Genomic DNA, 55,776 nt, shown 5'->3' with positions numbered 1-55,776 from the left:
GCGCCGGGATCGCCCAGTCCCTGGCGCAGGCCGGTGCCGATGTCGTTATCGCCGATTACACGACCGAGCTGGCCGAAGGCGGCGCCGAGGGCGTCGCGGCCCTGGGCAGGCGTTCGGCCGCGCTGCAGGTGGACGTGCGCAAGCCCGACAGCGTGACGGCCATGGTCGAGGCGGTCGTCAAGCAGTTCGGGCGGCTGGACATCGCCGTGAACAATGCCGGTGTCGTCAGCCTCGGCGGCATCGAGGAACTGACGCTCGATCAGTGGAACGACGTGATCGACATCAACCTGCGCGGCGTCTTCCTGTGCTGCCAGGCGCAGATCAACGTGATGCGCCCGCAGCAATTCGGGCGGATCATCAACACCTCGTCCATCGCGGGCAAGGTGGGCTTTCCCCAGCTGTCCCATTACAGCGCGTCGAAATTCGGTGTGATCGGCATGACCAACGCCATCGCCAAGGAGGTTGCGAAGGACGGCATCACCGTCAACGCGCTGTGTCCGGGGATCGTCGGCACCGGCATGTGGCGGGGCGAGACCGGCCTGTCGGGCAAATGGGCGCTGCCGGGCGAGACCGAGGAACAGTCCTGGGAACGCCACCAGCAGATCTTCCTGCCCCAGGGCGTCGCCCAGACCCCCGAGGATATGGGCCAGATGGCCGTCTATCTGGCCTGCGCGCCGCATGTGACCGGCCAGGCGCTGGCGGTGGATGGCGGTTTCTCGCTCTGACTGCGGCAAGGGGCGCCGTTCGCAGGCGCCCCTTCAGCCTTGCTTTCGCGAAACGCCGGATAGTTGGCCGTCAACGCGACTTTGCCGTTGTTGTCGCGCGGCGACGCCACCCGGCCGACACGGGTTTGCGGCCCCGACAGAGCCGTCTGCATATTACCCTTACAGGACAGGCTGACCGGTCGGTCGGCGCGGATGTCGCACAAGGCGGCGTCCAGATCGAACAGTTCGTCGGTGCCCCGGATCAGGCTTTCGTCCGGGCAGCCCGGCAGTCACGCTTGAAGGCCCCGACATCGAAGACCTCGGCGCCGCGGTCGCCCGGCAACTGGCCGACAAGCGAGCCGGCCAGCAGGCATGAGACATGGAGGACGACAGTGCCCTGAAGGCCGCCGAAACGGGGCGGGATCATGGAAACCTCGTCGGGACGGTCAGCCGCCGGGGCGACGCGGTCACAGGTCGCCGCGCTGCCGGCGCCAGGCGATCAGCTCGGCCACCGAGACCTTCAGCAGGCCGTGGCGTTCGGCAAAGCGGTCGATCTGCGGACCCGCCATCATCGTGCCGTCGCGGTTGACCAGCTCGCACAGCACGCCCACCGGCAGGTGACCTGCCAGCCGCACCAGGTCGAAGGCGGCCTCGGTATGGCCCTCGCGGGTCAGCACCCCGCCCTCTCGCGCGCGCAGCGGGAAGATATGGCCGGGCCGGCGCAGCGCGGCGGGGTCGGTCGCCCCGGCCGCCAGCGCGTGAAAGCTGAGGGTGCGGTCGGCCGCCGAGACGCCCGTGCCGCAGGCCGCCGCGTCGCAAGAGACGGTATAGGCCGTCCCCTGCGGGTCGTCGTTTCGTGTCACCATCGGCGGAAGATGCAGCGCATCGGCGCGCGCGCCGCTCATCGAGGCGCAGAGGATGCCGGTCGAGTGGTTCACCATGAACGCAACCATCTGGGGGGTGATGGTTTCCGCAGACGCGATCAGGTCGCCCTCGTTCTCGCGGGAATCGTCATCAACCACGATCACCATGCCGCCCGCGGCGATGATGTCGATCGCCATGCCGACCCGGTCGCCGGGTTGCTGGTCTTGCGAATGCAGTTCCGGTTCGGATGCCCGGATCACGGTCTCGATGTTCATCGTCTTTCCTCCCGCCGATGATGATTTCAGGTCAGGCCGCGTTGACGACCGGCAGCACGTCCTCGGCCAGGCGCCGCATGGTCAGCCGCTCGCGCTCGCGGTTCTTGCCGCTGCCGTCCATCGCCGCCATCAGCAGCGTGCCGAAGGGGCCGGAACGCTCGCGCAGGCTCATGATCTTGTCGGTCACGGTCTTGCGCGACCCATAGAGGACCGAGGCCTTCACGATCGCCTCGACCGTCACGTCCTCGTCCGCCATGTTGATGTCGGGCTTGATGACGGCGGTGTAGTCGGCGACCTTCAGCACCTTCCACAGGTAATCAAAGTAATAGTAGTTCGAGCCCTTGGGATCGAGCAGCCAGTCCTCGGCCTGCGCATCGCTGTCGGCGATCAGGACGTTGCGCGCCACCGACCAGTCCTGGCCCGTGGGCTCGCGGCCCGCCGCCTCGCAGCCCTCGACATATTTCTTCCAGTGGCCGATGATCGTGCTTTCGGGCGCGAAATTGGCGCTGATCGGCTTCCAGCCCAGCTTGACGGCGCGCGACACGCTTTCGCTGTCGGGCGACATCGAGGACAGCGAGATCGGCGGATGCGGCTTGGTGAACGGCTTCTGCATGTAGCCGACGCCCAGTTCCGGGATGATGTTGTCGGTGATCTTGATCTGCCAGTACTTGCCCTGGATGTCATAGGGCGGGTCCTGCGACCAGATCTGCTTGATGATCTTGATCGCCTCGACGAATTTCTCGTTGCGGACATTGGCGTCCAGAACGTCGAACAGCTCCATGTCCGAGGCCAGCCCGCCCGGACCCACGCCCATCATGAAGCGGCCCTGGGCCATGTGGTCGAACAGCGCGACCTGCCCGGCCAGCTGCGCGGGGTGATGGTTGGGCAGGCACAGCACGCCGGTGCCAAGGCGGATCTGCTTGGTCTGCGGCAGCAGCGAGGCCAGGAAGATCAGCGGCGAGGTGATCGGCTCGGTCGTGGCGGAATAATGCTCGCCCACCCAGGCCTCGGCAAAGCCCAGCTTGTCGGCATAGACGATCTTTTCGGTATTCTCTGCCAGGACATCGACCAGCGGCCGTTCGGCCGGGTGCAGCGGCATGTGGAAAAGTCCAAGTTCCAAGGTATCCTCCCAGAGGTTGCAAGACTGCCCTTGCGGGCGTTGATCGGCTGGCGCCGGTGTCAGGTTTCCGCGGTTGCGGACAGGGCGGCGCGTGCGCCGTTGAACCAGACAAGCGGCGCCAGTGTCCGCGCGGCGGGCTCGGGCAGGATCACGTCCTCGACCTGACCGAAAAACACGGTATGGGTGCCGAAATCATGGGCCGCCGTGACCCGGCACAGATGGGTGGACAGCGCGTCCTTCAGCACCGGCAGGCCCTGCAGGCCCGCGCTCCAGTGCTCGGGCAGAAAGCGCCGGTCGCGCAGGTCGCTGCGCGAGAACGCCTCCAGCAGGTCGGCATGGCATTCCGCCATGAGGTTCAGCGAGAACCAGCCCGCCCCCTGGATCACCGGATGGACCGAGGCCGAGCGGTTGACCGCCACCATCATCGAGGGCGGCTCCATCGACAGCGACACGGCGCTGGTCACGGCCATGCCATGCCAGGCCCCCGCCGCGTCGCCGGAGGCCACCACCGACACGCTGGCGGCGACCGGGCGCATGCTGGCGCGGAACGTATCGCGCAACGGGCTGGCAACATCGGAATGGGCGGTCATGGGCGGATCTCCCGGACTGGCGGCGAATGGCGTGGCCGGGCGGGGCGCATGGGCTTGCCCGGACCGAATCCATTTTTCCCGAACCGCCGGTGGATGGATACTGGCCCAGATGCTCCGGGGCCGGGCATCCGGCCTGTCGCAGATTTGACAATTGCGACAGACCCCCGCGCAGGCGCAAAGAACAAGGCCAATGCCGGCGACAGGCGCGGATCGCGCCCGACCCGCCCGACCGCCCCCCCCCCGAGGAGAACGCGCCGTGACAACCGCAGACCATCCCCGTATCGAAATCATCATCGGCGGCACGCGGATCGCTATCATGTCGCGGCCGGTGGGCTGATCCGATGCCGGTGCATTACGACCTCGCCGGCGACAGCGCCGTCCTGACCTTCGACAATCCGCCGCTGAACGTGCTGGGCCAGGCGATGCGCGCCGATCTGGCTCGCGCCATCGCGCAGGCGGCGGCCGACCGCCCCGCCCGGCTGATCCTGCGCGGGGCGGGGCGCAATTTCGTCGCCGGGGCGGATGCGCGCGAATTCGACGGCCCGCCGCTGGACCCGCAGCTGAACGAGGTGCTGGACGCGCTGGCCGCCCTGCCCTTCCCGACCATCGCCGCGATCCATGGCGCGGCCCTTGGCGGCGGGCTGGAGATCGCGCTGGCCTGCCGCTTCCGCATCGCCCACCCCTCGGCCACGCTCGGCCTGCCCGAAGTCACCCTGGGCATCGTGCCCGGCGCGGGCGGCACGCAGCGGTTGCCGCGGCTGGTGGGGATGGCGGCCGCGCTGGACCTGTTGGGACAGGGCCGCAGCGTGACCGCCGCCGAAGCGGAAAGCCTGGGCCTGATCGACCTGATCGCCGATGACCCGATGGCCGCCGCGCGGGGCGTGGACACGCAGACCCTGCTCCGCGCCCTCTGCGCCGACGACCGCCCGCCCCCCGCGCCGGACGAGGCGGCGGTCGCGGCGGCTCATGCGCGGGCCGACCGGCGCGCACCGGGCCAGGTCGCGCCGCACCGGGCGATCGAGCTGGTGGCCACCTCGGCGCAAGAACCGATCAAGGCGGCGCTGACACGCGAGCGCGCGACCTTCCTCGACTTGCGCGGATCGGACCAGGCGCGGGCGCTGCGCCATGTGTTCTTCGCCGAACGCGCCGCCATGGCGCAGGGAAAGGCCTGGCCCGCCCCCGCGCCAGAGATCGCCCGCGCCGTGGTGGTCGGCGGCGGCAATATGGGCGCGGCCATCGCCTATGCGCTGCTGTCGGCCGGGCTGGTGGTCAGGGTGGTCGAGACCGACGCCGCCGCGCTGGACCGCGCCCGCGACAATATCGCCGGGCTGGTGGCGCAGGGCCGCAAGCGCGGCGCGCTGACCGATGCCGGCGCCGCCGAGTTGCAGGCGCGGCTGTCGCTGGCGGTGGGCTATGACGACCTGCCCGCCGCCGACCTGGCCATCGAGGCCGCCTATGAGGACATGGCGGTCAAGCAGGCGATCTTCGCCGCGCTGCAGGACGCGCTGCCCGACAGTACGATCCTGGCCACGAATACCTCGTATCTGGATATCGACCTGCTGGCGCAGGGCATCCGGCAGCCGGGCCGCTTCCTGGGGCTGCATTTCTTCGCGCCCGCCCATGTGATGAAGCTGCTGGAGATCGTGCGCGGCGAGGCGACGTCGGACCAGACCCTGGGCGCGGCGTTCCGGCTGGCGCGGAAGCTTGGCAAGGTGCCGGTGCTGGCGGGCGTCTGCGACGGGTTCATCGGCAACCGCATCCTTGCCCGCTATCGCCACGCGGCCGACATCCTGCTGCTGGAAGGCGCGCTGCCGGCCCAGGTCGATGCCGCCATGCGCGGCTTTGGCATGGCGATGGGGCCATATGAGGCGCAGGACATGTCGGGGCTGGACATCGCATACGCCAACCGCCGCCGCCAGAACCTGCGCGACCGCGCTGACCACCGCTACGTCCCGATCGCCGATCATCTGGTCGAGCGTTGCAGGCGCCTGGGCCGCAAGTCCGGCGCGGGGTGGTATGACTATGATGCCGAAGGCCGCGCGCAGCCTTCGGACGAGGTGACGCAGGCGATCCTGTCGGCCAGCCGCGATGCCGGCATCACCCGCGTGGCGCTGCCCGCCGAGGGCATCGCCGAACGGCTGGTCCTGGCGATGATCGCCGAGGCGACCCGGATCCTGGCCGAGGGCATCGCCGCCGCGCCGCGCGACATCGACCTGGTGCTGGTCCATGGCTACGGCTTTCCGCGCTGGCGCGGCGGGCTGATGCACCATGCCGACCGGCTGACGCCCGCGCGCATCCTGTCCCGGATCGAGGCCCTGGCCAAGGACGACCCGCTGTCCTGGTCCGTCCCGCCGCTTCTGCGCCAGCTTGCGGATGAAGGGCGCGATTTCACCAGCCTGAACCCATCCGCCTGAGCGCCCCATGGCAAAAGCCCCGCATCGCCGGATGCGGGGCTTTCGGGTGGCGGTGGAGCGGCGCGGTCAGCCCCGCAGGTCGATCAGGATCTTCAGATGCGTGCCCGCCGGGTCCAGCAGCGCGTCGAAGCCCTCGACGATGACATTGTCCAGCGTGACGGTCCGGGTCACGATCTTGCGCGCCGGGATCTGCCCCGAGGCGATCAGCCGCATCACGCGCGGCCACATCTGCGCCTCATAGGCCCAGGAGCCGCGCAGGTCGATATCCTTGTAAACCACGTTGAACCAGTTCACCGGCGCCTCGCCGGCATGCAGGCCCACCTGCACCACCACGCCGCGCTTGCGCACCGCATCGACGCAGGCCTGCAGCGCCTGCGTGTTGCCCACGCATTCCAGCGCCACGTCGCAGCCGACGCCGCCCTAGGTCGCGGCGCGGATCACCTCGCCCACATCCTGGTTGCGCGGGTCGATCACCACCACATCGGGGATGATGTCCCGCGCGATCTCCAGCCGCTTGGCGTTGGGATCGGACACGAACAGCTGCACCGCCCCCGCCGCCCGCGCGGCCAGCAGCGCCAGAAGGCCGATCGGCCCGGCGCCCGTGACCAGCACCGCGTCGCCCGGCTTCACGCCGCCCCGGTCCACGCCATAGACGGCGACCGCCACCGGCTCGACCAGCGCCGCGTCCTCGTCGGTCATCTGGTCGGGCAGCTTATAGACGTTATAGCCCTTCAGCAGGCTGGATTCCGCCATGCCGCCGCCGATCCAGCTGAGACCGGCCAGCGCCATCGCATCCGACAGGTTGAACTGCCCGCGATCAGTGTAATAGTCGCCGCCGCGCGGGGTGATGAAGGGCTGGACCGAGACCCGGTCGCCGACCTTCACATGGGTCACGTCGCGCCCGACCTTGACCACGGTGCCGCCATATTCATGGCCCAGAACCTGCGCGGCGACCGCGCCGGTGGCGGCGTCCTTGGGCACGAAGATCGGCCCATAGGCATATTCGTGCAGATCCGTGCCGCAGATCCCCGCGAAGCGGTTCTCGATCACCACCTCGTCGGCGGCCGGTTCGGTCGGCTGCGGAATGTCCTCGACCCGCAGATCCTTGGCGGCGTGAAAACGCAAAGCCCTCATCTGGTGTTCCTCCCTTGAAATCTCCGTGCCACCACGCATCCCGACCCCCGGCCGGGAGGGGCGGACCGGGGCGCCGGAACGGCGGCGGCACGGCCCGAGTAAAGGCCGCCGGCCCGCGCGCGGCAATTGTCTCTTGTGCGACAGCGGCGGACGGGGCGGATGGCGCAAAAGCCCCGGTTCTGCGACGGGCCGCCGGATGCTAGTCATTTTCCCGGCGGGCGCGGCAGGCCCGCGGCCCCTCGTTTGCGACATTCAGCAGGACCCGGAAGGACACGCATCGCCATGAGCCTCGACCCCGAAACGCTTGCGCAATTCCTCGAGACCCTGGACCGCTTCGTGCGCGAACGCCTGATCCCGAACGAAGAGCGGGTGGCCGATGGCGACGCGATCCCGCCCGAACTGGTGCAGGAGATCCGCGAGATGGGCCTGTTCGGCATGTCGATCCCCGAGGAACATGGCGGCATCGGCCTGACCATGGCCGAAGAGGTGCAGGCCGCGCTGGTCCTGGGCCAGGCCTCACCGGTGTTCCGCTCGCTGGTGGGCACGAATAACGGCATCGGCTCTCAGGGGATCATCATCGACGGCACGCCCGAGCAGAAGGCGCATTACCTGCCACAGCTGGCCTCGGGCGAGATGATCGCCTCTTTCGCGCTGACCGAGCCTGATGCCGGGTCGGACGCGGGCTCGCTGCGCTGTTCGGCGCGGCTGGACGGCGATCACTATGTCCTGAACGGGACCAAGCGGTTCATCACCAACGCGCCCCATGCCGGGCTGTTCACCGTCTTCGCCCGCACCGATCCCGACAGCAAGTCGGCCGCCGGCGTCACCGCCTTCCTGGTCGAGGCCGGCACCCCCGGCCTGCATCTGGGGCCCAGGGACCGCAAGATGGGCCAGAAGGGATCGCATACCTGCGATGTCATCCTGGAAGATTGCCGCGTCCCGGCAAGTGCGATCATCGGCGGCCCCGACAGGCTGGGCCAGGGCTTCAAGACCGCGATGAAGGTGCTGGACCGGGGCCGGCTGCACATCTCGGCGGTCTGCGTGGGCGCGGCGGAACGGCTGATCCGCGACAGCCTGGCCTATGCGATGGAGCGCAGGCAGTTCGGCGAGCCCATCGCCGAAAAGCAGCTGGTGCAGGCGATGCTGGCCGACAGCCGCGCCGAGGCCTATGCCGCCCGCTGCATGATCGAGGAAACCGCCCGGCGCAAGGATGCCGGCCTGAGCGTCTCGACCGAGGCGGCCTGCTGCAAGATGTATGCCAGCGAGATGGTCGGCCGCGTGGCCGACCGCGCGGTGCAGATCCATGGAGGGGCGGGCTACATGGCCGAATATGCGGTCGAACGCTTCTATCGCGACGTGCGGCTGTTCCGCATCTATGAAGGCACGACCCAGATCCAGCAGCTGGTGATCGCCCGCAACATGATCCGCGAGGCCAGCGGCTGAACGCGGCGCGATCCCCGATCGCCTGATGGCGCGGCGCCGAAAGGCGCCCGTTCCTCAGACGACCGGATCGCCCGACAGGCGCGCGCCGGTGGCCACCTGGCGGCGCAGAAGCTGCGAGGCGCGATAGCGGCTGTCTCCGCAAGCGGCATGGATCGCATCCAGCACCGACAGGATACGCGCGGGGCCAACGGTATCGGCCCATGCCAGCGGTCCCTTGGGATAGTTCACGCCAAGCGTCATCGCGCGGTCGATATCGGCCGGCGTCGCCACGCGGGTCAGGACCGCCTCGGACGCCTCGTTGGCCAGCATCGCCAGCATGCGCAGCACCACGAGGCCCGGCGTGTCATCCACGACCGAAACCTGCTTGCCAAGCGCCTGGAACAGCCCCACCGCATCGGCAAGCGCTGCCTCCGGGGTCTGGTCGGCGCGGGCCAGCGCGATCCGCGTCGCGGTGGCGTAATCCAGCGCAAGGTCGAACAACACCAGATCGGCGGACTCGCCGCCCGCGACCCGCGCCGTCGCCATGCGGCCGTCGCCAGGCGCAAGCCGCGCGGCGCCGACGCGGATGCAGCCCTCGCCGGGGGCAAGATCGACCTGCAGGCCTGCCTCGCGCAGCGCGGGAACCAGGGCGGCGGCGGGGCCAAGGTCGCCCTCGACCACGACGCGGGCCGGGGCGGGCGTGGGGGCCACGGTCGCAGGTTCGGGCCGCGCCGCGCCCTCGGCGTAATCGTAAAAGCCGCGGCCCGACTTGCGGCCCAGCCAGCCGGCGGCCACCAGTTCCTGCTGGATCAGCGAGGGGCGATAGCGCGGATCGCCGAAATAGGCGTCGAAGACCGAGCGCGTGACCGCGAAATTCACGTCATGGCCGATCAGGTCCATCAATTCGAACGGACCCATGCGGAAGCCGCCCGCCTCGCGGAGGATGGCGTCGATGGTCTGGGGCGCTGCCGCCCCCTCCTCGACCAGCCGCAGCGCCTCGGCGTAATAGGGGCGCGCCACGCGGTTGACGATGAAGCCGGGGGTCGAGGTGGCCCGCACCGGCGCCTTGCCCCAGTCCAGCGCGGTATCATGCAGCAGGTCCAGCACCGACGGATCCGAGGCGAGGCCGGCGATCACTTCGACCAGCCGCATCAGCGGGGCGGGGTTGAAGAAATGCAGCCCCGCCACCCGTCCGGGGTGACGCAAGCCCGCCGCGATCGCCGTCACCGACAGCGACGAGGTATTGGTGGCCAGGATCGCGGCATCGTCCACGATGCCTTCAAGCCGCGCGAACAGGTCGCGCTTGACCTCCAGCTTTTCCACGATGGCCTCGATCACCAGCCGGGCCGGGGCCAGATCGCCAGGCGCCTTTGCCACCGACAGCCGGGCGGCGATGGCGTCGCGGTCGTCAGCGGTCAACCGGCCCTTGGCAAGCTGGCGGTCCAGCATTTTCACGATGCCCGCGCGCCCGGCCTCTGCCGCCTCGGGGCGGACGTCGAACAGCAGGACCGGATGCCCGGCCGTCGCCGCGACCTGCGCGATTCCCGCCCCCATGGCACCGGCGCCGATGACGGCGACGGTGGCGGATTTCTCAAGTCCAGACATCTGATCCCCCTAGGCGACATTCAGTGGATATGGCTGCCGCCATTCACGTCCAGCGTGGTGCCGGTGACATAGGCCGAAAGATCGGATGCCAGATACAGGCAGGCATTGGCAATATCCTCGGGCCGGCCGGCGCGTTTCAGCGGGATGGCATCGACGATCTGGGCGAATTGCGCCTCGGTCACATTGCCGTCCAGCATCCCGGTTTCGGTCATCGAGGGACAGATCGCGTTCGCCCGGATGCCCTTGGGGCCGAATTCGCGCGCGATGCTGCGCGTCAGGCTGATGACGCCGCCTTTCGAGGCCGCGTAATGCGCGCCGCCCACCAGCCCGCCGCCGCGCTGCGCGGCGACCGAGGCGATGTTGACGATCGTGCCGCTGCCCTGTTCTTCGAAGACGCGCAGCGCGTTCTGGCACAGGTTGAAGGCACCCTTGAGGTTGACGTTCAGGATCAGGTCCAGATCGTCGCCCGAGATCGCCAGCAGCCCGTCGGACTTGACGATGGCGGCGGTGTTCACAAGGCAATCGATCCGGCCGAAGCGCGCCACGGCCTGGTCGATCACGCCCTGGCAATCGGCGGCGCGGCCGATGTCGCAGCGCAGGCCCAAGAGTTCGGGCGCCTCGCCGTTGCGGGTGGCGATGGCCTGGCTGACATCGGCGGCGATGGTGTCGTCCATCATCAGATCGACGACGACCAGCTTGGCGCCGTGCCGGGCGAACAGTTCCGCCGTGGCATAGCCGATGCCGCGCAGCGAGGCGACGCCGACGATCACGCAGACCTTGCCATCGAGGTAACGGGGGCCGCCCTTCAGCGCGGCGGGGACAGTTTCAGCGGTGATGTTCATGGGCGGACCCTTCTGACAAAAGCGTTTCGATTTCAGAGGCGGAAAAGCCCGCATCGGCCAGCACGTCGCGGGTATCCCATCCGCGGGGCGCCGCCGGGCTGCGGGTCGGCACGCTGTCGCCATCCACCCGCAACGAGGCGCGGATGACGGCGGTGCGGCCCTCGGTCGGGTGATCCTCATGTTCGATCAGGCCGACGGCGGCCAGATGCGGGTCCGAGGGCAGCGTCTCCAGCGTGTGGCAGGGCATGGCGGCCAGATCGGCGGCGCGGAACAGCGAAAGCCACTCGGCCGTGGTCCGCTGGGTCAGGGGCGCGCCCCGGACCTCGAACCATTCGGCCACGTTGTCGGCGCGGGCGGCGACGGTCGCAAAGCGCGGATCATCGGCCAGTTCGGCGCGGTCCGTCACCTGCAGGAAGGCGCGCACCTGGGCATCGGTGTTGATCGTCACCGCGACATGGCCATCGGCGGTCTGGACCGGCATGTTGTGCGGGCTGAGCAGGCGGCGATCGCCCGGCGGGCCGACCGGCGGGTCGAAGCTGTGCTGCGCCAGATGTTCCTGAAGGACGAAGGCGGCCATCGTCTCGAACATCGGGATCTCGATCATGCGGCCGCGCCCGGTGGCCTGCCGCTCTATCACGGCGGCAAGGATGGCGCCGGCGGCGATCTCGCCGACCACATGGTCGCAGATCAGCAGCGGCACATAGCGCGGCACCCCGTCGCGGGCAAGCGACAGGCCGGGAATGCCCGCCGCCGCCTGGACCACGCTGTCATAGGCCGGAAAGCCGCCATAGGGTCCGTCGGTGCCAAAGCCGGTCAGCAGGCAATAGATCTTGTCGGGATGGCGCGCCTGGATCCTCGCCGGGTCGATGCCCAGCTTTTCCAGCGCCTTGGGCCGCATATTGGCGACGACGACATCGGCCTGCGCGATCAGGCGGGCGATCACCTGCCGCGCGCCGTCGGATTTCAGGTCAAGGCAGATGTTCCGCTTGCCCCGGTTCAGGTGCAGATAGGCGCCGGAATGCTGGCCGGTGGGCGACTGCCCGCCCAGGCCGCGCATCAGGTCGCCCGCCGGGTTTTCGACCTTGACGACATCGGCGCCGTATTGCCCCAGCCGCCAGGTCGCGGCGGGGCCGACCACAACGCTGGTCAGGTCCAGCACGCGGATGGATTTCAGTGGCTGAAAGCTCATGCCTCGACCTCCAGTTCGGCGGCAAGCACGCCGCTGTCATCGAGAACGCGGATTCGCCAGCCCGAGGGGGCGGGATCGGCGCAAAGCGTCATCGGATGGTTGCAGTAAAGCGGCGACAGATGCCGTGCGCGCAGGGCGGTGGGCGTGACGCCCAGGTCGGTGCGCAGGAACTCGGTCGCCAGCAGCGCGACAAGGCCGCCATTCACGACCAGATCCGGCAGGCCCTCGACAATGCGGGCATGGTCGCGATCCAGATGGATCTTGTGCGAATTGAAGCCGAGCGCCGAATACTGGAACAGCAGGGTCTCGTCCGGCGTCACGCGGCGCCGATGCGCGGCCTCCGCCCCGGCCGGGGCCGCCGGTCGCGGGGCCGAGGGACCGGCGGGCAGCAGGGCATAGGTCTGCGTCTCGATCACCGCCGCTTGTGCCTGCGACAGCGGGCGCAGCGCGTGGCGCAGCCTGACCAGCGCCATGCGGCCCGCGGGGCCCTGTTTTTCGGTGATGTCCTCGATCCGGCTGTCGCGCTCGACCGGCTCGCCGATCGCGATGTCGCCATCCCAGCGCACGCTGCGCCCGGCCAGCAGCAGCCGAGGCAGGCCGAAATCGGGCATCGGCACGCCCAGGCCGGGAAAGCCGTCGCCGCGCAGCTCGGAACGGCGCGTGTCGCCGCCCAGCAGGATGAAATGCCAGCCGCGCGGCAGCGGCTGACCGTCGGCCACCATGCCGGGATCGCAATCGAGCATGGCGGCGACACGCCGCGCCGAGGCCAGCGCGCAGGAATCGATTCGGATCAGCGGGGCCGAATCCCTCTCCATGGTCATGATTCTCTCCTCCCAGAAGTTGAATCCATATATGAATAATTAAAATCATTTGTCAAACGAACATTGCTGAGAAGGGACCGCCCTGGCGCGCGCGCAGCCATAAACACCTGATTTTGCTGTTATGAGACGCGCAATATCGAATGTCGAACCGGCGGGACCAAGCAGGCAATCAGGCGATTCAACCTTAAACATCATATGCGAAGAATTGACATCATATGTGAAATGATGTTGGATGAACCTACCGGCCGAGATCGGCCATCGAGGGAGGAGAGACATGAGAAGGCGGAAATTCCTGGGATCAGTCGGCATTGGCGCGGCGGCGACGACGCTTGCCGCCCCCGCAATCGCGCAGTCGGCGCCCCAAATCACCTGGAGGCTGCAATCGGCCTTCCCGACATCCTTCGCGGCGCTCTATCCGGCCGCGACGACGATGGCGAAATATGTCGAGGAGATGACCGAGGGTCGCTTCCGCATCCAGCCCTTCGCCGCGGGCGAGATCGTCGGCCCGAACCAGATCGCCGATGCCGTGGCGCAGGGCACGGTCGAGATGGGCCATACCGCCTCGCAATATTACCACGGCAAGGACCCGGCTTTCTCGTTGGGCACGCTGCTGCCCTTCGGCTTCAACACCCGGATGATGGACGCCTGGCAGATGCAGGGCGGCGGGCTTGACCTGCTGAACACCTTCTATGCCAAGCACGGCTTCTTCGCCCTGCCGGGCGGCAATGTCACCGCGCAGATGGGCGGCTGGTATCGCAAGGAAATCAATAGCGTGTCCGATCTGGCCGGGCTGAAGATGCGGGTCGGCGGGCTGCCCGGTTCGATCATGGCGAAGATGGGCGTGGTGCCGACCGCCATCCCCGGCGGCGATGTCTATGTCTCGCTTGAGCGCGGCACGATCGACGCCGCCGAATTCACCGGCCCCTTCGACGAGGAACGGATGGGCCTGAACAAGGTCGCGCCCTATTACTATTTCCCGTCCTGGTGGGAAGGCCAGGCGGCCGTCCATTTCTTCATGAACCTGCAGAAATGGGAAGAGCTGCCCGCCCATTACAAGGCCATCCTGCGGGCCGCCGCCGCCGTGGCGGCGGACGAGGTCGTCACCCGCTACGACTATGGCAACCCGGCCGCGCTGGTGCGCCTTATCAGTTCGGGCGCGCAGCTGCGCAACTTCAACGAGGAAATCATCGCGACCGCGCTTGCCGCCTCGAAGGAAGTCTATGCCGAGCTGAACGAGACCAATCCCGAATGGAAGACGCTCTATGACAGCATCGTCGAATACCGGGATTCGGCCTATGCCTACTGGCAGCTGACCGAGCTCAGCTACGACGCGATGATGGCGCGTCTGCGCACCCAGCTCTGACGGAAAAAGGCCGGGGGCCCGTCGGCCCCCGACCGGCACGATCGGCCTGCTGGTCAGGCCGACCCAGTTGCCTCATGGCGCCGGGAAGGGACGCGCTTTGCCGGAAAGGCAAGGCAGCGAACATAAGGGAAAGAGGAGCATACGAATGGCAAATCGTCTGGCGGGCAAGGTCGCGCTTGTATCGGGCGGCGGCGGCGGCATCGGGTCCGAGGCCGGGCGCATCTTCTGCGAGGAAGGCGCCAGCGTGGTGCTGGTGGACCTGAGCGGCGAGGCGGTCGAGGCCGCGGCCGAACGCATCAGGTCGGCCGTGCCCGGCGCGAATGTGCGGCCCTTCGCCGCCGATCTGGGCATCGAGGCGGCCGCCTATGAGGCTGCGGACAAGGCGATCGAGGCATTCGGCGGGATCGACATCGTGGTCAACAATGTCGGCATCCGCCGCTATGACGCGCTGGCGGATGCGACCTGGGACATGTGGGAAGACATCATCCGCGTGAACCTGCTCAGCTATGCCTCGCTGACCCGCGCCGCCCTGCCCAGCATGCGCGAGCGCGGCGAGGGCAGCGTCGTCAATGTGTCGTCCTGCCACGCCGTCCTGGGCCGCAAGGGGATGGGCGCCTATGACGCCTCGAAGGCGGCGGTGCTGGGCTTCACCCGCACACTGGCCTGGGAGGAAGCGCCCCACGGCATCCGGGCCAACGCGATCTGCCCCGGCTATACCCTGACGCCCTTTCACGTCACCCGCGCCGAACAGGCCGGAAAATCGCGCGACGAACTGGCCGCCTTCGAGCCGCCCTGCGTCCTGGGCCGGTGGGCCGAGCCGAAGGAAATGGCCTATCCGCTGCTGTGGCTGGCCTCGGACGAGGCGTCCTATGTGACCGGCGCCACGCTGATGGTCGATGGCGGCATGCCGGTCTGACTGCAAATTTACCAGAGGAGAAAAAGATGAAACTGGAACTGCACCACATCAACGTCTGCACCAAGGACGTGCCGCATCTGAACGAATTCTATCGCAAGATCCTGAACCTCGGCGGCGTCGATGACGACGAACATGTCCAGGACACCACCAAGGGCTATTACAGCGGCGTGGAATTCGTGACCGATGGCAAGATCGAATTCCACCTGGCCACGACCGACCTGGGCGTCAGCTATCGCACCAACCAGCCGGTGAACCCGCTGGAGCGCGGCCATATCGCCTTCCGCACCGACGACATCGAGGCGTTCAAGAAACACCTGACCGACAATGGCGTGCCCTTCGCCGATTATGGTGTCTGGGCCATGGCCGGGTGGTATCAGATCTTCTTCCAGGACCCCGAAGGCACCATCATCGAGGTTCACCAGATCAACTACGGCAAGTAAGCGCCGGCTCGGGGAGGGTCAGCGCGCAGCAACCAGGGGGCAAGCGCCGTGCCGGTTCGGATATCCCGGCCGGCGCGGCACATGCCAGGGAGGTGGTATGACTAACTTTCTGCTTCGATCAAGCCGGGCGATCGATTACCTCAACCGGGGGATCGGCAAGGCCGCCTCTTGGGCGATCGTGATGGCCATTCTGGTCTCGGCGCTCAATGCGTTGTCGCGGCACCTGTTCGGCGTGACCTCGAATGCCTGGCTGGAACTGCAATGGTACCTGTTCGGCGCGGTCTTCATGCTCTGCGCCGCATGGGCGATGCAGGACAACGAGCATGTGCGCATCGACGTGTTCTCCAGCCGGTTTTCCCCGCGCACCCGCGAGATCGTCGAGATGGCGGGCCACCTGCTGTTCCTGTTCCCCTTCGTCGCGCTGATGCTGTGGCTTTCGATGCAATTCTTCCTGAAGACGCTTGCCTCGGGCGAGATGTCGCCGAACCAGGGCGGGCTGCCCCTGTGGCCCGCCAAGGCATTGATCTTCATCGGCTTCCTCCAGCTGACCCTGCAATGGCTTTCCGAGGTCATCAAGACCGGCTTCCGGCTGCGTGACCTGCCCAACACCGAAGGCGAGGTGTCGTGATGTTCGAACTGCTTGCCTCCAACCTCGCCCCGATCATGTTCCTGTCGCTGATCGGGATACTGCTTCTGGGCTATCCGGTCGCCTTCTCGCTGGCCGCGAACGGGCTCTTGTTCTTCTTCGTGGCGGTCGAACTGTCACCCTATGCGCCCGGCACCATCGCGCTAAGCTGGAACCTGCTCGTGGCGCTGCCTGACCGCGTGTTCAGCATCATGTCGAACGAGGTGCTGCTGGCGGTTCCGTTCTTCACCTTCATGGGGATCGTACTGCAACGCTCGGGCATGGCCGAGGATCTGCTGGAAACCTTCGGCCAGTTCTTCGGATCGGTGCGCGGGGGCGTCGCCTATGCGGTGGTGTTCGTCGGCACGCTGCTGGCGGCGACCACCGGCGTCGTGGCCGCATCGGTCATCGCCATGGGCATGATCTCGCTGCCGGTGATGATGCGCTATGGCTATGACCGGCGGGTCGCGTCGGGGACGATCATGGCCTCGGGGACGCTGGCACAGATCCTGCCGCCCTCGACCATCCTGATCGTGCTGGCCGACCAGCTGGGCACCTCGGTCGGCGACATGTACACGGTGGCCTTCCTGCCCTCGCTGATGCTGACGCTCAGCTTCATGCTGTTCATCCTGCTGGTCAGCATCTTCCGTCCGTCCTATGTTCCCGCCCTGCCGCCCGAGGCGCTGCTCTATCGCGAACCGAACGGCACGCGGGGCGTCTGGCAGGTGCTGGCGCTGTTCGTCGTCTCGGGGATCATCGCCTCGCTGACGGTGCGTGCGTCGGGGATGGAGAAGACCATCGACGTGGTGATCTTTACCCTGTGCGGCCTGTCCATCGCGGCGCTGGTCATCGCGCTGATGTCGCGGCTGCTGGGGCGCGCGGCGCTGGTGGCGGGCGGCGTGCTTGCCCTTGGCTTCGCCGCGCTGGCGATGACCCGCGATGCAGGCTCGCTGGCGGCCACGCTGGCCTGGGCGGCCAGCGCCGTCTGCGCCTATGTCGCGCTGCACGGCGCCTCGGCACGCGGCGCGCGCACCCGCCTCATCTCGGCGATCGCCGAGCGGGTCGCCTTCGTCCTGGTCCCGCCCGTGCTGCTGATCTTCCTGGTGCTGGGGACGATCTTCATCGGCCTGGCCACGCCGGTCGAGGCCGGGGCGATGGGCGCGGTGGGATCGGTGGTCCTGGCCCTGGCCAAGCGGCTGGCCGACCGGCGGCCCGACCGGCTGAACCTTGCGATGATGACCCAGGCGACCTATTCCACGGCCAAGCTCTGCGCCTTCATCCTGTTCATCCTGATCGGGGCGCGGGTCTTCGCGCTGACCTTCTTCGGGATCAACGGCCATCTCTGGGTCGAACACCTTCTGACCGGGCTTCCCGGCGGCCAGCGCGGGTTCATGATCTTCACCGTCGTGGTGATCTTCGTCCTGGGATGTTTCCTCGACTTCTTCGAGATCGCCTTCATCGCCATCCCGCTTCTGCTGGTCCCGGCGATCACCCTGGGGGTCGATCCGCTGTGGTTGGGCCTGGTGATCGCGATCACGCTGCAAACCTCGTTCCTGACGCCGCCGCTTGGCTTTTCACTGTTCTTCCTGCGCTCGATCGCGCCCAAGGCCGCCTACAAGGACGAGATCAGCGGCAAGATGATCGACGGCGTGTCCACCCGGCAGATCTATCTGGGCGGCATACCTTTCGTCATCATCCAGTTGCTGCTGGTGATCGTCGTGCTGTTCGCGCCCGAGATCTTCATGGGCGTGGGCGGGCAAGCCCCGGTCATGGACATGGAGGACGCGATGCGCACGCTCGAGGGCTTTACCATCGACATCGACCCGACGGGAGGTATAGCTGTGCCCCAGATCGACCTGACCTTCCCCAGCGGAAACTGAGGAGGTCGCAAGATGTGTCCGGCGCGGAGTGAGGGAAGACGAACCATGGGTGCAGCCAAGTCCACCGCGACCCAGGCGAAGGAGCCGCCGAACTATTCCGCGCCGGCGCTGGAAAAGGGGCTGGATATCCTGGAGCTGCTTCATGAAAGCGAAACGGCGCTGACGCAGAAGGAAATCGCGACCCGCCTCGGCCGCAGCGTCAGCGAGCTTTACCGGATGGTCAGCATCCTGGTGCGGCGGAACTATGTCGCGAATTACGGCGACAAGTTCGGCCCCACGACCAAGCTGTTCAAGCTGTCGCAGGCGCATCCACCGGTGCGGCGCCTGCTGACGGCGGCGATCCCGATCATGGAGGAGCTGTCGAGAGATGTCGATTTCGGCTGCGACCTGCGGGTCTATAATCGCGGGTCGCAGACGGTGCTTGCCGCCGTGGATGCGCCCAGTGGCCTGGGGTTCTCGGTGCGCACGGGATCGGAAATCGCCGTGGCCCCGTCCGCTTCAGGCCGGGTGCTGATCGCCTTCCAGGACAGCGACACCATGGAATTGCGCATCCGCGAGGCGTTCGACGGACGGCCCGAATCCGAACTGAGGGCCTTCCGCAAAGAGGTCCACGAGGTCGCCGTCAAGGGATATGCCGCCCTGCAAAGCCGCCAATACGAAGGGCTCTACGCGGTGTCCTATCCCATCCTCGATGTCAATCACCACGCCGTCGCGGCGCTGACGGTGCCCATGCTTCCCCGGATCGACGGCGTGCGCCAGGTCGCCCGAGAGGATGTCATCACCGCCCTGCGCGATGCCGCCGCGCGGCTGTCAAAGCGGATCGGATAGCGCGCGCCCCGCATCGCCGCCGCGCCCGCCTTACTTCAGCCTTTCTGAGGCATCGGCATATGTTTGCCGGATCTTCCGCTCGAATTCGTCGCTGTCGATCCAGTCGGCCAGCTTTCCCAGCGTGCGCACGAAGGCCGCCGCTTCCGCCGGATCGAGCTTCTGAAACAGGATCTCCAGCCCCAGATCGGACAGCATGTCGGCGCGCCGCCGCGTCTCTTGCCCGATGGGCGTGATATGAAGGCCGAAGCGCCGCGCGTCGTTCGGATCATTGCGCCGTTCGACAAGATCCTGGCGCACCAGCGTCTGGATCAGGCGCGACGCAAGGCTGCGTTCCAGCGCGCCCAGCACCGCGATTTCCGCGAAGGTAATGCCCGGATTGTCGCCGATCAGGCGCAGCACGCGAATTGTGCGGATATCCAGCCCGACGATCTCGACAAATCCGTCCTCGAACGACCGGATCGTGGCATTCGCCAGCATATTCAATTGGTAAACGGCATTCCCCTGCCGAAACGCCTTTGACCAGTTTCTAAGCATTCAGCCTCCGCATTTCACCAATCCACGCCCCGTTTCCGCGTTTCGGCGCGCGCCCACGCATCAGACCGGAAATTATCCTTTGGTGCAATCATCTCATTATGCAACAATTGCATTACGCAATTATTATGAGTGATTCGAGGAGATCCGCATGGGCATGATCGAGGACATCGTGGCGCAGCAGGCCGAGTTCATCGGCTGGCGGCACGCGCTGCATGAAAACCCCGGCATCGGCTTTCAGGAAACGTTCGCGGCCGAACTGGTCGAGGCCAAGCTGCGCGAATTCGGGCTGGACGAGGTGCATCCCGGCATCGGCGGCACCGGCGTGGTCGGCGTGCTGCGCGGCCGGCGGCAATCGAACCGCGCCATCGGCCTGCGCGCCGACATGGACGCGCTGCCGATCCACGAGGAAACCGGCAAGCCCTATGCCTCGAAAGTGCCGGGGGTGATGCATGCCTGCGGCCATGACGGTCATACCGCCACCCTGCTGGCGACCGCCTGGCACCTGTCGCGCGACCGCGATTTCGCGGGCACGGTCCATTTCATCTTCCAGCCCGCCGAGGAAGGTCTGGGCGGCGCGCTGGCGATGATCCGCGACGGGCTGCTGGAGCGGTTTCCCTGCGACCGGATCTATGCCTATCACAATTTCCCCGGCATCGAGCGCGGCCATATCTGCACCCGGCCGGGCCGGATGATGGCGGGCTGTTCCTTCTTCACCATCCGCCTGCAGGGCCGCGGCGGCCATGCCGCCCTGCCCCAGACCACGGTGGATGCCGCGCAGATGGCCTCGAACATCGTGGTGACGGCGCAAAGCATCGTCGCGCGCAACCTGGACCCGAACGAGACCGGGATCATCTCCTTCACCGATGTCTATGCCGGCACCAACAGCCACAACGTCATCCCCGACAAGGCAGAGTTGAAAGGCTGCCTGCGCTATTTCGACAAGGGCGTCGGCGCGCTGATGAAACAGCGCCTGGAAGAGGTCGCCAAGGGCGTTTCCGCCACCTATGGCGGCCATGCCGAGATCGCGTTCGACGACAATTTCGTGCCGCTGGTCAACGACCCCCAGGCGACCGTCATCGCCCTGTCGGTCGCCGCTGAAACGGTCGGCGCGGAAAACGTCCGCGGCAATGTCGCGCCCTTCACCGGCAGCGAGGATTTCGCCTACATGACCGAACAGGTGCCCGGCAGCTATGTGCTGGTGGGCGCGGGACCCGGCGCCATGCCGCACAATCCCGGCTTTGACTTCAACGACGAGATCCTTGCCACCGCCGCCAGCTATTTCTGCCGCCTCGTCCGGGCCGAACTGGCCTGAGGCGGCCGCGCATCCAACAGGGAAACGAAAAAATGGAAAACGTTCTTCAGATCGCCAATGGCCCGGTATTGTGGCTGTTCGCCATCCTCGTCATCAGCGTCGTCGTCGCGCAGGCGCTGATGTATCTGCGCATGACGCTGATTTTCTCGAACCGCTATGAAATCCTGACACCGGAGGAGCGGACGCGGATCTACAAGACCGCCGCGATCAACTCGATCGGGCCGGCGGTAGCGATCTTCTTCGTCGCCGTGTCGCTGGTCGCGATGGTCGGATCGCCGGTGACGCTGATGCGCGTGGGGGTGATCGGCTCGGCGGTGTTCGAATTCGTGGCCGCCGATCAGGGCGCAAGGGCCGTCGGCGCCGAACTGGGGCGCGACAGCTATACGTTGCAGGCGTTTGCGGCCTCGGTCTGGGTGATGACGCTTGGCGGCATGGGCTGGCTGCTTTCGACCTTCTTCCTGACCAAGGGGCTTGACCGGACGCAGGACCGGATGGCTCTCAGCAACCCGGCGCTGATCCGCGCCGTCGGCACCGCCACGCCCATCGCGATCTTCTTCCTGCTGGGCGCCAATGCCGCGGTCAGCAAGTCCTGGCTGAGCAATATCACCATCGCCGCCGACAACCTGGCCGCCGTCGTCACCAGCGCGGGCTGCATGGTGGCGCTGCATGCGGCGGGCAAGCACCGTCCCTGGCTGCGCGAATGGGCCGTGGGCCTCAGCCTGATCGCGGGGATCGCGGTCGGCTTCGGTGTCGGCCGAATCCTGGCCTGATCGCAACCTTATCGGAGAACGATGAAATGACCGACCAAACCATGGAAGGCTTCTACAAAAGCCGCTTCATCCCCCGCGCCCATCGCATCGGCCGCCTGTCGCTGTTGATCGCGATGGTGCTGTGCATGATGCCCGCGCTCTACCTGTCCTTCGTCCTGGATGCCTTTCCCGGCATCGGCCCGATCCTGACCGGCTTTCTGGCGATCGCCGCCTTTGTCGGCATCATCTGGGTGGTCGAGCCGATCTCCTACTTCCCGGTCCTGGGCGTCTGCGGCACTTATATGAGCTTTCTGTCCGGCAATATCGGCAACATGCGGATGCCGGTGGTGATCTCGTGCCAGAGCGCGGTGGAGGCCGAGGCCGGCAGCCGCAAGGCCGAGGTGGCGGCGGTGATCGGCATCGCGGTGTCGGTGCTGGTGAACCTGGTCTTCCTGGTCGCGCTGGTGCTGATCGGCGCCGCGCTGATCGAGGTCCTGCCCCCCGCCGTCGCCGAGGCGATCAAGAGCTATACCCTGCCCGCGCTCTATGGTGCGGTGCTGGTGATGTTCATGAACAGCGCCACCCGCCGCAACGCGCTGACCGGCATCCTGGCGGGGCTGGCGGTGTTCCTGTCGCCCATCCCGTCGCTCTTCGGCTCGGCCGCCGCCGGCATCCTGGCGATCATCGTGGCGGTGGCGCTGAACTGGGGCAAGCGGACCCCCGAGGCTGGCAAGAACCCCGCCTGACCGCCCCCTTCACGAATGGCAGGCCCGGTCTGACGGGCCCGCCGACATCCACACGGTCTGGACAGGAGAGTCGGGTTCCCACCCGCGCCGACGGAGCAACGCCCCGGAATCTCTCAGGCACCAGGACTGCCGGACCGCCACTCTGGAGAGAGATGCGACAGCATCCGCCGAAGGAGAAAGCCGCGAAGCGCGGCGATACTCTCAGGCAAAAGGACAGAGGGGGGATGCGCCGAGCCCGGCGTGTTCTGACTTTTTGGAAACCAGAGAGAACCATGCAGAATATCGCCGTCATCGGCGCCGGGATCACCGGCGTGACCACCGCCTATGAACTGGCCGCACGCGGCTTTGCCGTCACCGTCTATGACCGCAACCGCTATGCCGCGATGGAGACCAGCTTCGCCAATGGCGGGCAGCTGTCGGCCTCGAATGCCGAGGTCTGGAACTATCCGGCCACCATCGCCAAGGGCCTGACCTGGCTCATGAAACCCGACGCGCCCCTGTCGCTGAGCCTGAAGCCGGGTTGGCACAAATACAGCTGGCTGGCGCAATTCCTGGGCAATATTCCCAATTACCGCGCCAATACCACCCGCACCGCCGAACTGGCCGTGGCCGCGCGTCAGCGGATGCGCGACATCGCCGCGCGCGAGGGCATCGCGTTTGACCGCGACGACCGCGGCATCCTGCATTTCTACGCGACCGAGGCGCAGATGGCCCATGCCCGCCGCGTCTCGGAGCTGCTGGCCGCCGGCGGGGTCGAGCGGGTCGAGCTGGACGCCGAGGGCATCCGACGGCTGGAGCCGCGCCTGAAGGGCGATTTCATCGGCGGCTTTCACACGCCGGGCGACGCGACCGGCGACATCCACCTGTTCACCACCGGCCTTGCCCGCGCCTCGGCCCGGCTTGGCGTCACCTACCGGATGGAGACCGAGATCCTGTCCTGCCGCCATGACGGCACCGACACCCATATCCGCTATCGCGACGCCGAGGGCCAGGTTCGCCATGCCATCCATCCCGCGATCGTGGTCTGCGCCGGCATCGGCAGCCGGGCCATCGCGCGCGGCCTTGGCGATCGCGTCAACATCTATCCGGTCAAGGGCTATTCGATCACCGTGAACCTGGAGGACGACATCTCGGTCCAGGCGGCCCCGGAGCTGAGCCTGTTGGACGATGCCGCCAAGATCGTCACCAGCCGCCTTGGCCGCGCGCGCTTCCGGGTCGCCGGCACCGCCGAATTCGCGGGCGAGAACCGCGACATCCGCGCCTGTCGGATCCGCCCGCTGGTCGAATGGGTGAACCGGCATTTCCCCGCCGTCTCGACCCGGCAATGCGTGCCCTGGGCGGGGCTGCGGCCGATGACGCCCTCGATGATGCCCAAGGTCGGGCCGGGCCGCCGCGCCGGGGTGTTCTACAATACCGGCCACGGGCATCTCGGCTGGACCCTGTCCGCCGCCACCGCCGATCTGGTCGCGCAATCGGTCGAAGCGCAGCTGCGCCGCCCCGGCGCCGTGATGCCACTCACGGCAGAGAACATGCCGCCTGCCCGCGCGGCCCTTGTGGGCGCAAGCGACCGATGACATTCAGGCGCGCCGGGACAAACCCGTCCCGGCGCGTGTCCAGCGTCATCCCCACCTCAGGGATTGTTCGCTTCCGACAGGCCCAATCGCAGAAGCGGCCGACCGACAAGGACTTCGCCCTCGAAACCGCTTACGCCGGCCAGCCACTCTTCGTCGGGGACGGTTGCAGGCGCCAGGTGCGACAGGACCAGGCGGCCGACATTCGCCTGGGCGGCAACCTGGCCGACCTCCTCGACGGGGGTGTGCGATTCCAGCAGGTGGTGAAGCTTGGCGATATCGGCAGAGGATCGAGGCTCGGGGAACAGGTTGTTCGCCCAGTCCGTGCTGATGACCTCCAGAACCAGGATGTCGGCATCCCTGGCAATTTCGACAAGGTTCGGGTTCATGTTCGTGTCACCGGAAAACACGATCACGCCGTCCGGCGTTTCAAATCGCAGGGCATAGGACGGATACATCGGCGCGTGATCCACCAAGATGGCGGAAACCGATATGTTCTCGTCCCGATAGATCTCGAAAGGTGCCATCTCGGGGGCGACACTGACATCGGGTCCGGGGGTCCCTTCTGGAAGCGCGATCTCGCGGACTTCGATATAGGTATCGGGATGCGGCATGCCGCTGTCGCGGATGTTGTCGTTCAGATCCGACGCATATGCCGCAAAGATCTGCTCCACCGTGGACTTTATGCCGGGGGTCGGGTTTTCCGGGCTGACAAGCCGTTCTTCCCGTTCCAGGTTGGAGGCCAGCGGCGGCAGGTCGCCGCGCGAGGCCGGGCCGACGATCACCACCGGATCCGTTCGCTTGCGCAGGCCCTCGGTGGATCCGAACAGCAGCAGGCGCGGCAGGTCGATGATGTGGTCGGAATGAAGATGCGTCACGAAGCCGGCCTTCAGCCCTTCAAGGCCGCTGAACCCCGTATGCGCCCGCTCGTTGCCAAGCCCGGCTTCATAATAGCGCTCTTGCCAGCCTCTTCCGAAATCCACGATATATCTGTCCTCGCCGACGACGACCGCGGCCGAGAAGCCCCCGGTAGGGTCGCCGCCGTAAGAGGTTCTGCCGGCCCCCCCGCCAAGGATGACCAGTTCGGTCTCGCTGGTCGGGTCCGAGGTTTCGCTGCCCTGTTCGGCCCCGACGGCCGAGGCCATCAAGATCACCGAGGCCGCCGTCGAAGCGCACAGGCCCCGAAGGGTCCACCTTTTCCGCATTTGTTCCTCTCCTCCTGGAATCATGTGCCGTTTCAGTGCCGATCATCTTGCCCGCGCCCAGTGACCGGCCCCGCGCCTCAGGCCAGCATGTCGGCCATGCGGACCCCGATCAGGGCGCAGACCGGCATCGTCGGCACCGTCACGATGCGCGGCATGATCGTGCTGTCGGCGATGCGCAGGTGGCGGATGCCGTTCACGCGCAGCTGCGCATCGACGACCGCGCCCTCGTCCCGGCCCATCCGGCAGGCGCCGGCCGCGTGGAAATAGGTCGTCGCGCCGTTGCGGATGAAATTCGCAAGCTCGTCGCCCTGCAGGTCGCGGCCCGGCGCGACCTCGCGCAGCATGTGGTCCTTCAGCGCGGGGGCATGGGCGATCTCTCGCGCCAGCCGGATCGCGCGGGCCAGGTATTCCACGTCCTCGGGATGGCTGAGAAACTGCATGTCGATCACCGGCCGCGCGGCCGGATCGGCGGATGCCAGTCGCACGGTGCCCCGGCTTTGGGGCGCGACCAGCCCGCCGCACAGCGCCCATGCCCCGGCCGGCGGGGCGTATTCCTGGCCGATCACCTCGCTGGCATAGGGCAGCTCGATCTGGACGATGCTGACATCGGGATGGTCCAGCGCGCTGTCGGTCTTGAGATAGCCCGAGATATTGGCCGCGCTGTTGCGATGCTCGACGGGTTCGGGGGCCTCGAAGATGCAGCCGCCATGCAGGATGTGGTCCTGCACGTTCCGGCCGACCTCGGGGGCGTGCATCCGGGTGTCGATGCCGTGATCGGCCAGGTGCGCCTCGTCGCCGATACCGCTCAACATCAGCAGCTTGGGCGTGTTGAAGCCGCCCGCCGACAGGATGATCTCGCGATCGGCATGGAAAGTCTGGACTTGGCCGTCGCGGAGACATTCGACGCCCACGGCGGTGTCGCCCTCGATCAGCACATGGTTGACGGAAGTGTTCACCAGCAAGGTGACATTGCCGCGCCCCAGGACGGGATAGAGGAAGGCGCGGGCCAGCGAATGCCGCCGGCCGTCCTTGATGATCTGGTTCATCAGCCCGAAGCCGTTGCCGGTCAGCTCGCGTTCGGCATTCAGGTCATCGACCACCGGCAGGCCGATCTCTGCCACCGCCGCCAGCGTCGCATCCACCAGCGGCAGCACGTCCTGCGCGGGCTGGACCCAGACCGGGCCGTCGGTGCCGCGGAATTCGGGGTTGAGCGCGCCGCGCCAGTTCTCCATCCGCTTGTAGATCTCGCGGCTGGCCTGATAGTTCCAGGCTTCGTCGCCGCTGGCCTCGGCCCAGTGGTCCATGTCGGCCCTGGTCGGGCGCGCCCAGATCGTCGCATTGATGCTGGAGCCGCCGCCCACGACCCGGCCGGTATGTTCCGGGATGGCGCGGCCATTGACGCCCGGCCCCGGCAGCGCGACATCGCCCCAGTCGCGTTCGGTGCCCAGATTGGCGAACCACGCGCGCGGGTCGTCGATCGTGGGCGCCGTGTCCCAGTCCCCCGCCTCGATCAGCAGGATGTTGCCGTCGGTCCGGTCCGCCAGCGTCCCCACCAGCGCGCAACCCGCGCTGCCCGAGCCGACGACGATATAGTCGAACCGCTGCGGCAGATCCGCCAGCCGTTCCGCCTGGATCTGGCGGATCGCCTCCAGCTCGTCGGCCAGCGCGCCGACCGCGCCCGCCGCGACAAGGCCCGTCGCCAGCACCGAGCAGATGAAGGTCCGCCGCGAGATGCGCCCGGCGATGAACGCGCGTTCCAGGCGCTCGATGGCGCCGCCTTTGTCGTTTCTCATGTCACCCCTCCCTGGTTACTGTCCCGCCGGCCTCCCCGCCGGCGGGATCGCGGTCATTGCCGTCAGAACGGATAGCCCTGGCCGCTCTGCTCGATGGTCAGCCATTTCAGTTCGGTGAACTCGTCGATGACCGCGCGGCCGTCGAAGCGGCCGAAGCCGCTGGCCTTGGTACCGCCATAGGGGGCCTGCGCCTCGTTCTGGACGGTGGCGCCGTTGATATGGACCGACCCGGTCTCCAGCCGCGCCGCAACCTCCAGCGCACGGGTGACATCCTGCCCGAAGACGCCGGCCGACAGCCCGAATTCGGTGTCATTGGCGATGCGGATCGCGTCCTCGGTGCCCTTGGCGCGGATGATCGAGACGATGGGGCCGAAGGTTTCCTCGGCATAGATCCGCATCTCGGGGGTCACGCCGTCCAGCACGGTGGCGGGCATCATCGCGCCCTCGCCATGCCCGCCCGCGACGATCCGCGCGCCCTTGGCCACCGCGTCGTCCAGCAGCCCCTTCAGCCGGTCCGCCGCCTTCATGCTGATGACCGGCCCCAAGACGCAGGCCGCTTGCGTCGTCGGATCGCCAAGCGGCAGTTCCCTGGCGCGGGCCGCGAATTTCGCAACGTAATCGTCGGCGATCTTCTCATCGACGATGATCCGCTCGGTCGTCATGCAGATCTGGCCCTGATAGAGGAAGGCGCCGAAGATGCCCGCCGTCACCGCGTCATCGACCCGCGCATCGTCCAGCACCACCAGCGGGGACTTGTCGCCCAGTTCCAGGATGCAGCGTTTCAGGTGCTTGCCTGCCTTTTCGCCGATGATCCGCCCCACCGCGGTCGAGCCGGTGAAGTTCACCCGCCGCACCGCCGGATGCGCGATCAGCGCCTCGATCGCCTCGGGGGCGGTGGACAGGTCATGGGTGATGAAGTTCAGCGTGCCCGCCGGGAAACCCGCCGCATAGACGGCCTGGGCGATCAGCTCATGCGTGCGCGGGCTGGTTTCCGAGGCGCGGAACACCACCGTGTTGCCGCAGACCAGCGGATAGGCGATGGCGCGCGCGGCCAGCACGACCGGACCGTTCCAGGGCACGATGCTCAGCACCACGCCGCAGGGCTGGCGCAGGGTCATCGACAGGGTGCCGGGCTTGTCGGTGGGGATCGTCTCGCCCTGGATCTGGGTGGCCAGCCCGGCCGCCTCGCGGAACAGGTTGGCGGCCAGCATGACGTTGAACTGCGACCACAGCGCGTTCGCGCCGACCTCGGCCTGCATGGCGGCGACGAAATCGCCCATGCGCGCCTCGATCTCGTCGGCGGCCTTCAGCAGCAGCGCGCGGCGCTGGCCCGGCCCGCTGCGCGACCATTCGACAAAGGCGCGGCTGGCGGCATCGACGGCGGCAAGGCTGTCGCGGATCCCCGCCGCGGCGCCGCGGGTCACGGTCTGGCCGGTATGCGGCGCCACCCGTTCGAAGGTCGCGCCATCGGTCGCCGAAACGGGTTCGTTGTCGATATGCAGAAGCGTTTCCATGTTGTTCCTCCCTTGGGTTGAATTTCGTCCCCGGCGGCAAGCCGGGCCGTCACGAAGCTAGACGGTCAGATAGCCCTTGATCCTGTCATCCTCGGCGCGCACGCGGTCGGGGTCGCCCGACCAGACGGTGCGGCCCTTTTCGACCACATAGAAGCGATCGGCCACGTCCAGCAGGCGCTTGACATGCTTGTCGATCACCACGATCGACTGGCCGAGCCCGCGCAGCCGGGCGATGCAGTCCCAGATCTGGTCGCGGATCACCGGGGCCAGCCCCTCGGTCGCCTCGTCCAGGATCAGCAGGCTGGGATTGGTCATCAGCGCCCGGCCGATGGCCAGCATCTGCTGTTCGCCCCCCGATAGCAGGTTGCCATGGGATCCGATTCGCTCGTGCAGGCCGGGGAACAGCTCGTAGATGCGCTCCACGGTCCAGGGATCGGGCTGGCCGCGCCGGTTGGCGGCGGCGACGCGCAGGTTTTCATGCACGGTCAGGTTCGGAAAGATCTGCCGGCCCTCGGGGACCAGCCCCAATCCGCGCTTGGCCACCCGCGCCGCCGACATGCCGTTCAGCTGCCGCCCCTCGAATTCCACGGCGCCGTCCCATGCGGGCAACAGGCCCATCAGCGCGCGCACCGTGGTGGTCTTGCCCATGCCGTTGCGGCCCATCAGGCACACGACCTCGCCCGCGCCGACCTCGAAAGAGATGTCGAACAGGATCTGGCTGCGGTCATAGCCGCTGGTCAGGTTCTGCACCTTCAGCATCAGGCATCCTCCCCCAGATAGGCGTCGCGCACCCGTTCATCGTCGCGGATCTGGGCGGGCGTGCCGACCGCCACCACCTCGCCGCGCACCAGCACGGTCAGCCGGTCGGCCAGCTCGAACACCGCCTCCATGTCGTGCTCGACCAGCAGCACCGTGGTCTTGCCCTTCAGCTGCGCCAGGAACCGGGTCATCGCCCGGCTTTCCTCGGAACCCAGGCCCGCCATCGGCTCGTCCAGCAGGATCAGCGTCGGATCGCCCACCATCGCGATGGCCAGCTCCAGCATCCGCTGTTCGCCATGGCTGAGATCGGAGACGCGCCGGCCAAGCTGCGTCGCCGGCATCCCGATCCGGGCCAGCGCGCCGGCCGCATCGGCCTGAAGCCCCGCATTGCGGTCCACCCGCCGCCAGAACCGCCCGGCATGGCCCTGCCGCGCCAAGAGCGCCAGGATCACGTTCTCGGCCACCGTCAGGTCGCGCACCAGCGTGGTGATCTGAAACGACCGCGCCATCCCCAGCCCCGCGCGTTCATGCGTGGGCCGATGGGTCACGTCCCGCCCCTCGATCAGCACCTGGCCCGACGAGGGCCGCAGCTCTCCGAAAAGCTGGCTGATCAGCGTCGTCTTGCCCGCGCCGTTCGGGCCGATGACGGCGTGCAGCTCGCCCCTGGGCAGGGTCATCGACACGTCGCGCGTCGCGTGCAGGCCGCCGAAATACTTGTTCAGGCGATTGACTTGCAGTGCCGGGGTCATCGCGGCCTCCGCTGGTTCAGAAGGCCGACGAGGCCGTTGCGGGCGAAAAGGATGATGGCGATCAGGAACAGGCCGAACCAGAAATGCCAATAGACCGTCAGCCCGCCCATCCACTCCTCGATCAGCAGAAAGACCAGCGCCCCCGCGATCGGCCCCGAGACGCTGGCAATGCCGCCGACGATCACGATGAAGATCAGCTCGCCCGAGCTGATCCAGCTCATGGCCGAAGGGGTGACGAAGCCGGTGAAATTCGCGTCCAAGAACCCGGCCAGCCCGCACAGCGTCCCCGCCGCGACATAGGCCGCAAGCCGATAGCGATAGGCGTTGAAGCCGACCGCGCTGACCCGCCGCTCATTGCCCTTGGCGGCTTTCAGCAACAGCCCGAAATCCGACCGGCGCACCCGCGCGAAGCCCAGCATCGCCGCGCCCAGGACGGCCAGCACGACATAGTAAAGCACATCCTTGTCGCCCAGGTCCAAGGGACCGAAGGTGGTGGAATAGTTGATCGTCAGCCCGTCATCGCCGCCGAACTGGCGCAGGCCCATCATGGTGAAATAGACCATCTGCGCGAAGGCCAGGGTTATCATGATGAAATGCACCCCGCGCGTGCGCAGCGCGATCATGCCGGTCAGCCAGGCGAAGGCCGCGCTGAACAGCAGGGCGGCGCCAAGCTGGGCCGGGCCGTTGTCGATGCCCAGATCGGCCAGGATGCCGACGCTGTAGCCGCCGATCCCCAGGAACACCGCATGGCCCAGGCTGACCAGCCCGCCAAGCCCGATGATGAAGTTCAGGCTGACCGCCGCGATGCCCAGGATCATCGCGCGCAGGATCACGTCCGTCCAGAAATCATGTCCGATCGCGGCCAGCGCGAAGGGCGCGACGGCCAGCGCGGCAAGGATGACGAAGGCGGCCACCAGGTCGCAGTCGGTTGCAGGACGGGGCCTTGCCGGGGCGGAGGTCAGTTTTGCGCCGTCTTCGGCGGGTATGCTGCGTGTCATCGGATCACCTGTTCGCTGGCGGGAAAAGCCCGGACGGGCGGAAGACCAGAACCAGCGTCATGGTCAGATAGATCAGGATCGAGGCCAGCGCCGGCCCCGCAGACGAGGCGACCGAGGGCGAGAAGACCGCCCCCAGGATCGAGGGCAGATAGGCCCGCCCCAGCGTGTCGATCAGCCCCACCCCGATCGCCGCGACGAAGGCCCCGAAGATCGAGCCGATGCCGCCGATGATGATGACCACCAGCGCCAGGATGACGATCTGGTTGCCCATCCCGATCGAGGCCCCGGTGATCGGCGCCACCATGATCCCGCCGATGCCGGCCAGCACCGCGCCGATGGCGAAGACCAGCGCAAAGATCATCCGCGTCTCGATGCCCAGGGCGCGGGCCATCTCCTCGTTCGAGGCCGAGGCGCGCACCATCATGCCGACCCGCGTGCGCGCGATCACCTGCCACAGCGCCAACGCCACCACCGCCGCCACCGCGACGATGAACAGCCGATAGGCCGGCAGGGTGATGCCGCCCAGGGCGACCTGGCCGCCCAGCCATGCCGGCAAAGGCACCGAAAGGCCCTGCGGCCCCCACAGGTATTTCACCGCCGTGTCGGCGCACAGCACCAGCCCGAAGGTTACAAGCACCTGGTCCAGGTGATCGCGCTTGTAGAAATGCCGCACGATCAGCCATTCGGTGGCAAGCCCCAGCACCAGAACCGCCGGCAGCGCCACCACGAAGCCCAGGATGAACGACCCCGAGGCGATGGCGACGGTGGCGCAGATATAGGCGCCAAGCATGTAGAACACGCCATGGGCCAGGTTGATGAAATCCATGATGCCGAATACCAGCGACAGACCTGCCGCCAGCAGGAACAGAATCAGCCCAAGCTGGATGCCGTTCAGCAACTGGTTGACGAACAATACCGTGTCCACCGTCTCCTCCCCGAGATCAGTTTGTTTCGCTTGCGCCGCGCCTAGCTGTCATTGCCGCACTGATCGACATAGGGATCGACCAGCCCCGCCAGCTCCAGCCCGTCCGAGCGCATGCTCCACGCGCCATTGGCGTCGGGCGCGATTTCAAGGCTGCGGTAGTTGTCGATGGGGAAGTGGTTGCGCGCCAGGCTGTAGCGACCGCGCACCGATTCGTAATCGGCCCGGATCAGCGCCTCGCGCACCGCGTCGCGGTCCTTGATGTCGCCGCCCGACTGTTCCACCGCCGCCTTCAGATAGGGGATCAGGTCATAGGCCGCCGCGGCATAGTTCGACGGCAGCCGGCCATAGCGTTCCTTGAAATCCTCGACGAACTTCACGTTGGCGGGCGTGTCGATGTCGGGCGACCAATAGTCCACCGTGACCGAGCCAAGCGCCACATCGATCCCCGCCTCTTGCAGGGTGGGCAGGGCAATCTGGTCGAAGGTATAGACGGTATAGAGCTTCACCCGGTCGGCCAGTCCCGACTGTTCGAACTGGCGCGCGAAGATCGCGGCCCGGCCCGGATAGAAGGCGAACAGCGCATCCGCCCCCGAGGCGCCGACCTTGGCCAGCTCGGCCGAGAAATCCAGCTGCGGATCCTCGCCCCATTTGGTGAAGTCGCGGCCCACGACCTCGCCCTCGAAGGTGTTCTCGACGCCCGCCGCCATGTCGGTGCCGGCGCTGTAATTGGGCGTCATGACATAGAGTTTCTCGACGCCGCGTTCGTTCATGATCTGGCCAAGCGCCATCGGCACCACGTCGTTCTGCCCGCGCAGCGAAAAGAAATCCGGGCTGCACAGCTTGCCCGCCAGATCGGAAGGCCCGGCATTGGTGCTGATCAGGAAGGTATCCGAATCCAGCACGGTCCGGCGCGCGGCCATCAGCACGTTGGACCAGATGAAGCCCGACACGACATCGACCTTTTCCTGGCGCACCAGCTTTTCGGCCTTCTGCCGGCCCAGTTCGGGTTGCAGCCCGTCATCCTCGAAGATCACCTGGATCGGGTGGCCGGCGATCTCGCCGCCCACATGGTCGATGGCCAGGTTGACCGCATCCACCATGTCGTTGCCGATGGCGGCGGCCGGCGTGGTCAGCGTGGTGATGAAGCCGATGCGGATCGGTTCCTGCGCATGGGCGGTCGTCGCCATCAGCGCGGTCGCCAGAAAGGCGGTTGCAAGTTTCATGTTGTCCTCCCCCAAGGTTTTTCGGTCAGGTTTCGTTGTCCGGCTGCCGGTCGGGCGCGGCCTGCCGGAATGCCTCGATCCCGGCCAGCGCCTCGCCGATCCTGCGGATCGTGGGCCAGGGCGTCATGTCCACCCCAAAGCGCGCATTGTTGGTGATCTGGGCGGCAAGGCAGATATCGGCCAGCCCCACGCGGTCGCCGTGGCAGAAGGTGCCGGTCTGCGGATCTCGGGCCAGCCGCGCCTCCAACGCGGCAAAGCCCTCGGACACCCAATGGCGGAACCACTCGGCGGTGGCCTCGTCATCGGCGCCGAAATGATTTTTCAGATAGGCCAGCACCCGCAAATTGTTGATCGGGTGGATGTCCAGCGCGATCATGTCCGCCAGGCTGCGCACCCGTGCACGCCCCGCCGGGTCCGAGGGCAGAAGCGGCGGCTGGGGGATGATCTCGTCCAGGTATTCGATGATCGCCAGGGACTGGGTCAGTATCTGCCCGTCGCCCCATTCCAGCGCCGGGACCAGCCCCTGCGGGTTCAGCGCCAGGAAGGCGTCGGATCGCTGGTCGCCCTTGCGCAGGTGCAAAGCCGCGTAATCATAGTCCACACCCTTCAGCGCCAGCGCGATCCGCACCCGGTAGGAAGTCGAGCTGCGATAGTAATTGTGCAGGACCGGGCGCGTCATGAGGCCCGCTCCGCGCCGGGCAGGATGTCGATGGCGATCTCGCCCAACCCGTCGATGCCGCCGGTGACGTGATCGCCCGGCACGATGGCGCCGACGCCGGCGGGCGTGCCGGTCATGATGATGTCGCCCCGGCGCAGCACCATGGAATGCGACAGGGTGGACACGATCTCGGGGACGTCCCAGATCAGTTCGGCGATGTCGGCATCCTGCTTGACCGCGCCATTGACGGCCAGCCAGATGCGGCCCTGTTCGGGATGGCCGACCTGGGCCACCGGATGCAGCGGCGCGATGGGGGCGGACAGGTCGAAGGCCTTGCCCCAGTCCCAGGGCCGCCCCATGTCGCGGGCCTGCAATTGCAGGTCGCGCCGTGTCAGGTCGATGCCCACGCCGTAACCCCAGATCAGCTCGCGCGCCCCTTCGACCGAGACATTCGCGCCGTCCTGCCCGATGGCCACGATCAGCTCGATCTCATAGTGGAAATCGGCGGTCTGGGGGGGATAGGGGATCGCGGCCCCGGTATCGACCACCGCATCGGCGGGCTTGGTGAAGAAGAAGGGCGGATCGCGGTCGGGATCCTTGCCCATCTCGCGGGCATGGGCGGCATAGTTGCGCCCCACGCAGAAGATGCGGCGGACGGGAAAGCGCGTCTCGCTGCCCTCGATGGCAAGGCTGGCGGGGGCGGGAGGCGGAAAGGCGAAATCGGTCATGGCTGTTTCCAGTCGTTTCGGGATGGTTCGGATGGCCGCCAGGGCGGCCCGGATGCGGTCGTGGCGGGGCGCGCGCGCATCACCGGCGCGCCCGCGCGCTCAGAACACGTCGTGGTCGTCCAGGTCGATCGCCAGCAGCGCCTGCCGGTCGATCTTGCCGGTGCCGGTCTTGGGCAGATGATCCAGGAAGATCACGCTGCGAGGGTATTTGTAGGGCAGCAGCGTCGCCTTGACGTGGCGCTTCAGCCGGTCGGCCAGCGCGGCGCGGTCGGCGCCCGGATCCTCGGCGGTGACGAAGGCGTGCAGCGTCATGCGCCGGTCGGCCATTTCCACCGCCAGCACCGCGCATTCGCGCAGCTCGGGGTGGTCGGCCAGGCACAGCTCGACCTCCAGCGGATAGACCCACTGGCCCGAGACCTTGACGAATTCATCCGCGCGGCCAAGGAAATAGTAGAAGCCATCGGCATCGCGGCGCATCCGGTCGCCGGTATAGATCCAGCCATCGCCGCGCATCGCATCGGCGGTCTTGTCGGGCCGGTTCCAGTAGAAGGGCGCGTTGGAATCGCCGCGCACCCACAAGACGCCCTGTTCCCCGTCGGGCACGTCGTTGCCGTCGGGATCGCGGATCGCGACCTCGTAGCCCGGCACCCGCAGCCCCGCCGCGCCCGGCCGGCGCGCCTCGCGGGTGTTGGACAGGTAGATATGCAGCACCTCGGTCGAGCCGAGTCCCTCGATGATGTCATGGCCCGACAGCGCCCGCCACGCCTCGGCCACCTCGTTGGCCAGGACCTCGGCCGCCGACAGGCACAGCTTCAGGCTGGACAGATCGGCGGTCGCGGCCTCGGGGGCGCTGGTCATCGCGGTGTAAAGCGTGGGCAGGCCGAAGAAATGCGTGGGCCGGCAGGTGGCGATCGCCTCGAACACCGCCGCCGGCCTGGGCTGGCCCGGCAGCAGCACGCTGGTCGCGCCGACCGAGAAGGGGAAGGTCAGCGAATTGCCCAGCCCATAGGCGAAGAAGATCTTGGGCACCGAAAAGCAGATATCGCCCGGTTGCAGGTCCAGCACATGCCGCCCGAAGGACAGCGCCGTATAGGCCATGTCATGCTGAAGATGCACGATCCCCTTGGGCCGCCCGGTCGAGCCGGACGAATATTGCCAGAAGGCCATGTCGTTGCGCCCGGTCGGCGCCGGGGCCAGGCTGTCCGAGACGCCTTGCAGGAACGCCTCGGCCGTCTGGACGGGCACGGGGCTGTCCTCGGGCGCGGCGCCGTTGACGACGACCAGACGCTCCAGCGCGGTCTCGGCGCAGGCCACGTCGTCGAAGCGCGCGGCGAATGCGGCATCCGCGATGGCCACCCGCGAGGACGAATCCTTGAGGTAGAAGTTCAAAAGCTCCGGCGGCGTCAGCGTGTTGATGAGCAAGGGCACCAGCCCCGCGCGGATCGCGCCGAACAGCGCGGCGGGATAGGCGGGGCTGTCATCCAGAAACAACAGGATACGGTCGCCCTGCGTCAGGCCCGCCCCCAGCAGCGCATTGCCGAAGCGGCTGGCCTCGGCGCAAAGCTGGGCATAGGTCCGGCTGCCGCCCGGCCCGATCACCGCCATATGGCCGCCGCGCCCGCGGTCGAGATTGTCGAACAGGATCGCGCTGGCATTATAGGTTTCGGGAATGGCGAAGCCGATCTCGCGGCTGCCGAGCGCGTCGAGGGGCACGCGGTCCTCGATGTCGGTGGTGGCGGTGCGGGTGCTTTCCAGAACTGTCATCACATCCCCCTCAACCCGCTGCCGGCACGGTGCGCGCGGCGCCGTATTCGGCCATGAAGCGCGGCGACATCGCCGTCAGCCGCTGATCGTCGATCCGTCCGGACCGGGTGATATAGCTGTAGGCCATGTCCAGCGGCGCCAGCTGCATATGGGCGGGGAAATCCGCATACCATGCCGCGCTGGTCTTGGCGGCGCGCACCAGCTTTTCGACGATGGGACGGCGCGTCGCCTCGTATTCGGCGAATGCCGCGCCCGGATCGCCCGGATGCGCCTCGAGCGCGGCGACCAGCGCCTGCACGTCCTCCAGCGCAAGGCGAGTGCCCGAACCGATGGAATAATGCGCCGTATGCAGCGCGTCGCCAATCAGCACCATATTGCGATGCGACCAGCGGTCGTTCCAGATCCAGGGAAAGTTGCGCCAGTTCGACTTGTTGGCGACCAGCCCGTGACCGTCCAGCGCCTCGGCGAAGATCTCCTCGCAGCGGGTCTTGGCCTCGTCCGGTCCCAGCTGGTCGAACCCCGCCTTCAGCCAGCTGGCCCGGTCGCATTCCACGATGAAGGTGCTCATCGTCGGGGAATAGCGATAATGATGCGCGTTGAACGTGCCATGTTCGCAGGTCACGAAGGTCTGGGTCAGCGTCTCGAACCGCTTGGTGGTGCCGAACCAGGCGAATTTCTCGTCCAGGTAGGAAATCGAGGTCTGGAAATCGCCCTCGAAGGACCGCCGCACCAGCGAATTCACCCCGTCGGCGGCCACGATCACGTCGTAATCCGCCAGCTCGGCGACCGAACCGATGACGGTGCCGAAACGCAGATCGACACCTGCATCGCGCGCCCGCTCCTGCATCAGCAGGATCAGCTCCAGCCGGCCGATGGCCGAAAAGCCCACCCCGTCGATGGTGACGCGCTGGCCGTGATGGACCAGCGTGATGTCGGACCAGGTTTCCATCTTCTCGGTGATCCGGTCCGCCGTCTCGGGGTCGTCGGCGCGCAGGAAGTCCATCGCCCGGTCGGAAAAGACCACGCCGAAGCCGAAGGTCGCGCCTTCGGGGTTCTGCTCGAACAGGGTGACGGAATCGGCCGGATGCCGCGATTTCCACAGATAGGCGAAATACAGACCCCCTGGCCCGCCGCCAAGAACAGCGATCCGCTTCATGCGTGTCCTCCCTTGCGCATTTGCTTCAACAGACTTTAACGGGTATTACGGCTGATGCAACTTATTTTATGGAGTGCAATGAATGGAGCCGTTCCTTACCGAGTTCACGGTCGAATGGGGCGATTGCGACGAGGCGGGTATCGTCTTCTATCCCAATTACTTCTATTGGCTGGACTGCACCTTCCAGCGCCTGCTGCGCGCGCGCGGCCTGGGCCAGCGCCAGACTCGCGACAGGTTCGGCGCCGTGACCCCGCTGCTGGATGTCGCATTGCGGTTCCGCGCCCCGGTTCGCTATGACGAGGTGCTGCGAATCGAGGCGCGGATCGCCGAATGGCAGGAACGGCGGTTCCGCATCGGCTATACCCTGACCAGCGGCGAACGGCTGATCGCCGAGGGTCACGAGTTGCGCGCATGGGCGGTTCAGACCGATGATGGCCTGAAGGGCGCGCCCATCGCCGAGGAATTCAGAAGGCTACTGGAATGAGCAGGGAACGGGACATGCAGGATGAAAGCGAAGGCGGCGCGAATGCGCGCGGCGGCATCCAGGCGCTGGACGCGGCGCTTGTGGTCTTGCGCGGGCTGGCCGAATTCGACGGGCCGGTGGCGCTGGCCGACCTGGCGCGCGCGGTGTCGATGCCGCCCAGCAAGGTCCACCGCTATCTTGCCAGCTTCATCCATGCGGGCTTCGTCAAGCAGGCCACACGGTCTGGCCGCTACGAGCTTGGCCCCACCTCGGCCTCCCTGGGCATCGCCGCGCTGAGCCGCAGCGACTTCGTCAACCAGGCGGCGGATGCGCTGCCCGAACTGACCGAGGCGACGGGGATGACGACGCTGATCAGCGTCTGGGGCACGCAGGGCGCCACGGTGATCCGCTGGTGCCGCGCGCCCAGCCCGATGGTCACGTCCTTCGGCCTGGGCAGCAACATGCCGCTCTTGACCTCGGCCAGCGGCAGGGTCTTCCTGTCCTGGCTGCCGCGCCCGGTCATCTCGGCCCGCCTGGGGCTGGAGATCGAGCGCGCCATCGAGGCCGGTCTGTCCTGGCCGGACCTGGATCTCAGCATGGACAGCATCGAGCATCTGATCGACAGGATCCGCGCCGATGGCTTCGCGACCATCGACGGGCGCTATGTTCCGGGCCTGCGTGCCATGGCCGTGCCGATCACCAACTGGCAGGGCGAAGCCGAGGCGGCGGTCACGATGATCAGCACGTCGGAACAGATCCTGTCGGCCGACCATCCCGCAGCGCGTCACCTGCTGGACTTCGCCGCCCGCCATTCAAGCCAGCGGAACTGGGCCGAAACGACGGCCCGCAGGACCGGCGGCTAGGCGCGGCCCTCCCGGCCACAAGCCGGCCAGAACGGGGGCTCGGGCAGCGGGCCGTCGGGAAATTCCAGCCTGTGCGCGCCCCGGCCGGTGATCCAGCGCAGAAGGTCGGCCGCGCGACCGCGCACCACCGATCCGCGCGGCGCCCCCAGCATGGCATTCCGGTCCAGGGGATGCAGCGCATGGGGCAGATCCGCCGCCAATTCGGCAAGCAGCCTGTCGATCAGCCCAGGCGGAAAGTCCAGCAGCGACCCGCCATTGCCCAGATCGACGGCGCGCATCCAGATTTCACGGGCGCGCAACCAGGGCGTGTCGGCGATCTGGACAGGCGATCCGGTCAGCGCATGGACCCGCGCGCGCCAGCCCTGCGCCTGCAGGTCGCGCCATTCGACATCGAGATGCACCTTGGAATGGTCGAACAGGTGGCGCAGCGCATGGGCGGGCAGCGTGGCGCCGAAATCGACATCCTCGTTCTGGGCCTCGGGTTCAGACAGGGCTTCCTCGGTCCGGCCCTCGCGCGCGGCCTCGACCAGCCGGGCCAGCGCCCGCGCCTGGAAACCGACATGGGCGACGACGTGGCGCCTGCTCCAGCCCGGCACCAATGCCGCGCCGTCCAGCGCCGCGTCGGGCAATTCGTTCAGCTTGCGCGCGAAATAGGCCGTGCCCAGCCGCGCCAGCGCCAGTTCATCGGCCGGAGCGGCGGGGTTGTCATAGCGCGCGCCCTTGCCCTGCCGGGCGCGCAGGGCGGCGCGGGAATCGTCAATATCCATGCTGCATGTCCCCGTCCGGCCTCAGCGATCAGCCTCGTCCACCTGGCTGCGCGCGAAATGCAGCCGCTCGATGATCGGGGCATCGGAAAAGCGGAACAGGTCGAAGCCGGTTTCGGCCTGCAGCAACCACTTGACCCAGGACGGCACGACGAACATGTCGCCCTTTTCCAGTCGGTGCTCGGTGCCGTTCAGGACGACCGCGCCCTGCCCCTCGAAGACCTGGAAGACCGAGGATCCCACCTCGCGCCGCCCCGCCGTCTGGACGCCGGGCCGCAGCCGGTGGAACTCGGCCCGGATGGTGGGCATGACATCGCCGCCGGTGGTCGGGTTGATATAACGCACGGCGGCGTGCCCCTGCCCGACGGTTGCGGGCTGGCCCTCCTCCTCCAGCAGCAGCTGTTCGGTCAGGGCGCGGTCGGTATGTTCCCAGCGATAGGCCCCGATGGGCGAGGACACGGTGTTGGCCAGGCCCGACAGCGGGCGCAGGCCGGGATGGCACCACAGCCGCTCGCCCCGCGAATAGCGCGGCGTGGCGTAATCGGTCACGCGGTCGGCGCCGAACTCGAAGAAGCCCACGTCGTTCTGATAGGAAAACGGGATGTCCAGCCCGTCGATCCAGGCCATCGGCTGGTCGGTGTCATTGTGGTGGCCGTGGAAATGCCAGCCCGGCGTCAGCAGGAAATCGCCCCGGCTCATCCGCACCGGATCGCCGTTCACGACGGTCCAGACCCCCTCGCCCTCGACCACGAAGCGAAAGGCGTTCTGGGCGTGGCGGTGTTCGGGCGCGGTCTCGCGCGGGCCCAGATACTGGATCGCGGCCCAGAGCGTGGGGGTGACATAGGCCTTGCCGCCAAGGCCGGGATTGGCCAGCCCGATGGCGCGGCGTTCACCCCCCCGCCCCACCGGCACCAGGTCCCCCGACCGCTGCGCCAGCGGAAACAGCCGCGACCAGCGCCAGACATGCGGCACCGCCTTGGGCGCGGGCACCACCGGCATCAGGTCGTCGATCTGGGTCCAGAGCGGGTGGAGGTGCTCGGCTTCGAAATCGGCATAGAGCTGGCGCAGCTCGGCCGTTTCCTCGGGCATCATCATATTGCTTTTCGCTTCGGTCTGCATCATTCGAAACCTCCCATTCATTCCCGTGACGATGCGGCCACCCCATTCCGACCGCATCCGCTCATGTCGTATCATGCAATTAATTGCGTCCAATGCAATAACTATTGTCTCTCTGAAGCCCCGACCGTCTTGGAAAGGACCATGCGTCCCGGTTTCTGATATTCCCCGCCGGAAGGGTCAGGGCCCGCATCATCGCCATGGCGGGAATCCCTGGTTAATATATCAACATATATTGACGTATTGACTCGATGGAAGACAAACAGGCGCTTGCCGCCTTCGCGGCATTGTCGCAGGAAACACGGCTGCGGATCGTCAGGCTGCTGGGGACGGCGGGGCCGGAGGGCCTGCCGGCCGGCGCCATCGGCGAGGCGATGGACGGGGCCACCTCCTCGCGGATGTCCTTTCATCTGGGCCCCCTGGAGCATGCCGGGCTGGTCACGTCGCGGCGCGAGGGACGGCAAATCATCTACAGCGTCACCTATCAGGCGCTATCCGATCTGATCGCCTTTCTGATGCGCGATTGCTGCCAGGGGCGGCCCGAGATCTGCGCCCCGGCCGTCGCCGCCTTGTCGTGCTCCTCTGCCATCTGATTTCATATGTCTGATCTCCGGCTCGATGGCACTTCGTCATTTGAGGAGCTTTGCCAACACCGGAGTGATGCCGCGCCGCTGACCAATGATCAGGACGCAGGTGGTCTTGACGCCATGCCCGCGATAACCGCGGTCGACGACGGCGAGGGTGGGCCTCGTGTCGGTCAGGATTTCGACCTGTTCGAGGGCCGGTGCCAGGGTGTGGCCATCATAGATCCCATAAGGAGTGGATCGCAGCCCGGGCTCTGCCAAAGTGAGGTTACTCAAGAATCCCACCTTGGAGGCAATTCACCGTCCGCCTCCTCGGCGCGGGGATCGCTGTCGCTTGAAACCCTCGCATGGGGCATCGGCGATCCCACCGTTGGGCTGCCCGCGGCATCGCCGGTCAGGCCCTGACCTCTTCGGGTGGGCGGGGTTCCCGGATCAGGCGCTGGGTCGCTGTCGCGTCCCGCTGCCGCCGGTCCAGAGCGGCAACACGATATCGTCCACGATTTCAAGGATATCCGACTCTGCAAGCGGCTGGAAGGTCATCATCATCTCGTGGCGCGCAAGATCGACCGGCAGACGTAGCAGCCTCGGGGTGACGAAGTCCGGGCGGACCTCGCCGCGCGCAACGGCGCGATCCAGTATCTGCTGCATCGGATAGCCGGCGACGCCGACCTGCGTGCGGATGTCGGCAAAACTGGAAAATGCCGCCTCGAGATCCTTCCGCATCTCGTAGATCAAGCGCACCACCTTCGGCGACGACCGCCGCGCGATCTGGCGCAAAAGCAGGATCAGCTCCTCTCGGAGACCGCCCAGATCGGGAACTTCCGTGGGATTGTGCAGCGCATATCTCACGATCGCGGCAGAAGCGAGCTTGGACAGGCTATCCCAGCGCCGGCTCAGGACGGGGCGACTGGTCCCGGCGCGACGGGCGACAGCTTCCAGCGTCAGCTTTTCATAGCCATGTGTCGTCAACTCCTCCCAGGCCGCATCCAGTATGGCCTCCTCCAGCGCAGGGCCACGTCTGCGCCGCGCCTTGTCACCTCGGGTTTCAGACATCGCCATTCTCGCCCTGCGGCAGGTTTTCCGGTTCCGAGCCCGATGCCGCCGCAAGCATATCAGGGCTGGCGACCAGCACTATCATCATGGCGCGCCGAACGAAACTTCCAGCCGGCAGGTGCGAATACATGGCTTCGGATCCCGGCGTGACTCTCGCGGATCCTGAAACCATGCCACGCGGATAAGATGCGCAAACGAATCTTATTGACAATGGATCGCCCAGGTAAGATACATTTACGCATCTTAATTGACAGGGCATTCCTGAACAATCCCGCCCCGGCAGGCAAGACCCGGACCGCATCATGGCCGACACGGTCCCTTGCGGAAATTCATCCCGAAGAACGGAGCAGAGCATGAAGAAGAAGACCTCGATCAGCCTTGCACGGCTCTGCGCCGCTGCATTCGCCCTGGGCTGCGCCGGAGCGGCCTCTCAGGCCATGGCCCAGGATCGCATGATCTTCGGCCTGGGGGCCGCCAGTGCCCCGGAATACCAGGGCTCGGACCAGCAGAGCGCGCGCGCGATCCCGTTGATCGACATTGCCCGCGGGCCGTTCTTCATGAACCTGCGCAACGGCATCGGCGCCTACCCGCTTGAATATGGCGACTTCCGGTTCGGAACCAGCATCGTCTATATTCCGGGCTTCGACCTTCCCCATGCGCTCGGGGAGGTCTCGGGCAGCGCTGGCGCCCGCCTGTTCACCGACTGGGAGCGGGGCGGCGTCAATGCCACCTTCGGCGTGACCAGGGCCGTATCGGGCGATCTCGAAGGCACGCTTGTCGATGCGAGCCTGTCCTACCGCCACAATGTCACCCCGAAGTTGACGCTCATCCCCGTCATCGGCACCACCTGGTCGGACAGCGACTACACCAACAGCTATTTCGGCGTCACGCCGGCCCAGGCGGCGGCGGCCGGCATCTCGTCCTTCTCGCCGGGCGGCGGGTTCAAGGATGTCTCGATCGGCCTGACCGCGAACTATCGGGTGACCGAGCGCGTGAACCTGACGGCTTCGGCCACGATGTCGAAGCTTCTTGGCGACGCCAAGGACAGCCCGATCGTCTTCGACGACACCCAGGCCTTCGGCTTCATCGGGGTCTCGTACCGCTTCGGCAACTGAGGCGTGATGCCGCGACGGCGCGCTCGGCTTTCCCCGCAAGCCCTGCAGGGCATTCAGCCGAAAACGGATCGATCCAGGCAATGCCGTTGCGGCTTTGGACGCCCGGTTCCGGCTGAGCCGTTTCCGGTTTCCTGCGCGAGGCCGCAGGAAATCCCTGGCCGCGTGATCCGGTTGATGGGTCTGGGGCCGATGATGGGCATGCCTCCGGCTGAAGGAGTCGCAAGATGAAGCTCTGGATAGCAGCCCTGGCGCTGGTCGCAATGATGGGGACAGGTTTTTTTCTTGCCTTCCCCCTTCCGGGATCGTCCAATGGCGCGTCTCGGGTCATCGACGCCGCGACAGGGGCACATGCCGGGGTCCCGCGGCAGCATCGCGCGATGCAGCTGCTGCCGCGCGAGGTGCTTCGCGTCGCCCCCGCAACCATTGCCGAACGTCTGACCGTCAGCGGCGAGGTCCGGCCGGTGCAGCGCGTCATCCTGCGCGCTCAGTCGGGCGGTGTCGTGGCCGAGCTTGGCGCGCGCGAGGGCGAGGCGGTCCGGGCCGGGGATATGCTGGTCCGCTTCGACACCGAAGAACTCGCGGCCACCCTGGCGCTGCGGCAAAGCGAGGTCGAGGCGACCGAGGCCCGGCTTCGCTTCGCGCGCCAGGCGCTGGAGCGGATCGAGCGCCTGGCCGAACGCACTGTCGCCACGCAGGAACAGCTTGACCAGGCGCGGCGCGAATCCGCTGTCCTGCAGGCGCAGCTCGACGGTCTCAGGGCCCAGGCCGGGATCGCGCGGGCGGCCTTGCGCGATGCCGAGATCCGCGCGCCCTTCGACGGGGTGGTCGCCAGCCGCAGCGTGGATGTCGGGGAACGCGCGAGCGCCGAGGCCGAGCTGATGACGCTGGTCGATCCGACCAGACTGGAAGCACGGGTTCTCATCGCCACGCGCGACGTGCCCCGGATCGCGCCCGGTCAGGCCGCAGAACTGCGGATCGACGGGCTGGAAGGCGAGACGATCGAGGGCTCGGTCCTGCGCATCAATCCCGTCGCGAATGACGGCTCGCGCTTCATCTCCGTCCATATCGGGCTGGACGACCCGGACGGGCGGCTGCGCGGCGGGATGTTCGCAACCGGCACGATCCTTGTCGAGGAACGCGCCGATGTGCTGGCCCTGCCCGCGACCGCGCTGCGCGAGGACGGGGACGGGGCCTATGTGCTGCGGCTCGCGGAGGGGCAGATCGAGCGCCGGCCCGTGGTGACCGGCGCCGCCTGGAGCGGCGGACGGATCGAGATCCGCGACGGGATCGCATCGGGCGACACCATCCTCATCGCCCCGCTCCCGGGTCTCGGCGAGGGCGTGCTGGCCGAAGTCTCGGGGGGCTGAGCGATGTTCCTCACCCGCATTTCCGCCACCCACCCGGTCTTTGCCACCATGATGATGGTGGCGCTGGTGGTCTTCGGCGCCTTCTCCTATCCCCGGCTGGGACTGGACCAGTATCCCGACGTCGATGTGCCGATCGTCGTCGTCATGACCACCTATCCCGGCGCCACGCCCGAGACGGTCGAGACCGAGATCTCCAGGCCCATCGAGGAAGCGATCAACACCGTCGGCGGGCTCGACCAGGTCACATCGACCTCTTACGAGGGCCGCTCGGTGGTGGTGGCCGAGTTTCGGCTGGACGTGGCCGGTCCCGCCGCCGTGCAGGAGGTCCGCGACAAGCTCGCGCCGCTGGAGGCGGGCTTCCCCGCCGATGTCGATAAGCCCGTGGTCTCGCGCTTCAACCCGTCGGACCAGCCGATCCTGTCGGTCGCCATCAGCGGCCCGCGCTTCGATGTCGCGGAACTGACCGCCCTGGCCGAGCAGCGGATCATCCGCCAGCTGACGACCATCTCGGGGGTCGGCCAGGTCACGCTGGTCGGCGGGCGCATGAAGCAGGTCGATATCGTGATCGACGAGACCCGGCTGCGCGCCCTGTCCGTCGGCATCGACGAGGTGCTGGCGGCGCTGCGGGGCGGCAACCAGAACCGGCCCGCCGGAAACCTTGTGACCGGCTTTTCCGATCTGGGCATCCAGGTGCAGGGCCGGATCGACGAGCCCGCGGATTTCCTCGACATGATCGTGGCGCGGCGCGGCGGTGGGCCGGTCTATCTGCGCGATGTCGCCACCGTCACGGACGGGGCGGCCGATGCCGAAAGCCTCGCACTCTATGACGGCCGGCCCGCGCTCGCGCTCGACATCGTCAAGGTGCAGGATGCCAATACCGTACAGGTGGCCGATGAGGTGATCGCGCGGCTGGACCGGCTGAACGAAGAGCTGGCCGAAAGCGGCGTCACGCTGAGCGTGGTCACCGATGCCTCGCTGCCGATCCGCGAGTCGGTGGCGCAGGTGCAGGCCACGCTGATCGAGGGCGCGGCGCTGGCCGTGGCCATCGTCTTCCTGTTCCTGAACTCCTGGCGCAGCACGGTCATCACCGGCCTGACCCTGCCCATCGCCATGATCGGCACGCTGGCGGTGATCTCGGTCTTGGGCTTCACGCTGAACACGCTGAGCCTGCTGGCGCTGACGCTTTCCATCGGCATCCTGGTCGATGACGCCATCGTGGTGCGGGAAAACATCACCCGCCACCTGCATATGGGCAAGTCGCATCTTCAGGCCGCGCTGGACGGCACGGGCGAGATCGCCCTGGCGGTTCTGGCAACGACCGCCACCATCGTCGCGGTCTTCCTGCCCGTCGCCTTCATGGACGGAATCGTCGGCCGCTTCTTCTACGAGTTCGGGGTGACGGTTTCGGCGGCCGTTCTCATCTCGCTCTTCGTGGCCTTCACGCTGGATCCGATGCTGTCCAGCGTCTGGTACGACCCCGACGCCCAGCCCGATGCGAAGCGCGGGCCCATCGGCCGCCTGATCGCGCGGTTCGAACGCGGATTCGAGCGGCTGGCAGAGGCCTATCGCCACCTGATCGGCTGGACGCTGCGCCATCGCCTCGTGACGCTGATCGCGACTGCGGGCATCTTCATCGGCAGCATCTTCATGGTGCCGCTGGTCGGGGCCGAATTCACGCCGACGGCGGATGAAGGGCGTTTCCAGATCAATGTGCAAACCCCGGTCGGCTCGTCGCTCGACTATACCGCCGCCAAGGTCGGGCAGATCGAGGCGGCGCTGCGCGAATTCCCCGAACTCGATACGCTTTATTCCACCGTCAATACCGGTACCGCCACCGGCAAGCATCGCGCGGCCATCCTGGTCGGCCTCGTGCCGCAGGGCGAGCGCACGCGCACCCCCCTCATGCTGGCCGACCCGATCCGGCAGCGCCTCTCGGTCATCCCGGGGATCGAGATCGCCATCGTGCAGCAGGGGCTTGGCGGCGGCGACAGCCCGATCCGCCTCAGCGTCCTCGGCGACGACCAGGCCGAGCTGGAGCGGATCGCGGCCGGGCTGATGGAAAGGATGCGCGGGATTCCCGGCATGGTCGACATCGCCTCCAGCGCCGATGCGGCCAGCAGCGTCATTGCCGTGCGGCTGCGCAGCGAGGCCGCCAGCGACCTCGGCCTCGGCATCCATCAGATCGGCGCCGCCCTCGCGCCGCTGATCGGCGGCGAGGATGTCACCACCTGGACCGACAGCTCGGGCGAGACCCATGACGTGGTGGTCCGCCTGCCGGCCGAGCGGCGCGCGGATACCGATGCGCTTGGCGACCTGATGCTGACGACCGGGGGGACGGATGCCGGCGGCGCCCCGGTCATGGTCCGGCTCGATCAGGTGGCCCGGTTCGTGCAGGTCGAGACCGCCTCGGAAATCCGCCGCCTCGACATGACGCGCGAGGTGCAGATCTCGGCCGACATCTCCGGCCGCGTGCTGGGCGATGCCACCGCCGATCTGGAGGCGCTGATCGCCACGCTCGACCTGCCCCAGGGCTATCGCATCCAGTTCGGCGGCGATTCCTCGACCATGCAGGAGACGATGGGCCACATGATTACCGCGCTGCTGATGGCCGTGACCTTCATCTATATCGTGCTGGCCTCGCAGTTCGGCAACTTCCTGCAGCCTCTTGCCATCATGGCCGCGCTGCCGCTGTCGCTGATCGGCGTGCTGCTGGGCCTGATGGTGGCGGGCAGCACCATCAACATGTTCTCGCTGATCGGCTTCATCATGCTGATGGGGCTTGTCACCAAGAACGGCATCCTGCTGATCGATTTCGCGAACCGCGAGCGCAGGCGCGGCCTGCCGCTGAACGAGGCGCTGGTCAATGCCGGCGCGATCCGGTTCCAACCCATCGTCATGACCACGCTGGCCATGATCGTGGGAATGATCCCCCTGGCGCTGGCTGTCGGAGGCGGCGGGGCGCAGCGCGCGCCGATGGCCCATGCGGTGATCGGCGGGTTGATCAGCTCGACCATCCTGACGCTGATCGTGGTGCCGGTGATCCTGTCCTGCATCGACGGGTTCTGGAAGCGTGTCGCAAGGTTCTTGCCGGAGGCACCCAACTGAAGTCGCCGATGATCAAGAAGGTCGTCCCGCTCAAGTAATTGCAGCAACCTGACTGGGGATGGTGAAAGGGTCGCTCCCATCGCTTTCTGAACTTGATGTGTGGACCGGCACGGCGTTTGCCGATACCTCGGGAGCATTGAGGAGAAAGCGCGCGGAAATCCATTGGGGCTCGCGGCGACGAAGGATCGGGCCGCACAAAGAAGCCGGATATACGTCCGCAATTGCGAACTCCGAGCCAGAACAGATCAGGACGTTGCAATCCGGCGGGGTAATATACATCCACACACGCCCCATCCGCTGCGACCGCACAGACCTGAAAGCTGCGATTCGCCAGGTCAATCGCCAGCATGCTGATCGTCGTCGTCATAATTGCGCCCCTCGCTCGGTTCCGATCAAACCATCATAGCATACAAGATGCCGTCGGGCGGGGGCATCCACATGGGGTAATCGCGGGAGCGATTCGCCCTTGATCCCGTTGTATTTTGGGGGGTGGCTGTTCCCGGATAGGATAGAGATATGGGCTTACGACTGGACGCCGAGCCCAAACATCGAATGGAGAGCAGCCATGGAAGAGTATATCGGTCTGGACGTGTCCATGAAAGAGACGGCAGTATCGATCCACCGTGATGGCAAGCGCGTTTGGCGTGGGAAATGCGCCTCTGCCCCAAAAGTCATTGCCAAAGTGATCCGCAAGCGAGCGCCGATCGCAAAGCGCGTGGTGTTCGATTTTGTCGCTACTGCCGTTCCTGAACTCGGTCAGGTGGCGCACCAGCAAGAACGAGCATAATAACCTTTTGGGAAGGAGGAATAGCCAGCCATGGACCTTCGCCATCTCCGCTATGTCGTCGCCACCGCCCGCAACGGTAGTTTCAGCGCAGCAGCGCTGGAGTTGGAGGTCCAGCAGCCGATCGTGAGCCGACGGATCCGTGAGCTCGAGGAGGAACTCGGCACCGCCCTGTTCGACCGCTCCACCGCCGGAGCGAAGCTGACGCCGGTGGGCGAAGATTTCGCGGATATGGCCGGGCGTATCCTGGACGATTTCCAGCGACTGACCGACCGAACGCGGGCGGCAGTGGAGGGTCGCCGGGGCAGTGTCGCACTGGGGTTCTATCGCTCGCTGTCATCCGGGAGCTTCCGCTTCGCCCTGCGCCGGTTCCGCGAAAGCCATCCCGATATCGGCCTCGACCTGCTCGAGGCGCCTTTCGTCGAACTGATGGCCGATCTGCATTCCGGCAAGCTCGATGTGGCGGTCATTCTCGGCGATCCGGATCGGTGTCCGGTATTGAACACCATGGCGATCGGCACCGAGCACCTGATGGTTGCCCTGCCCGAGGATCATCCGCTGGCCGAGAAGCCTTTCGTCTACTGGTCCGATCTTAAGGGAGAACGGTTCCTGATCTCACATCAGGATCCCGGACCCGATATCCGCAATATCCTGATCGCCAAGCTGGCCGCACCATCGGACGGGCCCGAGATCGCCAACCTGCATCTGAGCCGCGAGAGTATCCTCAGCCTGGTCGGCGCAGGCGAGGGCATCAGCCTGCAATGCGAATGCGCGAGCGGCCTGACCGGGCTCGGGGCCGTGTTCCGACCGGTGCATGACGGCAACGGCGCAACCCGGATCGGCTATATCGCCTGCTGGCATCCTGATAATGGCAACCCGGCGCTGCAAACCTTTCTGGAGGCATTGAAATCGGGAACGTGAGTCGTTCGGGGAGACGGCTTTCCATCATATGTCAGGCAGCCGGGCCGCAGGCTTCCTGTATTTTTTCGCTCCCCTACGATCCGTTGCGATTTCCAGGAGATAGCTGTTGCGCGGCTGCGTTTCGAGGCTCTCTTAGTCGACCCCATCCGGGGCCTTTCTCTCGCCGCCCCGGTGGAACGGGGGACGGGATGGCAGGTTCGGACCACATCGAGGCAATGGTGGAGCGCGGCGCCCGCATGCTCCGCACCGCGCTGGGGCCTGCTATCTCCGCCCTCTTGCGGGATCCGGGCATCGTCGAGGTGATGCTGAACCCGGACGGTAGAATCTGGATCGACCGGCTGCGCGACGGGCTGGCGGAAACCGGCCAGGTCCTGTCCCCAGCCGATGGCGAGCGCATCATCCGGCTGGTGGCGCATCATGTCGGTGTGGAGGTCCATGCCCGGTCCCCGCGCGTCTCCGCCGAACTGCCCGAGACCGGCGAGCGCTTCGAGGGGCTGCTGCCGCCGGTGGTCGTCGCCCCGGCCTTCGCCATCCGCAAGCCTGCCGTCGCGGTGTTCACTTTGGACGATTACGTCGCCGCCGGGATCATGACACGGATGCAGGCCGAGGCACTGCGGCTCGGTGTCGCCACCCGCGCCAACATCCTCGTCGCCGGCGGCACCTCCACCGGCAAGACCACGCTGACCAATGCGCTGCTGGCCGAGGTGGCGAAGACGCAGGACCGGGTCGTCGTCATCGAGGACACCCGCGAGCTGCAATGCGCGGCGCCGAACCTCGTCGCCATGCGCACCAAGGACGGCGTCGCCACCCTGTCCGATCTGGTGCGTTCCTCGCTGCGCCTGCGCCCCGACCGCATCCCGATCGGCGAGGTGCGCGGCGCCGAGGCGCTGGATCTGCTGAAGGCCTGGGGTACCGGCCATCCAGGCGGCATCGGCACGATCCATGCCGGATCGGGGATCGGGGCGCTGCGCCGCCTCGAACAGCTGATCCAGGAAGCCGTGATCACCGTGCCCCGTGCCCTGATCGCCGAGACCGTCGATCTCGTCGCGGTGTTGTCCGGACGCGGCAGCAATCGCCACCTCACCGAACTCGTCCGAATCAACGGGCTCGGTCCGGACGGCGACTACCGCATCGCCCCGGTCATTCCCGACACCGACACGCACATTGCAGAAAATACTGGAGAACCCGAATGATCCATGCCCTCCGCATCCGTCATCATGTCGCAATCGCCGCCATATTCGTCTGGACCAGCCTCGTCCTTGCACCGACTGCCCATGCCGCCGGCTCCTCGATGCCTTGGGAGGCGCCGCTGCAATCCATCCTCGATTCCGTCGAGGGGCCGGTGGCCAAGATCGTCGCGGTGATCATCATCATCGTCACCGGGCTGACCCTGGCCTTCGGCGATACCGGCGGCGGCTTCCGCCGGCTGATCCAGATCGTCTTCGGCATCTCCATCGCCTTCGCGGCCAGTTCGTTCTTCTTGTCGTTCTTCAGCTTCGGCGGCGGGGCGCTGGTCTGATGGCGGTGAGTTTCGAGGTCCTCGACACGGTGCCCGGCTTCTCCGTTCCGGTCCATCGCGCCCTGACCGAGCCGATCCTGCTCGGTGGGGCGTCGCGCTCCGTCGCCATCCTCAACGGCACACTGGCCGGGGCGGTCGGCCTCGGCCTCCAGCTCTGGCTCGCCGGGATCCTGATCTGGGCTGTCGGGCATCTCGCCGCCGTCTGGGCGGCGAAGCGCGATCCGCTCTTCGTCGAGGTCGGGCGGCGCCATCTGCGCATCCCCGGCCATCTCGCGGTGTGAGGGCGAAAACCATGATGAATCTCGCCGAGTATCGCCGCAACGCTTCCCGCCTCGCCGATTACCTGCCCTGGGCGGCGCTGATCGCGCCGGGCGTGGTGCTGAACAAGGACGGTTCGTTCCAGCGCACGGCGAAGTTCCGCGGACCGGATCTGGATTCCGCCGTCGCCGCCGAACTGGTCGCGGTGGCGGGGCGGCTCAACAATGCTTTCCGCCGCCTGGGTTCCGGCTGGGCGATCTTCGTCGAGGCGCAGCGTCGCGAGGATTCCAGCTATCCCGAGAGCCGCTTCCCCGATCCGGCCTCGGCGCTGGTCGATGCCGAGCGGAAAGCCGATTTCGAACAGGCGGGCAGCCATTTCGTCTCGGATTATTTTCTCACCCTGCTCTGGCTGCCCCCCGCCGAGGAGGCGGCCCGCGCCGAGAGTTGGCTCTACGAAGGTCGCGAGACATCCGGCATGAACCCGTGGGAACTGCTGCGCGGCTTTATCGACCGCAGCGACCGGGTGTTGGCGCTGCTGGACGGCTTCATGCCGGAATGCGCCTGGCTCGACGATGGCGAGACCCTGACCTACCTGCATTCGACCATTTCCACAAACCGGCAGCGTGTTCGCGTGCCCGAGGTGCCGATGCATCTCGACGCCCTGCTCTCCGACCAGTCGCTGACCGGCGGGCTGGAGCCACGGTTGGGCAAGCAGCACTTGCGGGTGCTGACCATCACCGGCTTTCCCACCGCCACCACGCCCGGGATTCTCGACGAGTTGAACCGCATCGCCTTTCCCTACCGTTGGTCGACGCGGGCCATCCTCATCGACAAGACGGACGCCACGCGACTGCTGACCAGGATCCGCCGGCAGTGGTTCGCCAAGCGCAAGAGCATCGCCGCGATCCTGAAGGAGGTGATGACCAGCGAGCCCTCGGCGCTGGTCGACACCGATGCTGCCAACAAGGCGAATGATGCCGATCTGGCGCTGCAGGAACTCGGTGCCGACGTCGCCGGCATGGGTTATGTCACCGCGACGATCACCGTCTGGGACGAAGACGCCCGCATCGCCGACGAGAAGCTGCGGCTGGTCGAGAAGATCGTGCAGGGACGCGACTTCACCGTGATGGTGGAGACGGTCAATGCGGTCGACGCCTGGCTCGGCAGCTTACCGGGACACGCCTATGCCAATGTGCGCCAGCCGCCGGTCTCGACGCTGAACCTCGCCCATATGATCCCGCTCTCGGCCGTCTGGGCCGGCGACGAACGGGACACGCATTTCGATGCGCCGCCGCTCTTCTATGGCAAAACCGAAGGCGCGACGCCGTTCCGCTTCTCGCTGCATGTCGGCGATGTCGGCCATACGCTGGTGGTCGGGCCGACCGGCGCGGGCAAATCCGTGCTGCTGGCGCTGATGGCGCTGCAGTTCCGCCGCTACGAGGGACCGCAGGTCTTCGCCTTCGATTTCGGCGGCAGCATTCGCGCTGTGGCGCTGGCCATGGGCGGCGACTGGCACGATCTCGGCGGCGGGCTGAGCGAGGGTGACGAGGATTCGGTCTCGCTGCAGCCGCTGGCTCGTATCCATGAGTCCGCCGAACGCGCCTGGGCCGCCGACTGGATTGCGGCCATCCTCGGCCGCGAGGGGATCGCCGTCACCCCGGAGGTCAAGGACCATCTCTGGACGGCGCTGACCTCGCTGGCCTCTGCGCCAGTCGGAGAGCGCACCATCACCGGCCTCGCGGTCTTGCTGCAATCCAATGAGCTGAAGCAGGCGCTGCGCCCCTATTGCATCGGCGGCCCTTATGGCCGGCTGCTCGATGCCGAGGCGGAACATCTCGGCTCGGCCTCGGTACAAGCCTTCGAGATCGAAGGACTGGTCGGCACCGGCGCTGCACCGGCGGTGCTGTCCTATCTGTTCCACCGCATCGGCGACCGGCTCGACGGCCGCCCGACGCTGCTGATCATCGACGAGGGCTGGCTGGCACTGGACGACGAGGGATTTTCCGGACAGCTTCGCGAATGGCTGAAGACGCTGCGGAAGAAGAACGCCTCGGTGATCTTCGCCACGCAAAGTCTCAGCGACATCGACAACTCTGCCATCGCGCCGGCGATCATCGAGAGCTGCCCGACCCGGCTGCTGCTGCCCAACGAGCGCGCCATCGAGCCGCAGATCACCGCCATCTATCGCCGCTTCGGCCTCAACGACCGCCAGATCGAGATTCTGGCGCGGGCCACGCCGAAACGGGACTATTACTGCCAGTCCCGACGCGGCAACCGGCTCTTCGAGCTGGGGCTTTCCGAGGTCGGCCTCGCGCTTTGCGCGGTATCGTCCAAGTCCGATCAGGCAAGGATCGCGGCGATCCTCGCCGAACACGGGCGCGAGGGGTTTCTGGCCGCCTGGCTGCGCGACCGCAGCGTCGATTGGGCCGCCGAGCTGATTCCGGATCTTGCTAATCTGGCGCCGGAGGACGCCGACATGCTCGAATCTGTACTGTTCGGTTCAGAAACAGCACGTGCTCAGTGCGGCATGGCACCTGTCGATGTCGGGTCCCTTGACCGGGAGACCGGGCCTGACGATGGCGAGATCGACCTCGACGGCACCAAAGCCGCATCCATCCCCGCAGAAAGAGAAGAAGAGGAGACCGCGCCATGACGCGCAGCACAACAGTCACCATGCGTCGCCACATTCGCGCCATTGCCAGCACGACCGCACTGGCCCTTGCGCTGGCGACACCGCTGGCACTGGCCCCTCTCCTGACAACCCCGGCGCATGCTTTCTTCGGTGGCTTCGGCCGCATCGTCTACGACCCGACCAACCATGCCGAGAACCTGCTGACCGCCGCCAGGTCGCTGGAGCAGATCAACAACCAGATCGCCTCGCTGCAGAACGAGGCGCAGATGCTGATCAACCAGGCCCGCGATCTCGCCAGCCTGCCGCATAGCTCGCTGCAGCAATTGCAGCAGAACGTCACCCGCACCCAGCAGTTGCTCGACGAGGCCCAGAACATCGCCTTCGAGGTGCAGGAGGTCGATCAGGCTTTCGAGCGGGAATACGGCACGCCGGATCTCTCGACATCCGAGCAGCAACTGCTGGCCGATGCCCGGACGCGCTGGAGCAACACCATGGGCGGGCTTCAGGACGCCATGCGCGTCCAGTCCGGCGTCACCAACAACATCGAGGCGCAGCGGGCCGAGATGGCCGCGCTGGTCGAGCAGAGCCAGAATGCTGACGGCGCCTTGCAGGCCAGCCAGGCCGGCAACCAGTTGCTGGCCCTGCAATCGCAGCAACTGTCCGACCTCACCGCGCTCCTCGCCGCCACCGGCCGGGCCGAGGCACTGAGCGAGGCCGAGCGCTCGGCGGCGGCCGAACAGGGCCGCATCCAGCGCGAACGGTTTCTGACACCCGGCGCCGGCTACCAGCCCGGCAATGCCCGGATGTTCAACGACTGAAAGCCCGAGGAGGCACCATCATGGAGGGCAAGGCGATGGTCCGGCTCATTGCCATCCTGTTCCTGGCGATCGTCATGACCGTGACGCTGATCCGCATGGAACGGGCCGGCGATCTGCCGCCCCTGCCCGGTCGGCAGAGTCAATCGCAGCCGGAAGATCCGCTGCGCGAGGGGCAGCGCCGCTGCCAGCGGATGGGCGCGGCTGCGGCGGAAGATGCCGAGTGCCTGCGCATCTGGGCCGAGACCCGCGACCGGTTTCTCGGCCGGACGCCGGCGCAATCGGCCGCAACCTCGAGCAGCGAGGAATAGCAGGAACATGGGCGGATCCGGCGTCATCGACAATTTCCTGGCGGTCTTCACCAGCTATATCGACAGCGGCTTCGGTCTTCTGGGCGGCGAGGTCGCCTTCATCGCCACCACGCTGATCGTCATCGACGTGACGCTGGCCGCCCTGTTCTGGGCCTGGGGCGCCGAGGACGATATTCTGGCCCGGCTGGTGAAGAAGACCATCTTCGTCGGCGTCTTCGCCTGGCTGATCACCAACTGGAACAGTCTCGCGCGCATCGTCTTCGACAGTTTCGCCGGTCTCGGGCTCATGGCCTCCGGCACCGGCTTCACCGCCGCCGATCTCATGCGCCCCGGCCGCGTCGCCCAGACCGGGCTCGATGCCGGACGGCCGCTCCTGGAATCCATCTCCGACCTGATGGGCTGGGTCGCGGTGTTCGAGAACCTGATCCAGATCCTCTGCCTGTTCTTCGCCTGGGCGCTGGTGATCCTCGCCTTCTTCATCCTCGCCGTGCAGCTCTTCGTCACCCTGATCGAGTTCAAGCTGACCACGCTCGCGGGCTTCGTGCTGATCCCCTTCGGGCTTTTCGGCAAGACCGCCTTCATGGCCGAGCGCGTGCTGGGCAATGTCGTCTCCAGCGGTATCAAGGTTCTCGTGCTAGCCGTCATCATCGGCATCGGCAGCACCTTGTTTTCGCAGTTCACCACCGGCTT

At 66.9% G+C, this 55,776-nt stretch carries 53 protein-coding genes, 3 pseudogenes and 1 riboswitch (1 of these 57 only partly in view); of the genes and pseudogenes, 28 read left to right on the top strand and 28 right to left on the bottom strand.

The genetic code is table 11. The features are described 5' to 3' along the window. Window positions 1–725, top strand: partial view of an SDR family NAD(P)-dependent oxidoreductase gene (locus BLT64_RS09445; protein WP_011746553.1) — the 3' portion only. It extends 67 nt beyond the left edge of the window; the window shows 725 of its 792 coding nt (coding positions 68–792); its start codon lies beyond the left edge, outside the window; its stop codon occupies window positions 723–725. A gap of 241 nt (window positions 726–966) precedes the next feature. Here BLT64_RS09445 and BLT64_RS26790 read toward each other — a convergent pair whose 3' ends face one another. Genes BLT64_RS26790 through BLT64_RS26785 form a run of 4 tightly spaced genes read right to left on the bottom strand, consistent with a single transcriptional unit; the run spans window position 967 to window position 3,553 of the window. After that, window positions 967–1,131, bottom strand: a complete 165-nt coding sequence (locus tag BLT64_RS26790) for a hypothetical protein (protein ID WP_157137418.1) — start codon at window positions 1,129–1,131, stop codon at window positions 967–969. Window positions 1,132–1,171: 40 nt separating this feature from the next. Next, window positions 1,172–1,843 carry a 3,4-dihydroxy-2-butanone-4-phosphate synthase gene (gene ribB / locus BLT64_RS09440; protein WP_011746551.1) on the bottom strand — a complete coding sequence of 224 codons (672 nt, stop codon included), beginning with the start codon at window positions 1,841–1,843 and terminating at the stop codon, window positions 1,172–1,174. 31 nt (window positions 1,844–1,874) lie between these two features. Further along, window positions 1,875–2,963 carry an LLM class flavin-dependent oxidoreductase gene (locus BLT64_RS09435; RefSeq protein WP_011746550.1) on the bottom strand — a complete coding sequence of 363 codons (1,089 nt, stop codon included), beginning with the start codon at window positions 2,961–2,963 and terminating at the stop codon, window positions 1,875–1,877. Window positions 2,964–3,022: 59 nt separating this feature from the next. Continuing rightward, window positions 3,023–3,553 carry a flavin reductase family protein gene (locus BLT64_RS26785; protein ID WP_011746549.1) on the bottom strand — a complete coding sequence of 177 codons (531 nt, stop codon included), beginning with the start codon at window positions 3,551–3,553 and terminating at the stop codon, window positions 3,023–3,025. Between the two features lie 341 nt (window positions 3,554–3,894). On the opposite strand from BLT64_RS26785, the gene BLT64_RS09425 reads away from it, so the two are divergent. Further along, window positions 3,895–5,967 carry a 3-hydroxyacyl-CoA dehydrogenase NAD-binding domain-containing protein gene (locus BLT64_RS09425; protein ID WP_011746548.1) on the top strand — a complete coding sequence of 691 codons (2,073 nt, stop codon included), beginning with the start codon at window positions 3,895–3,897 and terminating at the stop codon, window positions 5,965–5,967. A gap of 66 nt (window positions 5,968–6,033) precedes the next feature. Here BLT64_RS09425 and BLT64_RS27115 read toward each other — a convergent pair. Continuing rightward, window positions 6,034–6,372 (bottom strand): annotated as a pseudogene (locus BLT64_RS27115) (zinc-binding dehydrogenase); the annotation flags it as partial. 15 nt (window positions 6,373–6,387) lie between these two features. Continuing rightward, window positions 6,388–7,101, bottom strand: coding sequence for an alcohol dehydrogenase catalytic domain-containing protein (locus tag BLT64_RS09420; RefSeq protein WP_198140503.1), 714 nt, complete (start codon window positions 7,099–7,101; stop codon window positions 6,388–6,390). Between the two features lie 282 nt (window positions 7,102–7,383). On the opposite strand from BLT64_RS09420, the gene BLT64_RS09415 reads away from it, so the two are divergent. Then, the gene (locus tag BLT64_RS09415) at window positions 7,384–8,544 is read left to right on the top strand and encodes an acyl-CoA dehydrogenase family protein (protein ID WP_011746547.1); all 1,161 of its coding nucleotides are present in this window, start codon (window positions 7,384–7,386) and stop codon (window positions 8,542–8,544) included. 54 nt (window positions 8,545–8,598) lie between these two features. Here BLT64_RS09415 and paaH read toward each other — a convergent pair whose 3' ends face one another. The 4 genes from paaH to BLT64_RS09395 are packed head-to-tail and all read right to left on the bottom strand — an operon-like array spanning window position 8,599 to window position 12,980. After that, a complete protein-coding gene (paaH, locus tag BLT64_RS09410; protein WP_011746546.1) occupies window positions 8,599–10,128 on the bottom strand; it encodes a 3-hydroxyacyl-CoA dehydrogenase PaaH in 1,530 nt (509 codons plus the stop codon). Between the two features lie 20 nt (window positions 10,129–10,148). Continuing rightward, on the bottom strand, window positions 10,149–10,970 hold the full coding sequence (locus tag BLT64_RS09405) for an SDR family NAD(P)-dependent oxidoreductase (protein ID WP_011746545.1): 822 nt from the start codon (window positions 10,968–10,970) through the stop codon (window positions 10,149–10,151). Next, window positions 10,954–12,159: a CaiB/BaiF CoA transferase family protein gene (locus tag BLT64_RS09400; RefSeq protein WP_011746544.1), complete on the bottom strand. Its 1,206-nt coding sequence runs from the start codon at window positions 12,157–12,159 to the stop codon at window positions 10,954–10,956. Before BLT64_RS09400 ends, BLT64_RS09405 begins: the two co-directional genes overlap by 17 nt. Further along, on the bottom strand, window positions 12,156–12,980 hold the full coding sequence (locus BLT64_RS09395; RefSeq protein WP_011746543.1) for an HTD2 family dehydratase: 825 nt from the start codon (window positions 12,978–12,980) through the stop codon (window positions 12,156–12,158). Before BLT64_RS09395 ends, BLT64_RS09400 begins: the two co-directional genes overlap by 4 nt. 274 nt (window positions 12,981–13,254) lie before the next feature. Between BLT64_RS09395 and BLT64_RS09390 the strand changes: the two genes are divergently transcribed. The 6 genes from BLT64_RS09390 to BLT64_RS09365 all read left to right on the top strand — a co-directional run bounded on the left by BLT64_RS09390 (window position 13,255) and on the right by BLT64_RS09365 (window position 19,032). Then, the gene (locus BLT64_RS09390) at window positions 13,255–14,343 is read left to right on the top strand and encodes a TRAP transporter substrate-binding protein (RefSeq protein WP_011746542.1); all 1,089 of its coding nucleotides are present in this window, start codon (window positions 13,255–13,257) and stop codon (window positions 14,341–14,343) included. Between the two features lie 145 nt (window positions 14,344–14,488). Beyond that, entirely contained in the window at window positions 14,489–15,259 is a 771-nt protein-coding gene (locus tag BLT64_RS09385; RefSeq protein ID WP_011746541.1) for an SDR family NAD(P)-dependent oxidoreductase, read from the top strand. Between the two features lie 26 nt (window positions 15,260–15,285). Further along, window positions 15,286–15,699, top strand: a complete 414-nt coding sequence (locus BLT64_RS09380; protein WP_011746540.1) for a VOC family protein — start codon at window positions 15,286–15,288, stop codon at window positions 15,697–15,699. A gap of 97 nt (window positions 15,700–15,796) precedes the next feature. Further along, window positions 15,797–16,327, top strand: a complete 531-nt coding sequence (locus BLT64_RS09375) for a TRAP transporter small permease subunit (protein WP_011746539.1) — start codon at window positions 15,797–15,799, stop codon at window positions 16,325–16,327. Beyond that, entirely contained in the window at window positions 16,327–18,204 is a 1,878-nt protein-coding gene (locus BLT64_RS09370; RefSeq protein ID WP_011746538.1) for a TRAP transporter large permease, read from the top strand. Before BLT64_RS09375 ends, BLT64_RS09370 begins: the two co-directional genes overlap by 1 nt. A 45-nt stretch (window positions 18,205–18,249) precedes the next feature. Continuing rightward, window positions 18,250–19,032, top strand: a complete 783-nt coding sequence (locus BLT64_RS09365; RefSeq protein WP_041529694.1) for an IclR family transcriptional regulator — start codon at window positions 18,250–18,252, stop codon at window positions 19,030–19,032. Between the two features lie 30 nt (window positions 19,033–19,062). Here the strand turns inward: BLT64_RS09365 and BLT64_RS09360 are convergent, their stop codons facing one another. Continuing rightward, complete coding sequence (locus tag BLT64_RS09360; protein WP_049792279.1) at window positions 19,063–19,509, bottom strand: MarR family winged helix-turn-helix transcriptional regulator; 447 nt, start codon at window positions 19,507–19,509, stop codon at window positions 19,063–19,065. 205 nt (window positions 19,510–19,714) lie between these two features. On the opposite strand from BLT64_RS09360, the gene BLT64_RS09355 reads away from it, so the two are divergent. The 4 genes from BLT64_RS09355 to BLT64_RS09340 all read left to right on the top strand — a co-directional run bounded on the left by BLT64_RS09355 (window position 19,715) and on the right by BLT64_RS09340 (window position 23,947). Next, entirely contained in the window at window positions 19,715–20,878 is a 1,164-nt protein-coding gene (locus BLT64_RS09355; RefSeq protein ID WP_011746535.1) for an amidohydrolase, read from the top strand. Window positions 20,879–20,910: 32 nt separating this feature from the next. Beyond that, window positions 20,911–21,648, top strand: coding sequence for a DUF5058 family protein (locus tag BLT64_RS09350; RefSeq protein ID WP_011746534.1), 738 nt, complete (start codon window positions 20,911–20,913; stop codon window positions 21,646–21,648). 26 nt (window positions 21,649–21,674) lie between these two features. Then, the gene (locus tag BLT64_RS09345; RefSeq protein ID WP_011746533.1) at window positions 21,675–22,373 is read left to right on the top strand and encodes a hypothetical protein; all 699 of its coding nucleotides are present in this window, start codon (window positions 21,675–21,677) and stop codon (window positions 22,371–22,373) included. Between the two features lie 132 nt (window positions 22,374–22,505). Then, window positions 22,506–22,600: riboswitch (glycine riboswitch) on the top strand. A gap of 45 nt (window positions 22,601–22,645) precedes the next feature. Beyond that, window positions 22,646–23,947 (top strand): D-amino acid dehydrogenase, encoded by a 1,302-nt coding sequence (locus BLT64_RS09340; RefSeq protein WP_011746532.1) that lies wholly within the window; start codon window positions 22,646–22,648, stop codon window positions 23,945–23,947. 56 nt (window positions 23,948–24,003) lie between these two features. On the opposite strand, the gene BLT64_RS09335 is transcribed toward BLT64_RS09340, so the two are convergent. From BLT64_RS09335 to BLT64_RS09280, 12 genes are all read right to left on the bottom strand, one after another. Continuing rightward, window positions 24,004–25,098 carry an MBL fold metallo-hydrolase gene (locus tag BLT64_RS09335; RefSeq protein WP_139236897.1) on the bottom strand — a complete coding sequence of 365 codons (1,095 nt, stop codon included), beginning with the start codon at window positions 25,096–25,098 and terminating at the stop codon, window positions 24,004–24,006. 128 nt (window positions 25,099–25,226) lie between these two features. Then, window positions 25,227–26,942 (bottom strand): GMC family oxidoreductase, encoded by a 1,716-nt coding sequence (locus BLT64_RS09330; RefSeq protein ID WP_011746530.1) that lies wholly within the window; start codon window positions 26,940–26,942, stop codon window positions 25,227–25,229. Between the two features lie 62 nt (window positions 26,943–27,004). Next, window positions 27,005–28,456 carry an aldehyde dehydrogenase gene (locus BLT64_RS09325; RefSeq protein WP_011746529.1) on the bottom strand — a complete coding sequence of 484 codons (1,452 nt, stop codon included), beginning with the start codon at window positions 28,454–28,456 and terminating at the stop codon, window positions 27,005–27,007. A gap of 57 nt (window positions 28,457–28,513) precedes the next feature. Further along, window positions 28,514–29,215 carry an ABC transporter ATP-binding protein gene (locus BLT64_RS09320; protein WP_011746528.1) on the bottom strand — a complete coding sequence of 234 codons (702 nt, stop codon included), beginning with the start codon at window positions 29,213–29,215 and terminating at the stop codon, window positions 28,514–28,516. After that, a complete protein-coding gene (locus BLT64_RS09315) occupies window positions 29,215–29,964 on the bottom strand; it encodes an ABC transporter ATP-binding protein (protein WP_011746527.1) in 750 nt (249 codons plus the stop codon). The genes BLT64_RS09320 and BLT64_RS09315 overlap by 1 nt, the downstream gene beginning before the upstream one ends. Then, a complete protein-coding gene (locus tag BLT64_RS09310; protein WP_011746526.1) occupies window positions 29,961–30,962 on the bottom strand; it encodes a branched-chain amino acid ABC transporter permease in 1,002 nt (333 codons plus the stop codon). The genes BLT64_RS09315 and BLT64_RS09310 overlap by 4 nt, the downstream gene beginning before the upstream one ends. Before the next feature lie 4 nt (window positions 30,963–30,966). Next, window positions 30,967–31,887: a branched-chain amino acid ABC transporter permease gene (locus tag BLT64_RS09305; protein ID WP_011746525.1), complete on the bottom strand. Its 921-nt coding sequence runs from the start codon at window positions 31,885–31,887 to the stop codon at window positions 30,967–30,969. A 41-nt stretch (window positions 31,888–31,928) separates the two neighbouring features. Then, window positions 31,929–33,110 (bottom strand): ABC transporter substrate-binding protein, encoded by a 1,182-nt coding sequence (locus BLT64_RS09300; protein WP_011746524.1) that lies wholly within the window; start codon window positions 33,108–33,110, stop codon window positions 31,929–31,931. 25 nt (window positions 33,111–33,135) lie between these two features. Further along, window positions 33,136–33,789, bottom strand: a complete 654-nt coding sequence (maiA, locus tag BLT64_RS09295; protein WP_011746523.1) for a maleylacetoacetate isomerase — start codon at window positions 33,787–33,789, stop codon at window positions 33,136–33,138. Beyond that, window positions 33,786–34,496 (bottom strand): fumarylacetoacetate hydrolase family protein, encoded by a 711-nt coding sequence (locus BLT64_RS09290; protein WP_011746522.1) that lies wholly within the window; start codon window positions 34,494–34,496, stop codon window positions 33,786–33,788. Before BLT64_RS09290 ends, maiA begins: the two co-directional genes overlap by 4 nt. Window positions 34,497–34,595: 99 nt before the next feature. Continuing rightward, window positions 34,596–36,260, bottom strand: coding sequence for a benzoate-CoA ligase family protein (locus BLT64_RS09285; protein WP_011746521.1), 1,665 nt, complete (start codon window positions 36,258–36,260; stop codon window positions 34,596–34,598). Window positions 36,261–36,270: 10 nt separating this feature from the next. Continuing rightward, window positions 36,271–37,416 (bottom strand): FAD-dependent monooxygenase, encoded by a 1,146-nt coding sequence (locus BLT64_RS09280; protein WP_011746520.1) that lies wholly within the window; start codon window positions 37,414–37,416, stop codon window positions 36,271–36,273. An 82-nt stretch (window positions 37,417–37,498) separates the two neighbouring features. Between BLT64_RS09280 and BLT64_RS09275 the strand changes: the two genes are divergently transcribed. Together BLT64_RS09275 and BLT64_RS09270 are read left to right on the top strand one after the other, a co-directional pair. Then, on the top strand, window positions 37,499–37,900 hold the full coding sequence (locus BLT64_RS09275; protein ID WP_011746519.1) for an acyl-CoA thioesterase: 402 nt from the start codon (window positions 37,499–37,501) through the stop codon (window positions 37,898–37,900). Next, a complete protein-coding gene (locus BLT64_RS09270; protein ID WP_198140502.1) occupies window positions 37,897–38,742 on the top strand; it encodes an IclR family transcriptional regulator in 846 nt (281 codons plus the stop codon). Before BLT64_RS09275 ends, BLT64_RS09270 begins: the two co-directional genes overlap by 4 nt. On the opposite strand, the gene BLT64_RS09265 is transcribed toward BLT64_RS09270, so the two are convergent. Both BLT64_RS09265 and BLT64_RS09260 read right to left on the bottom strand, forming a co-directional pair. Beyond that, window positions 38,739–39,509, bottom strand: a complete 771-nt coding sequence (locus BLT64_RS09265) for a maleylpyruvate isomerase N-terminal domain-containing protein (RefSeq protein ID WP_011746517.1) — start codon at window positions 39,507–39,509, stop codon at window positions 38,739–38,741. The two genes, BLT64_RS09270 and BLT64_RS09265, sit on opposite strands and share 4 nt — an antisense overlap. A 21-nt stretch (window positions 39,510–39,530) precedes the next feature. After that, on the bottom strand, window positions 39,531–40,628 hold the full coding sequence (locus tag BLT64_RS09260; RefSeq protein ID WP_011746516.1) for a cupin domain-containing protein: 1,098 nt from the start codon (window positions 40,626–40,628) through the stop codon (window positions 39,531–39,533). Window positions 40,629–40,873: 245 nt separating this feature from the next. On the opposite strand from BLT64_RS09260, the gene BLT64_RS09255 reads away from it, so the two are divergent. Further along, complete coding sequence (locus BLT64_RS09255; RefSeq protein WP_011746515.1) at window positions 40,874–41,215, top strand: ArsR/SmtB family transcription factor; 342 nt, start codon at window positions 40,874–40,876, stop codon at window positions 41,213–41,215. Between the two features lie 39 nt (window positions 41,216–41,254). Here BLT64_RS09255 and BLT64_RS26305 read toward each other — a convergent pair. The 3 genes and pseudogenes from BLT64_RS26305 to BLT64_RS26780 all read right to left on the bottom strand — a co-directional run. Continuing rightward, window positions 41,255–41,455: pseudogene (locus BLT64_RS26305) on the bottom strand (IS5/IS1182 family transposase); the annotation flags it as partial. 183 nt (window positions 41,456–41,638) lie between these two features. Next, window positions 41,639–42,265, bottom strand: coding sequence for a TetR/AcrR family transcriptional regulator (locus tag BLT64_RS09245; protein ID WP_011746514.1), 627 nt, complete (start codon window positions 42,263–42,265; stop codon window positions 41,639–41,641). After that, the gene (locus BLT64_RS26780; protein WP_157137417.1) at window positions 42,252–42,389 is read right to left on the bottom strand and encodes a hypothetical protein; all 138 of its coding nucleotides are present in this window, start codon (window positions 42,387–42,389) and stop codon (window positions 42,252–42,254) included. Before BLT64_RS26780 ends, BLT64_RS09245 begins: the two co-directional genes overlap by 14 nt. Window positions 42,390–42,612: 223 nt before the next feature. Between BLT64_RS26780 and BLT64_RS09240 the strand changes: the two genes are divergently transcribed. The 12 genes and pseudogenes from BLT64_RS09240 to trbL form a co-directional block, all read left to right on the top strand. Further along, entirely contained in the window at window positions 42,613–43,374 is a 762-nt protein-coding gene (locus BLT64_RS09240) for a MipA/OmpV family protein (protein ID WP_041529692.1), read from the top strand. Window positions 43,375–43,751: 377 nt separating this feature from the next. Beyond that, window positions 43,752–44,741: an efflux RND transporter periplasmic adaptor subunit gene (locus BLT64_RS09235; protein ID WP_157137416.1), complete on the top strand. Its 990-nt coding sequence runs from the start codon at window positions 43,752–43,754 to the stop codon at window positions 44,739–44,741. Between the two features lie 3 nt (window positions 44,742–44,744). After that, the gene (locus BLT64_RS09230) at window positions 44,745–47,846 is read left to right on the top strand and encodes an efflux RND transporter permease subunit (protein ID WP_011746510.1); all 3,102 of its coding nucleotides are present in this window, start codon (window positions 44,745–44,747) and stop codon (window positions 47,844–47,846) included. Between the two features lie 565 nt (window positions 47,847–48,411). Beyond that, a pseudogene (locus BLT64_RS26295) lies at window positions 48,412–48,573 on the top strand (IS110 family transposase); the annotation flags it as partial. Window positions 48,574–48,663: 90 nt separating this feature from the next. Continuing rightward, complete coding sequence (locus BLT64_RS09220; protein ID WP_011746507.1) at window positions 48,664–49,551, top strand: LysR family transcriptional regulator; 888 nt, start codon at window positions 48,664–48,666, stop codon at window positions 49,549–49,551. A gap of 188 nt (window positions 49,552–49,739) precedes the next feature. Next, window positions 49,740–50,744, top strand: coding sequence for a P-type conjugative transfer ATPase TrbB (gene trbB, locus BLT64_RS09215; RefSeq protein ID WP_011746506.1), 1,005 nt, complete (start codon window positions 49,740–49,742; stop codon window positions 50,742–50,744). Continuing rightward, window positions 50,741–51,070 carry a TrbC/VirB2 family type IV secretion system protein gene (locus tag BLT64_RS09210; RefSeq protein WP_011746505.1) on the top strand — a complete coding sequence of 110 codons (330 nt, stop codon included), beginning with the start codon at window positions 50,741–50,743 and terminating at the stop codon, window positions 51,068–51,070. The genes trbB and BLT64_RS09210 overlap by 4 nt, the downstream gene beginning before the upstream one ends. Beyond that, window positions 51,070–51,351, top strand: a complete 282-nt coding sequence (locus tag BLT64_RS09205) for a VirB3 family type IV secretion system protein (protein WP_074810424.1) — start codon at window positions 51,070–51,072, stop codon at window positions 51,349–51,351. Before BLT64_RS09210 ends, BLT64_RS09205 begins: the two co-directional genes overlap by 1 nt. Window positions 51,352–51,362: 11 nt before the next feature. Then, window positions 51,363–53,981, top strand: coding sequence for a conjugal transfer protein TrbE (gene trbE, locus BLT64_RS09200; protein ID WP_011746503.1), 2,619 nt, complete (start codon window positions 51,363–51,365; stop codon window positions 53,979–53,981). 20 nt (window positions 53,982–54,001) lie between these two features. Continuing rightward, window positions 54,002–54,778: a P-type conjugative transfer protein TrbJ gene (gene trbJ, locus BLT64_RS09195; protein ID WP_086000138.1), complete on the top strand. Its 777-nt coding sequence runs from the start codon at window positions 54,002–54,004 to the stop codon at window positions 54,776–54,778. Window positions 54,779–54,798: 20 nt separating this feature from the next. Then, a complete protein-coding gene (trbK-alt, locus tag BLT64_RS09190) occupies window positions 54,799–55,086 on the top strand; it encodes a putative entry exclusion protein TrbK-alt (RefSeq protein ID WP_011746501.1) in 288 nt (95 codons plus the stop codon). Between the two features lie 7 nt (window positions 55,087–55,093). Continuing rightward, a partial coding sequence (gene trbL, locus BLT64_RS09185) for a P-type conjugative transfer protein TrbL (RefSeq protein WP_074810421.1) occupies window positions 55,094–55,776 on the top strand: 683 nt, incomplete at its 3' end.

Origin of the sequence: Paracoccus denitrificans (assembly GCF_900100045.1) — a bacterium.
Classification (GTDB): domain Bacteria; phylum Pseudomonadota; class Alphaproteobacteria; order Rhodobacterales; family Rhodobacteraceae; genus Paracoccus; species Paracoccus denitrificans.
Note: the sequence above shows the minus strand (reverse complement) of the source record. Positions and strands in the feature narration are given on the sequence as shown.

Coding starts and splice junctions, on each gene's coding strand:
- ribB (WP_011746551.1), bottom strand. CDS start 1,843: ATGAACATCGAGACCGTGATCCGGGCATCCGAACCGGAACTGCATTCG.
- trbK-alt (WP_011746501.1), top strand. CDS start 54,799: ATGGAGGGCAAGGCGATGGTCCGGCTCATTGCCATCCTGTTCCTGGCG.
- BLT64_RS09245 (WP_011746514.1), bottom strand. CDS start 42,265: ATGGCGATGTCTGAAACCCGAGGTGACAAGGCGCGGCGCAGACGTGGC.
- BLT64_RS09325 (WP_011746529.1), bottom strand. CDS start 28,456: ATGGAAACGCTTCTGCATATCGACAACGAACCCGTTTCGGCGACCGAT.
- BLT64_RS09375 (WP_011746539.1), top strand. CDS start 15,797: ATGACTAACTTTCTGCTTCGATCAAGCCGGGCGATCGATTACCTCAAC.
- paaH (WP_011746546.1), bottom strand. CDS start 10,128: ATGTCTGGACTTGAGAAATCCGCCACCGTCGCCGTCATCGGCGCCGGT.
- BLT64_RS09380 (WP_011746540.1), top strand. CDS start 15,286: ATGAAACTGGAACTGCACCACATCAACGTCTGCACCAAGGACGTGCCG.
- BLT64_RS09425 (WP_011746548.1), top strand. CDS start 3,895: ATGCCGGTGCATTACGACCTCGCCGGCGACAGCGCCGTCCTGACCTTC.
- BLT64_RS26780 (WP_157137417.1), bottom strand. CDS start 42,389: ATGTATTCGCACCTGCCGGCTGGAAGTTTCGTTCGGCGCGCCATGATG.
- BLT64_RS09255 (WP_011746515.1), top strand. CDS start 40,874: ATGGAAGACAAACAGGCGCTTGCCGCCTTCGCGGCATTGTCGCAGGAA.
- BLT64_RS09290 (WP_011746522.1), bottom strand. CDS start 34,496: ATGACCGATTTCGCCTTTCCGCCTCCCGCCCCCGCCAGCCTTGCCATC.
- BLT64_RS26790 (WP_157137418.1), bottom strand. CDS start 1,131: ATGATCCCGCCCCGTTTCGGCGGCCTTCAGGGCACTGTCGTCCTCCAT.
- BLT64_RS09400 (WP_011746544.1), bottom strand. CDS start 12,159: ATGAGCTTTCAGCCACTGAAATCCATCCGCGTGCTGGACCTGACCAGC.
- BLT64_RS09360 (WP_049792279.1), bottom strand. CDS start 19,509: ATGCTGGCGAATGCCACGATCCGGTCGTTCGAGGACGGATTTGTCGAG.
- BLT64_RS09370 (WP_011746538.1), top strand. CDS start 16,327: ATGTTCGAACTGCTTGCCTCCAACCTCGCCCCGATCATGTTCCTGTCG.
- BLT64_RS09300 (WP_011746524.1), bottom strand. CDS start 33,110: ATGAAACTTGCAACCGCCTTTCTGGCGACCGCGCTGATGGCGACGACC.
- BLT64_RS09315 (WP_011746527.1), bottom strand. CDS start 29,964: ATGACCCCGGCACTGCAAGTCAATCGCCTGAACAAGTATTTCGGCGGC.
- BLT64_RS09340 (WP_011746532.1), top strand. CDS start 22,646: ATGCAGAATATCGCCGTCATCGGCGCCGGGATCACCGGCGTGACCACC.
- BLT64_RS09405 (WP_011746545.1), bottom strand. CDS start 10,970: ATGAACATCACCGCTGAAACTGTCCCCGCCGCGCTGAAGGGCGGCCCC.
- trbE (WP_011746503.1), top strand. CDS start 51,363: ATGATGAATCTCGCCGAGTATCGCCGCAACGCTTCCCGCCTCGCCGAT.
- BLT64_RS09330 (WP_011746530.1), bottom strand. CDS start 26,942: ATGAGAAACGACAAAGGCGGCGCCATCGAGCGCCTGGAACGCGCGTTC.
- BLT64_RS09275 (WP_011746519.1), top strand. CDS start 37,499: ATGGAGCCGTTCCTTACCGAGTTCACGGTCGAATGGGGCGATTGCGAC.
- BLT64_RS09365 (WP_041529694.1), top strand. CDS start 18,250: ATGGGTGCAGCCAAGTCCACCGCGACCCAGGCGAAGGAGCCGCCGAAC.
- BLT64_RS09395 (WP_011746543.1), bottom strand. CDS start 12,980: ATGACCATGGAGAGGGATTCGGCCCCGCTGATCCGAATCGATTCCTGC.
- BLT64_RS09415 (WP_011746547.1), top strand. CDS start 7,384: ATGAGCCTCGACCCCGAAACGCTTGCGCAATTCCTCGAGACCCTGGAC.
- BLT64_RS09355 (WP_011746535.1), top strand. CDS start 19,715: ATGGGCATGATCGAGGACATCGTGGCGCAGCAGGCCGAGTTCATCGGC.
- BLT64_RS09285 (WP_011746521.1), bottom strand. CDS start 36,260: ATGACAGTTCTGGAAAGCACCCGCACCGCCACCACCGACATCGAGGAC.
- trbJ (WP_086000138.1), top strand. CDS start 54,002: ATGCGTCGCCACATTCGCGCCATTGCCAGCACGACCGCACTGGCCCTT.
- BLT64_RS09260 (WP_011746516.1), bottom strand. CDS start 40,628: ATGATGCAGACCGAAGCGAAAAGCAATATGATGATGCCCGAGGAAACG.
- BLT64_RS09265 (WP_011746517.1), bottom strand. CDS start 39,509: ATGGATATTGACGATTCCCGCGCCGCCCTGCGCGCCCGGCAGGGCAAG.
- BLT64_RS09390 (WP_011746542.1), top strand. CDS start 13,255: ATGAGAAGGCGGAAATTCCTGGGATCAGTCGGCATTGGCGCGGCGGCG.
- BLT64_RS09270 (WP_198140502.1), top strand. CDS start 37,897: ATGAGCAGGGAACGGGACATGCAGGATGAAAGCGAAGGCGGCGCGAAT.
- BLT64_RS09220 (WP_011746507.1), top strand. CDS start 48,664: ATGGACCTTCGCCATCTCCGCTATGTCGTCGCCACCGCCCGCAACGGT.
- BLT64_RS09230 (WP_011746510.1), top strand. CDS start 44,745: ATGTTCCTCACCCGCATTTCCGCCACCCACCCGGTCTTTGCCACCATG.
- BLT64_RS26785 (WP_011746549.1), bottom strand. CDS start 3,553: ATGACCGCCCATTCCGATGTTGCCAGCCCGTTGCGCGATACGTTCCGC.
- BLT64_RS09210 (WP_011746505.1), top strand. CDS start 50,741: ATGATCCATGCCCTCCGCATCCGTCATCATGTCGCAATCGCCGCCATA.
- BLT64_RS09310 (WP_011746526.1), bottom strand. CDS start 30,962: ATGACACGCAGCATACCCGCCGAAGACGGCGCAAAACTGACCTCCGCC.
- BLT64_RS09350 (WP_011746534.1), top strand. CDS start 20,911: ATGGAAAACGTTCTTCAGATCGCCAATGGCCCGGTATTGTGGCTGTTC.
- BLT64_RS09280 (WP_011746520.1), bottom strand. CDS start 37,416: ATGAAGCGGATCGCTGTTCTTGGCGGCGGGCCAGGGGGTCTGTATTTC.
- trbB (WP_011746506.1), top strand. CDS start 49,740: ATGGCAGGTTCGGACCACATCGAGGCAATGGTGGAGCGCGGCGCCCGC.
- BLT64_RS09420 (WP_198140503.1), bottom strand. CDS start 7,101: ATGAGGGCTTTGCGTTTTCACGCCGCCAAGGATCTGCGGGTCGAGGAC.
- maiA (WP_011746523.1), bottom strand. CDS start 33,789: ATGACGCGCCCGGTCCTGCACAATTACTATCGCAGCTCGACTTCCTAC.
- BLT64_RS09385 (WP_011746541.1), top strand. CDS start 14,489: ATGGCAAATCGTCTGGCGGGCAAGGTCGCGCTTGTATCGGGCGGCGGC.
- BLT64_RS09345 (WP_011746533.1), top strand. CDS start 21,675: ATGACCGACCAAACCATGGAAGGCTTCTACAAAAGCCGCTTCATCCCC.
- BLT64_RS09205 (WP_074810424.1), top strand. CDS start 51,070: ATGGCGGTGAGTTTCGAGGTCCTCGACACGGTGCCCGGCTTCTCCGTT.
- BLT64_RS09320 (WP_011746528.1), bottom strand. CDS start 29,215: ATGCTGAAGGTGCAGAACCTGACCAGCGGCTATGACCGCAGCCAGATC.
- BLT64_RS09240 (WP_041529692.1), top strand. CDS start 42,613: ATGAAGAAGAAGACCTCGATCAGCCTTGCACGGCTCTGCGCCGCTGCA.
- BLT64_RS09235 (WP_157137416.1), top strand. CDS start 43,752: ATGCAGCTGCTGCCGCGCGAGGTGCTTCGCGTCGCCCCCGCAACCATT.